Origin of the sequence: Methyloligella halotolerans (genome assembly GCF_001708935.1) — a bacterium.
Classification (GTDB): Bacteria; Pseudomonadota; Alphaproteobacteria; order Rhizobiales; family Methyloligellaceae; genus Methyloligella; species Methyloligella halotolerans.
The window spans coordinates 848,770-895,239 of sequence record NZ_MASI01000001.1 but is presented as its reverse complement, the minus strand read 5'-3'; the positions used below and the strand labels follow the sequence as shown (position 1 = coordinate 895,239).

Genomic DNA, 46,470 nt, shown 5'->3' with positions numbered 1-46,470 from the left:
TCACTATGCGTGTTCCGTCATACGCTCTCGGAAATCTTCCGGAACGGGTGAAATTATCGAGTTACGTCAGACGCCTAGCGTCTTCGTGATCGATGAATCGTCATCGGTTATCCCCCTGCGATCTCTGTTCGAACTGCGGCCGGCCATTTCTGGACTCCGCACCATGGCGTGCGCATCGACCTCGATCTCATCGCGCGCGGCCCGCTCGTTGCGTGGCGAACCTGTCTCCCTCGCGACGGATCGATTTCGGCCGTTGTGTTCACGCCGTCCTCCCCCAACTAACTCTTGCGCACCAGGCTTACCGGCGCGGCGGATTCGGTCTGCGTCCCAGCCTCGCGGCTGCGTGATCTCCCTCGCGGCCTGAACGGCGTCGTGCCACGACGCGGCACCGCCGGGCCGACGACGCTCAGGCCATACCCGTGAAGGCCTGCGACGGCCCCCACGTGATCGGGAAAGAGTGCGATCTCCACCGCGCCGAGATCCTTCAGGATCTGTGCTCCGATGCCGTAATCCTGCGGGTGAAGATCGGCTCTGTGGCTCGGGCTCCCGGCGGCGATGCTCGCCGAGAGAGCCTCGGGCCGCGTATCGCCGATCAGCACGGCGACGCCGCGCCCCTGACCGTTGATCCGGGCCATGGCGTCATGGAGCACAGAGCCCGACGTGCCACCCAGCACATCGGCGATGAGATCCATCCTATGCAGTAAGGTCGCGTCGGGTGATCCGGGTGGACGTCGCCTTTGACGAGAGCGATATGCTCTCCTTCGTCCACTACGTCGCGATAGACCAGGGCGCGCCACGTGCCGAAGGCCGGATGGCTGACGGTCTCCTTTGCGACCTGGCGGACCAGGGTCTCGTTTCGCCGCCGATATGCGATGAGATCGGCGATCGTACCGATTTTCAGACCGTGCTGCCTTGCGAAGGAAACGAGATCCGGTAATCGCGCCATCCCTCCGTCTTCGCTCATGATCTCGCAGATCACGCCGGAGGCATCGAGTCCGGCGATGCGCGCCACATCGACCGCCGCCTCCGTATGGCCGGGCCGCTTGAGCGTGCCGCCGTGGCGGGCGACCAGCGGGAAGACATGGCCCGGCGTCGTGATGTGAGAAGCGCTCGTCTCCGGGTCGATCGCAACAGCAATCGTATGCGCCCGGTCAGCCGCGGAGACCCCGGAGACGATCCCGCTGGAAGCTTCGATCGAGACGGTGAACGCGGTCTCGTGCTGGGCCTCGTTCCGCGCCGACATGGGCGGCAGATCGAGCGCATCGACACGCTCCTGCGTCAGCGCCAGACAGATCAGCCCCCGCCCGTAGCGCGCCATAAAATTGATGGCTTCGGCTGTTGCGAACTGAGCCGGGATGATGAGGTCGCCTTCGTTCTCGCGATCCTCGTCGTCGACCAGGATGAACATCCGGCCGCGCCGGGCTTCCTCGATGATCTCCTCGGTGCTGCTGATGCAGCATTCATCGGCCGGACGTGCCGGCGCCTCCAGTCTCGCCTGTGAGGACCCCGCGGTCATTCCGCCGCCTCGAGTGCGCTCTGCACCGCCCGGCGGCCAAGCAGGAGAGAGGCCGCCTCGCTGGATGCCCGCTCGATGCGGTCCAGCATGGCCTGACCTTGAATCTTGCCGTCCTCGAAATCCGCCGGACCACCGTAGAGACCGGTCGCGACCGTCTGGATATTGAAGAACCCCAGCAGCGGGCGGAGCTGATGCTCGATGGCCAGACCATGCAACGGCGAACCGCCCGTCGCGGCAACCACCGCGGTCTTGCCGGCCATCGCCTCCCGGTCCACGAGATCGAAATAATGCTTCAGGAGGCCCGTATAGCTGCCCCGGAAGATCGGCGATCCGACGATCAGCAGGTCGGCCTGTTCAGCCGTCCGCAGCGAGGCCTCGCCCCGGGGCGTGACCTGACTGCGGTCCAGCGCGCAGAAGATGTCCTTCCAATCCGCCGCGAGAGAGACCTCCTCGACCCGGCTGCCCAGCAGCTTCTCGGAAACGGAGTGGGCGGTCGCCCGCAGCAACACGCCCGTGCGCGAAAGCGGACTGGGACTGCCGTTGACGGTGACGATCAGGCACATGGGCCACTCCTCTCGTTCTCGGTCGCGTCGTGGGCGGACACAGGCTCCTCCGTTGCTCGGTGTAAGGCCTTGCCCGCCCGCCTTGGGGCTCAGCCCTGCAGAAGGTTCTGCCGCAGGGTCTTGCCCGAATATTCCGTCCGTAGACGTCCGCGCCTCTGAAGCTCGGGCGTCACGAGATTTGCGAAATCCTCGAAGCAGCCGGGCGTGTAGGTGGCCGCCAGCATGAAGCCGTCCGCGCCGCCCTCATCCATGAAGTATTCCATCTGGTCGGCGATATCCTTCGCCGTCCCGACGAGCCGCGGCATGCCCATGCCTTGCGCGTAGATCAGCGCTGCTTCCTTCACGGTCAGCGGGATCTTGCCTTCCGGGTCCTTGGCGTAGATGAGGGATTCGAAAAGGCCCTGGATGCCGGGCACCTCGATGTTCTTGATGTTCTCGTCGAGATCCATCGTGGAGAAGTCGAGGCCGAAGTGGCCCGAGATCCAGGCGAGCGCGCCTTCCAGCGGGATGCAGGAGACGATGCGCTCGTACTTCTCTTCCGCCTCGGACCGCGTCTCCGCGACAACGGTCTGCAGGCCGTAGATATACTTCACGCTGCCGGGCGCTCGGTTGAACTTGGTCTCCAGCCGCTCATCCAAATCGCTCGCATACTGACGCATGCGCTCGACATTCGGATGCACCGCGAAGATCGCTTCGGCGTGCTTGGCGGCGAAGTCGCGCCCGCGATCCGACGAGCCGGCCTGCCAGAGCACCGGGCGCCCCTGAGGCGACGGCGAGCAGAAATGGCGACCGTGACATTTGAAGTATTTTCCGTCGTGCTCGACGATCCGGACCTTTTCGGGATCGGCGTAGATCCCGCTCTCCTTGTCGGCGACGATGGCGTCCGGCTCCCAGGAGTCCCAGAGCTGGTAGCAGACGTCCATATACTCTTCCATCTTCTCGTAGCGCTCGCCGCGCGGCGTCATCTCGACGTGGCCGTAAGCCTCCCACTCGCTCTTCGAATAGGAGCTCACCACGTTCCAGGCGACGCGGCCCTCGGTGAGATGGTCGAGGCTGGAGAGCAGCCGGCTCATGGAGTAGGGGTGCACGAACATCGTCGACAGGGTGACGCCGACGCCGAGATGTTCGGTGGCGCCGGTCACGATGGTCGCGATGGTGGACGGCTCGTGGGTCGGGCACTGGACCGCGTACTTCACGGTCGCGTCGGAGCTGTTCTCGTAGGTGGAGTAGGGCGCAAGCTCATCGGCGATGAACATGGCGTCGAAGTAACCGCGCTCCATGGTCTGCGCCATGTGCCGCCAATAGGACGGGGTAGAGAAGTCGTAATTGACCTTGTCCTGAACATTCCTCCACATGCCCGTGGCGTGGCTATTCACGCCGTGCTGGATGAAACCCAAGAGATGGGCCTGTTTCTTACTGGCGTTTGACATATTACATTCCAAGGTTGCGGATTGAATTGGAGCCGGCCTCGGTGGCCGGCGACGGATTCCACCAGCCGCTTCTCAACGGCCGGACGACTCTTTTCATGAAGAGCTCGGCGTCTCGCATCGGGTCGTCGAACTGGCAGATGATGCGGTTTATCCCCATCTCGGCGAGGTCGCCGATCCGGGCCTGGATCTCCTCGAAACTGCCGACGAGGCCGAGTTCGAAGCCGGCGTTCGAGTCGACCATCTGTTCTTCCTCGAGATCGGCCCAGGCGGCGCCGCCCGACTGATCCATCACGCCGCGGAAGAACGCGATCGTGTCGATATTCCGCTTTGAGACTACGTCGGCGGCCCGTCGCTTCGCCTCGTCGGAGCTCTCCGCCCCGAGCACGTAGGCATTTGCGGCGATGGAGACTTCACGGCCGCGCTTGGAGGCTTCCCGACGCACGGCCTGGATCTGTTGCACAAGGTCGTCGTCGTTCATGCCGTTCACGAAGAGGCAGTCTCCCCGTTCGGCGACCAGATTGACCGCGCGATCCGAATGTCCTGCGACCCACACCTCGGGCATGGCCCCTTCACGGAAACCGAAGGTCGGGATGATCTCCGTATCTTCGCTTCCGGATTGTTCTCCGGAGGAGGCGGTCGCGATCCTGGCGGCGAGCTCCCCGGTGCTCATCCCGACGGGCGGGTGGAAGAGACTGTCGATCGAGCGCAGGAAGGCTTCCGCGCGGTCGTAGCGCCGGCGATGGTCGAGCCAGTCGACGCCGGACACGTCGAACTCCGTCTTCCACCAGCCGCAGACGATGTTCATCGCAACAGGCCGGCGCGCGATCTTGGTGAGCGTATCGAGCATGCGGGCGACCAAGATCGGCGACCGAAAACCGGGCTTGATCGCTCCGCATAACCCGATGCTCTCCGTCGTCGCCGCGACAGCGGAGAGCATGCTCCAGGCGTCGGCAACCGCCTGCTCGGGACCGTGGATGCAGTTCAGAAGATTCTCCGAGGCGTAGAGGAAGTCGAACCCGAGCCCCTCCGCATGCTTCGCGATGTCCAGACAATTGGCCACGTCAGGCTCCGCTGACTGATCCGTTACCCGTAGCCATCCGCCATAGACCGGAAGCCACACACCGAACTGCATTTCGCGAGAAGGGCCCAAATTTTCGCGGGACGACATGATCTGAGATGAAGCCTTTTTATGCTTGTGTTCACGCACAGATCTGAGCCGGCGACACCCCTGAAGAAGACCTGCCGGCCAGAGGCCCGCGATCGGTATTTTCGGTCTGCTTCACGAGATCGATTTGTGCTCTTTCGCGTCTGTGTAACTGCCTCTAAGCCTATTGCACGAGGTCGGGGTGTCAACGAAAAAACACAATAAAATCATTGGGTTACATAATGCATCGCACTTCCTCTTATGCATTCGCAGGTTGATTGTGAGCGGCGCTTATGGCCCATAAAAAACGGTTATGTGGCGTCTGTGGCGCGGCGCTCCGCGGCGGTTTGAGCGCGGGATCTGGACGCACGAAAACCCCGTCGGCGAGGGCCGGCGGAGTCGGTTCCGAAGAGAGCGAAAATGGTGTCGGGCGATGTCGTCCCGACCGTGAATTGCGCGCCGCCCTAATAGGCTCGCGCCGGCTGGGATCGACCGGCGCCAACCGGCGCCGCGTCATGCTCCAGTTCATCCGCAGCTTCCGCGGCGAATTCTTCGCGGAGCGGCCGGATGACGTTCTTCATGAAGGGGCCGGCATCGCGCATCGGATCGTCGAATTGGAAGACGACCTTCTCCACACCGATACCGCGCAACTCCCGCAGACGATTGCGGACATCCTCGAAGCTGCCGATCAGCCGCGCTTCGAACCCCGCATTTGAATCGACGAGCTGCTCGTCGCTGAGGCCTTCCCAGGCAACCGATCCGGAGTTCAGCATGACGTCCCGAAAATACTCGATGGACTCGGTGTTGCGCTGGGTAATGACTTCGCGGTAGCGGGCCTCTGCCTGAGCCCGGGTCTCGGTGGCGATGACGTACGCATTGATTCCCACGCTCACCTCGCGGCCCCACCGCATGGCCGATTGGCGCGCCGCCGCGACGTGCCGCTTCAGCGCGGCATCCGTCATTCCGTTCAGGAAGAGGCAGTTCGCCCATTCGCCGGACATGCGCAAGGCGTCCTCCGAATGTCCACTGATCCAGATCTGGGGAAGGGCGTCGGCATCGAGCCCATAATTGACCGGCGCGTGGAGACGGGCGCTGGTCGCCGTGCCGTCGGACACCTGGTTCGCCGCCGGGCGGGGCGGCTGATATACGCGATGCAGGCTTCGCAGGAAGGATTCGGCCCGTTCGTAGCGGCCTGTGTGATCGAGCCATGGCACGCCGGAAAGATCGAACTCTTCTCGCCACCAGCCACAGACGATGTTGATAGCCACGGGCCGGCCGGCAATCTGCCTCAGCGTGTCGACCATCCGGGCAACCAGAAACGGAGACCGGAACCCCGGCTTGATCGCGCCGACGAGCCCCACTTTGGAGGTGGTCGCCGCGATCGCCGTCAGCAGGCTCCAGGCCTCCGCCACGGCCTCGCCGGGCCCGTGGATGCAGTTCAACAGATTTTCCGAGGCGTAGAGAAAGTCGAACCCGAGGGCTTCCGATTGCTGGGCGATCGCCAGGCACGACGCGATGTCCGGCCCGGTCGGCTGATCGAGGCTCCTCAACCAGCCGCCATACATGGGCAGCCAGATCCCCAGCTCCATCGTCGGCTTTCTCGTGGACTGCATCGCGTTCCCTTTAGCTGCCGCGGTCGAACCGGTCTTCCGCAAAGAATGCGATGCCGTTGACCGCCGCGGTAACGATCGTCAGGACCGGCGCGACGTAGATGAAAGCAGGCGCTACGCCCATCAGGCCGATAATCGTTGCGGCGGCAAGCACCGCGAGGGCGACCGGCCATCCGTACCGCTGGATATCCTTACTATCGTCGACCTCGACGGTTTGGTCATTGTGACTTCGCATCGCAGCAATCGTACCGTGGGTGTAGCCCGCGAAGAACAGAGCCGTCGCAATGGCTCCGAGCACTAGGAACACGATCAAGAGAGTGGTCATAGCTTCAGTTTCCTATCGATCGAATTGAACAGGGTGATGTGCCGGCGCGCGAACGCGCCGGCACGATTGCCTCTCAGCCCTTGGCCTGGGAGAGCTGGTCGTCCGACAGCGGCTCGTCCTCGGTGAGCTTGGCCATGTCGAACGTCTTGTTCAGGAGCAGCCCTGCCGTGACCACGACGCCGCCGCTGATGCCCAGGATTGTCAGGGTCCCGATCAGGTCGCCATAGACCGAGCGAAGCGGCATGCCGATCGCGATCGCCAGCGCGATGCCGGCCACGAAGCCGATGGTGTTGGTCCGCGGCCAGGCGATCGCCAGGACGAGCGGCAACAGGATCGACGTCTTGAGCGCGTAGGTGGTCAGCACCAGCGATGTGAAGTCGACCCCCGAGAGCACGATGGCCGCGGCGATGATGCCTCCGAGCAGCATCGACAGCTTGGTGACGTAGAACAGGGTGGATTCCGTCGTGCCCGGGAAGAAGCGCTTCACGATGTCGACGGCGACGATGGACGAAAGCGCCGAGCTCGCACCGTCGATGGTGGAGTAGCAGGCCGCCAGGATCACGAACACGTAGGCGATGATGATCGCCATCGGCAGTCCGAGATGGGAGACCACATACGGGCCGATCGCGACGATATCGCCACCGATATCCTCAGGGGTCAGCCCGTAGGCCAGGCCCACCAAGCCGAGCGCACCCAAGCAGATCGGGATAGGGTAGAAGAGCATTCCCGAAAGCATGAAGGTGCGCCCGACTTGATTCGGACGGAGGGCCCAAACCTTCTGCCAGAAGGTCTGGTCTGCCACGGTCGCCGCCAGCAAGCCGAAGGCGAGCGTGATTCCGAATCCGGACGCCGCGGCGCCCTGAAAGATTGAGAGGTCGGTGGGATCGGAGGCCTCCACCGCGCTGAAAACGGCGGTCGCGCCGCCATCGATCTGGCTGAACACCGCGACCACGACGATCGCGGCCGGCACCGTGATCATCCAGGTGTTGATCGTCCCGGTCATCACGGCCGTCCAGAGACCGCCGAAATAGGAATAGGTGAGCACCACGGCGACAGTCAGCAGCGTCGCCCACCGCCAATCGATCGGGAACACCGTCGACATGACGACGGACGTGCCTTTCAGGTTGATCAGGATCTCAAGCAGGATGCCGAAGATCATGGTCGCGGTGACCACCGTCGTGGCGATTTGCGACTGGCCGAAGCGGTGAAAGACGAATTCGCTGATCGTGTAGCCTTCGGGCATGCGGCGCCTGAGAATGCGCGCAAGCGGAATCACCGCCATGACGGCCAGGCCGTTCGGCACGACGAACCAGAACAGCCCCGACAGACCCCACTGGAACGTCATGGCACTGCTCATCATCACGGCCATGGCCCATGTCCAGACCGAGATGATCGATCCGACGCCAAAGCCCAGCCCGACCCGTCGGTTGGAGATGATGAAGTCATGGGTGTTGTGAACGAGGTTCCTGCGGATCAGATATGCGATCCCCAGAAAGATCACCCCCGGTACAATCATGAGGCAGAGACCCAGCCCCGTGGTTAGCCCGGGAGAGAGAGCCAGCGCAGCTTTATCCACGGCTTGATTCCTTTCCTTAATCCAGAGCGAAGCGCTGCAAACACTTTGAAAATCAAGCGCTAAGCAGCCTTTGGACTATGGTTAGCAAAGGGTGTGCCAAAGCCGGGGAGGACTCGGCGGAATGCGCGAAGACGGGCTTGCCGGGCGTGAAAGCCGGTCTTCCCTTTCAAATTTCAACCAGTGGTGAAGGCCTCTCATTAGCAGAATTCATCAAGAGGAAATCTGGCTAATGGGTCCTCGGTGTTCGCCGGGAAGGGGGCTCCGCTCATGACCTGAGCTACTGGGTTGAACCGGGGCTGCCTCAATTTTACGCATGGGAGTGACCTGCCTAAGGCTTGGGCTTAGCCGTCCCAAATGGTGTAGGATTGGACCATGCCGGGTATGCTCGGCGCTTCAGCACAAACGCCGGCCAATTCGCAGGGACAGATTGAGAGACCGATGACCCTTGAGCAGCTCAGGATTTTCGTGGAGGCGGCGCGCTTCGGCAGCTTCACCGTCGCGGCTCAGCAGCTCGGCCTTACCCAGTCCGCGGTCAGCATCTCCATTCGCAAGCTCGAGGAAGAGCATGGCGTGAGCCTTTTCGATCGCGTCGGCCGGCGCGTGGTCGTTTCGGAGGCCGGCCAGGTGCTGCTCGGGGAGGGCGAACGGATCCTGAAAGACATCGGCCTCACGGCGCTGCGCGTTCAGAGCTACAAGGAGGATGCGCGTCCGCGTACGGTGATCGCCTGCTCACATAACGCTTACGATCAATGGATCCCGGTGATCCTGTCGAGGATGGGCCGGCAGGCCGAGCTGCCGGATATCGACCTGCTCCGGGGCAGCGCCACCGATGTCACCGCCTGGGTCATGCGGGGCACTGCGGATGTCGGCCTAAGCGAGGTCGTGCCCGGGCATACGACGTTCCATTACTTCGACGTCTTCCGCGACAGCCTCATCCTCTGCGCATCGCCGGACCATCCCCAAGCCACGAACGCGGCCTTCGACTGGGCTGACCTTCCCCATTGCGCGCCGGTGATCTGGGAAAGGGGCACCGACCTGGAACCGGTCATCCTGCAGGCCTGCGATGAGCAAGACATCGATCGCAGCGCCCTGGGGCAGGAACGGCTGAGGCTTGTCAGCACCGCCGCGGTGGCATGCCGGCTTCTCGGCGAGCCCACCCTCGCAGGCTTCGTCACCGAGAGCGTCGCCCGGCCTTATCTTGCGGCAGGCGAGCTGACGCGCCTGGGCCGGATCGAAATCCCGGTTCCTTACTGGGCCTTCGCCCTTCGCCATCGGGATATCGAAGGTCTGGCGAGCCTGATCTCCGACGCCGCAACCACGCCGGCCAAACCGGCGCGGGTAGCGGTGCCGGCCTGATCCCTCCGTTCGCGGGGCCAGCCCCCCCCCGGCGCGGCTAGCTCATCTGCGGAAAGGCGAACTCGGCGCCCTTCGACGTGCCGTCGGGCCAGCGCTGCATGGCGGCCTTGTGGCGCGTGTAGAACCGCACGCCTTCGGGACCGTAGATATGCTGATCGCCGAACAGGCTCCGCTTCCAGCCGCCGAAGGAGTTGAACGCCATGGGCACCGGCAGCGGCACGTTGATACCCACCATGCCGACACTGATATTGTGGGTGAACTCCCGCGCCACCCCGCCATCGGCGGTAAAAATGGCGACGCCGTTGCCGTATTCGTTGGCCTCGATGACCTCCACGGCAGTCGCAAGGTCCGGCACGCGCACCACGCAGAGCACGGGGCCGAAGATCTCTTCCTTGTAGATCGTCATCTCCGGGGTCACCCGGTCGAACAGGGTGCCGCCGCAGAAATAGCCATCCTCGTAGCCGGCGACTGTGTACCCGCGGCCGTCGACCACGAGCTCGGCCTTCTCCTCCACGCCCTTCGCGATCAGGCTCTCGATGCGCGCCTTGGCGGCCCCGGTCACCACCGGGCCCATCTCGGCGCCATCGACATTGCCTTCCGCGATCTTGATGTCGCGGACGCGCGGGGCGAGCTTCTCGATCAGCCGGTCGCCCGTATCGCCCACCGCGACGGCGACCGAGATCGCCATGCAGCGCTCGCCGGCCGAGCCGTAGGCGGCGCCCATCAGGGCATCGCAGCACTGGTCGAGATCGGCGTCGGGCATGACGACCATATGGTTCTTCGCGCCGCCCAGGGCCTGCACGCGCTTACCGTGGGCCGTTCCTGTCGCATAGATATATTCCGCGACTGGGGTCGAGCCCACGAAGCTGACCGCATCCACGTCGTCGTGCTTCAGCAGGCCGTCCACGGCGACCTTGTCGCCCTGGAGAACGTTGAAGGCGCCCTTGGGTAAGCCGGCCTCGGCCAGCAGGTCCGCCAGCACCAGGCTGGGCGAGGGGTCGCGCTCGGAGGGCTTAAGAACGAAAGTATTGCCGGCTGCGAGCGCGATCGGGATCATCCAAAGCGGCACCATGGCCGGGAAGTTGAACGGGGTGATGCCCGCGCACACGCCCAGTGGCTGGCGGATCGACCAGGCGTCGATGCCGCGCGACACCTGCTCGGTGTATTCGCCCTTCAAGAGCTGCGGGATTCCGGTCGAGAACTCGACCACGTCGATGCCACGCGCCACTTCGCCCAGCGCATCCGCCAGCACCTTTCCGTGCTCTCGGACGATATGCTCGGCCAGCAGGGTGCGGTGCTCCTGCAGCAGATTGAGGAAGCGGAACATGACCCGTGCGCGCGAGACCGGAGGCACCCGAGACCAGGCGGGGAAGGCGGCCCTGGCGGCCGCCACGGCCGCGTCGATCTCCTCTTCGCCCGCCATGTCGACCTGGCCCACAGCCTTGCCGAGCGCCGGGTTGAACACGTCGGCCGTCCGGCCCGACGACGACGGGATCCGCACGCCGTTGATGTAATGGGGGACCCGGTAGCCGGCCGCGTCGGCAGCCTCGTCCGCCGGGCGGACCTCGTCTTGCACTGACATCTTCGCTTCTCCTTGTTCCCGCACTGGGCGCATCCGCGAAGGACGCAGCCGGTCGGATGAAATCTCTGCCGAAAGCGGCCCTTTCGCTCAGGCGGCCGGGCTTGTGACGCTGGCGATGGCGTCGCCCAGCGTCGCGCACATGGTCTGCAGCTCGTCATCGGTCGAGATGAAAGGCGGCGCCATGGCGATTGTTTCGCCCGTGAAGCGCACCAGCAGCCCGGTCTGAAGCGCGCGCTCGAAGACCCGCATGGCCCGCAGGCCCGGCTGCCCTTCGAAAGGCTCCAAGTCGACGGCCGCCGCCAGCCCGAAATTGCGGATGTCGACGATGCCGGGCGTGCCCTTGAGGGCGTGGATGGCGGTCTCGAGCACCGGCTCCAATTCGGCGGCCCGCGGAATCAGCCCGTCGCGCTCCATGACGTCGAGGGTCGCGTGGCCCGCGGCCGCCGCCATGGGATGACCCGAGTAGGTGTAGCCGTGATAGAGCTCCACCGCTTCTTCCGGGCCGGACATGTAGGCGTCGTAGATCTCGTCGGCGACGATCACGCCGCCCATGGGAATGACGCCGTTGGTGACCGCCTTGGCGAAGGTCATCATGTCCGGGCGCACGTTCAGGCGCTGGGACGCGAAGTTGGCGCCAAGCCGGCCGAACCCGGTGATCACCTCGTCGAAGATCAGTAGGATCCCGTGCTTGGTGCAGATCTCCCGCAACCGCTCCAGATAGCCGACCGGGGGCACGACCACGCCCGCCGAGCCCTGCATGGGCTCCACGATCACCGCAGCGATGGTGGAGGCGTCGTGTAGCGCGACCAGCCGCTCCAGATCGTCCGCCAGATGGGCGCCCCATTCTGGCTGCCCGTGGGTAAAGGCCGTCTGCGCGCGGTCGTAGGTGTGGGGGAGGTGGTCGACGCCGTTCAGCATCAGCGGCGCGAACATCTTGCGGTTCGCCGTCATGCCGCCGGCGGAGATGCCACCCATCCCGACGCCGTGATAGCCGCGCTCGCGGCCGATGATGCGGGTCCGGTGGGCCTCGCCTTTCATGCGGTGATAGCCGATTGCGATCTTGAGCGCGGTATCGACGGACTCCGACCCTGAGTTCGCGAAGAAGACGTGGTCGAGGCCGGCCGGCGCCATGTCCGCGACCCGTGCCGCAAAGCTCAGGGTCGTCGGATTGCTCATCTGGAACGCGGTCGCGTAGTCCAAAGTCTCGGCCTGGCGCTTGATGGCCTCGGCAATATGAGCGTTGCCGTGGCCGAGCGGGCAGCACCACAGCCCGGACAGGCAGTCGAACACGCGCCGCCCGTCCGCCAAGGTGTAATAGGCGCCCTCGGCGGAGGCGATGATGCGCGGGTTGCGCTTGAAATACCGGTTCGGCGTAAAGGGAAGCCAGTAATTCTCAAGGCCGTCCCTGTTGCCGGAAGTTACGAGATGTTCGTTCAAGGGATTGCTCCAGGTCAGGCGGCGAGCGGTTTCAGCGCTGTCATGGGCGCGACGTAAGGATGATTGAGAGCCTGGGAGACGGGCTCGTTGGTCACCATCCCGTCATGCACGTTCAGCCCGTTGAGAAGATGCGGGTCGGCCTTCAGGGCTTCCAGCCCCCCGTCCGCCAGCGCAAGCACGAAGGGAAGCGTCACGTTGTTCAGCGCATAGGTCGAGGTGCGCGGCACCGCGCCCGGCATGTTGGCGACGCAGTAATGGACGACTTCGCCGACGCGATAGCTGGGCTCGTCATGGGTGGTCGGCCGCGAGGTATCGCAACAGCCGCCCTGATCGATGGAGATGTCCACGATGACCGAGCCGGGCTTCATATTGTCGATGATGTCCCGGGTGATCAGCTTGGGCGCCGCGGCGCCCGGCAGCAGCACGCCGCCGATCACCAGATCGGCCGTAGTGCAATGCTCCTCGAGCGCTTCGCGCGTCGAGAACAGCGTGTTGAGCTGGCTTCCGAACTGGCGCCAGAGAGTCCGCAGAACGTCAACGTCCCTGTCCAGGCACCACACCTCCGCGCCGAGGCCGAGCGCCATCTGGATCGCATGGGTGCCAGCCACGCCGCCGCCGACCACCAGAACCTTCGCCCGCTCCACGCCGGGCACGCCGCCCAGCAGCGTGCCGCTTCCGCCATGGGCCTTCTCGAGGAAATGCGCGCCCGCCTGGATGGAGAGCCGCCCCGCCACTTCCGACATGGGCGCAAGCAGGGGCAGGGTGCCCTTCGCCGACGTCACCGTCTCATAGGCGATGCAGGTTGCCCCGCTGGCGATCAGATCGTTCGTCTGGTCCGGATCGGGCGCCAGATGAAGATAGGTGAAGAGGATTTGTCCGGGACGCAGCATCTTGCGCTCCACGGCCTGAGGCTCCTTCACCTTCACCACCATGTCCGCCAAGCCGAAGACCTCTTCCGCGGTGGAGACGATCCTCGCCCCGGCCGCCTCGTAATGCTCGTCGGCCGCACCGATGCCGGCGCCGGCGCCGGTCTCGATGAGCACCTTATGACCGCGGTCGGTCAGCTCCCGGACATTGGCGGGCACCAGGCCCACCCGGTACTCCTGGACTTTAATCTCTTTCGGAACACCAACGATCATGGTCGGCCGCCTCTTGCTTCGCTCTCTCGCGAGTTTGTCGTTGCCGCGGGGATGAATTGCAGCATGCAGAGACAGTAATCTTCGGGGCGGACATAACCAATACAGTGAACCAATACAGATCGTCGATTTACAGCAAACTGTATTGGTCTATATCATGCGACGTATCGGCGGCAGAGGAAGGCTTTCTCTATGAGCAACGTCGCGGGCCTGAAGACGGAAAAGCAGAGCCGAACGGGGCGCTCCGACGAAAATGTCGGGCGTGCGCGCCTTGGCCAGGGCCTGCCGCCCGTGTTCGTCGAGATCGATCGGAGCAGCGATCATCCGCTCGTGGACCAGATTTGCTCCCAGATTGAAGAGGCGGCCGACCGCGGCGCCCTGGCTGCGGGAACCAAGCTTCCCTCGGTCCGCAAATTGGCCAAGCAGCTGGGCGTGAGCGCCTTCACCGCCGCCTCCGCCTACGAACTGCTCACCACCCGGCACGTCGTCGCGGCGCGGCGCGGCGCGGGCTATTTCGTCCTTCAGCGCGGCAGCGTCGTTCCACCGCCCGCGCGCACCCCAAAGGCGACGACGGTCAGTGATTCCTGGCTGTCCTCCGACGTGTTCACCCATGGACGCCGGTTTGCATCGCCTGGCTGCGGCTGGCTGCCGGCCTCCTGGTATTCACAGAAGACGGTGGTCGGCGATGCCCTGCGGCGCGTGGCCCGGTCAAAGACCGACCATCTGGTGAATTACGGTCAGCCGGCGGGGTTCGACCGGCTCCGGCAGCATATTGCCCGCGAACTGAGCGAGCGCTCCCTGACCGTTTCGCCGAATCAGATCGTGCTGACCCACGGCGTAACCCATGCGATCGATCTGGTGGTGCGGACCTGTCTGCGACCCGGCGATGCCGTGCTGGTGGAGAATCCGGGCTACGCGAACTTCAACAGCTTGGCCTCACGCCATGGCTGCAAGCTCCTGCCTGTAAACCGCGGCGCCGGCGGTCTCGATCTCGATGCCGCGGCGGAGCTGGCCGAAACCTATCGGCCGAAGGCGATGTTCGTGACCACCGTCCTGCAGAATCCCCTCGGCACGACCCTGCGCCCGACGGATGCATTCCGGCTGCTCTCGCTCGCGGAGCAGTTCGATTTTCTGGTCATCGAAGACGATATCGCACGTCGATTCGGCACCGATTACGATCCCTGGCTGGCAGCCATGGACGGATTGTCCCGGGTGATCTCGGTCAACGGCTATTCCAAGACGATCGCCCCTTCGCTGCGGTCCGGATACCTGGCCTGCAACGACGCTCTGGCGCAGGAAATCCTGCAGACGAAGATGCTGACCGGACTCACCACTTCGGAGATCACCGAACGTATCGTGCTGGAAGTCCTTTCGGATCCGAACCATCGACGGTCGGTGGATCAGATCTCCACACGTCTCACCCAGGCGCGGGAAGCTTACAGGCCGGTGCTGGAGGATGCCGGGCTGACGCTGCTGACTGAACCTGATGGGGGAATGTTTTTGACAGCCGGCTGGCAGGTGACGCCGACCGAGACCTGCAATGCCCGGCGCATCGCGGAAGATGCCCTCAAGGAAGATACGGTTCTGGCGCCGGGAGATTTCTTCTGCGTTTCGCCGCCTGAGACGATCTGGTTCCGCTTCAACGTGGCCCATCAGGACACCGAGCAGTTGCAGAACTTCCTGCGCGACGTTCCGAAACGCTACGGCTTCGCAGGCTGAGGAACCGCGATCGGGACGGCGCGGGTGGCGTACACCCGGCCGGAGGCTACACAGCGACCTAGATCGCGGCCTTGCCGGCTGCCCGCTGAGCCGCCATCCAGATGGAGAGGTCTTCGAGGATCGCGCCGAAATGGATTTCGGGGATCTTCAGCGCTGCGGCGATCTCCTGCAGGGTCTTCCGCTCTGCACCGGCGATCTCGCCATCGGCCAGGAGCACCAGATAGGCGCAGCGCACGATCTCTTCCTTGCTGTGTTCGTCGAGGCGCTTTCCCGCCTGCGCGAGCGAAGCATAGAAATCGCTTCTGATGTCGTCTTCCGCGATACGCTCGATCTCGTCCGTCTCGACATCTTCTTTGGCATGGTCTCTATAGAGCCGCTGGATGAGGTCGACCTCGTCCCGGTCCAAATCGCCATCCGCCTTCGCCATGGCAACCATGGTCTTCAAAATCCACTCGCTGCCGAGCGTGAACGCCGTATCCGTCATCTCGATCTCCGTGCTCCTCATCGACTCGCCTCACTTGGGGAGGCAGAGTGCGGTTCCCAACGCCCCTTTCTGGGTCGATCGACCCTCTTGTTCGTTTTCTCCCGCCTGAGAGGCTTTTTGTAGGTCAATGCCGCCCCTCAAAGTCTTGTTCCTCGCAGATACGCGACCTGGACATTATCACCTCTCCGAAGGCGTTATTGCGGCGTTAAAGCGGCTTCGCGACGTTCAGGTGACGCGCATCGAGATCCGGCGGAAATGGATCGTGCCGACCCGGTGGCTGCGCGCACGCATCCATGCCGAGAGCTTCTTTCCGCCGCGCATGCTGCGCATGGCCTACCGGATCGAAGCGGAGGAGCTGCCGGAGGCCGATCTCGTCATCTCGGCCGGAGGCGAGACCCTGATGCCGAATATCTGCGTAAGCCGCTATCTGGACCTGCCGAGCATCTTCTGCGGCTCGCTGCGCGATCTCGACGCGAAGGAGTTCACGCTCGTCATCTCGTCCTACGAGCGTGACGCGGACGCGCCCCGCCACATGGTGACCCTGAAGCCGTCGCCCATGGATCCGGATACGCTCGGCCGCCCCGATGAGATCATCCAATTCGGGCCGGACCGCACGCCCAACCTGGCCGCGCTGCTGATCGGCGGCAATGCCGCCTCGTTCCGGTTCGGGCGGGGGGAGTGGAAGGATCTCATCGCGCGCATCGGGGAGATCTCTAAACGCTGGGGCATGCGCTGGATGATCTCCACCTCCCGGCGCACCCCCGACTACGTGGCCGACATGCTGGCGGCGTTCGCAAAGGATGATCAGGTCGTGGAGCGCTTCGTCGATTTCCGCACCGCCGGCCCCAGCACGCTGCCGGACATCTTCGCCCGCGCTGAGGTCGTGCTCTGCACCGCCGATTCCAGCTCCATGGTGTCGGAGGCGATCTCGGCCCGCATTCCCGCTATCGGACTCACTCCGAAAGCCTCGCACCTGCCGGAGGAGGAGAGCGCCTATCGCGACTTGCTCATCAACCGCGGCTGGTACCGCGTGCTTCCGATCGCGGACCTGACGCCGGACGCGCTCGCCGAAAGCCTCGCGGAGATCACGCCGCTGAAAGACAATCCCCTGGACGCTCTCGCCCAGAAGCTGAAGGAGCGCCTGCCGGAGCTTCTTTCCGGCTAAGCCATTTGAACAGGGCTGGATTCCCGCCCGCGACCTCGTTAGAGAGAGCGGCGAGGCATATCTCTTTTCCTACTTCTTTCAGAAAGACGAGCTGGCGACCCATGGCCAACCCGCAATACGTCTATGTCATCAAGGATCTCGCCAAGGCCTACGCCGGCGGCAAGAAGGTCCTCAACGACATCACACTGTCCTTTCTTCCTGGCGCCAAGATCGGCGTTGTCGGCCCCAACGGCGCGGGCAAGTCGACGCTCTTGAAGATCATGGCCGGTCAGGAAACCGAGTTCATGGGCGAGGCCTGGGCGGCGACGGCATCAATGTCGGCTATCTGCCCCAGGAGCCCCAGCTCGACGAGTCCAAGGACGTCATGGGCAACGTCATGGAGGGCGTGGGACCGCAGAAGGCGAAGCTCGACCGCTACAACGAGCTCGCCATGAACTATTCCGACGAGACGGCCGACGAGATGTCCCAGCTCCAGGATGAGATCGACAGCCACGATCTCTGGGATCTCGACAGCCAGGTCGAGCAGGCTATGGACGCGCTCCGCTGCCCGGCGGGCGATGCGGACGTGTCCAAGCTTTCGGGCGGCGAGCGCCGCCGCGTGGCGCTCTGCCGGCTGCTTTTGTCCAAGCCCGACATTCTGCTCCTGGACGAGCCGACCAACCATCTCGACGCCGAGACCGTCGCGTGGCTGGAGCACTTCCTCAAGGATTACAGCGGCACCGTCGTCATGGTGACCCATGATCGCTACTTCCTCGACAACATCACCGATTGGACCCTCGAGCTCGATCGGGGCGAGGGCGTTCCCTACAAGGGCAACTACTCCGAATGGCTGGAGCAGAAGCAGAAGCGCGCCCAGGTTGAGGGCAGGCAGGACGAGGCCAAGCAGCGCGCCATGGCCCGCGAGCTGGAATGGATCCGCTCCAGCCCCAAGGCGCGCCAGGCCAAGTCCAAGGCCCGCATCCGCGCCTATGAGGATCTCGTCGCCGAGGCCGGCAAGGAGACCCAGGGCAACGCCCAGATTCAGATCCCGCCCGGACCACGTCTCGGTAATGTGGTCATCGAGGCCGACGACGTGACCAAGGCCTACGGCGACCGGCTCCTGGTGGACGACCTCACCTTCAAGCTGCCCCCCGGCGGCATCGTCGGCGTCATCGGCCCGAACGGCGCCGGCAAGACGACCCTGTTCCGCATGATCGTGGGCGAGGAGAAGCCCGACGACGGCGAGATCCGCGTCGGCGAGACCGTGAAGCTCGGCTATGTCGATCAGTCCCGCGACGACCTGGACGGTAAGAAGACCGTCTGGGAGGAGATCTCCGACGGCAACGACATGATCGAGCTCGGCAAGCGCGAGGTGCCTTCGCGCGCCTATGTCGGCTGGTTCAACTTCAAGGGTGCCGATCAGCAGAAGCGTGTGGGCCAGCTTTCCGGCGGTGAGCGCAATCGCGTCCACCTGGCGAAGATGCTCAAATCCGGCGCCAACCTCATCCTCCTCGACGAGCCGACAAACGATCTCGACGTGGAGACCCTGGGCTCGCTGGAAGCCGCCCTGGAAGACTTCCCGGGCTGCGCGGTCGTCATCAGCCATGATCGCTTCTTCCTCGACCGTATGGCCACCCACATCCTGGCCTTCGAGGGCGACAGCCATGTCGAATGGTTCGAGGGCAACTTCGCCGAGTACGAAGAAGACAAGAAGCGCCGCCTCGGCGACGATTCCATCGTGCCCAAGCGTATCAAGTACAAGAAGCTGACCCGCAACTAAGGGGCGGGGCTTTTGCTCGGTGGTCATCCCCGGCCCTGTGCCGGGGATCCATAACCCCTGTGGTCGTTCATTCAACAGGCGTCAGTGTTCATGGATTGCCGGGACAAGCCCGGCAATGACCCAGCAGAGGGCGCGATTCGACGAAACCGTCATCTCGGCGAAAGCCGGGCAATGACAGTTCGTCGTGTTCGGCACCCCTAAGCCGCCGCCCAGTTTGGGAACGGATCGGGCAACTTCGACCATTGCCCGGGCATGAACTTCGGCCGCTGCGCCGACCCGACCAGACACTCGTCCAGGGCCGCCCGCATGGCTGTCTCATCCATCCCGATCCCGATGAAGACGAGCTCCTGGCGACGGTCGCCGAACTCGGCATCCCAGTTCCGCTGGAGCATGGCTTCCCAGTCCGGGTGCGCGGGCCAGCGCGGCTTCGGAACGGCAGCCCACCAGAATCCCATGCCGGACACGCGGCAGATGCTGCCGGCGATGGAGATCTCCCCGCACCAGTCCGGCCGCGTCGCCAGCCAGAAATGGCCCTTCGCCCGCACCAGCCCGGTCCAGGTTTGCTTCAGGATAGCATCCAGCTTCACCGGATCGAACGGCCGCCGGGCCCGATAGACGAAGCTTGAGATGCCGTATTCCTCCGTCTCCGGCACGTGGTCGGCGAAGCCGTAGAGCTCCTTCGCCCACAGCGGATGCTCTTGAGCCTTTTGGTAGTCGAAGCGGCCCGTATCCAGCACCTCGTCGAGGGGGATGCGGCCGTAGTCGGCTTCGATCAGCTTGGCGTCCCGGTTTAGAGCGCGGATGATCTTCACCACCGTCTCTCGGGCCGCGTCGTCCACGTCGGAGATCTTGTTTGCGACGATGACGTCGGCGAACTCGATTTGATCGGTCAGGAGGTCGACGATCGTCCGCTCGTCCTCCTCGCCGGCCGTCTCGCCCCGCGCGCTCAAAGGGGCCTTGCTGCCGAAGTCCCGGATCAGGTTCACCGCATCGACCACCGTGACCATGGTGTCGAGACGCGCCACGTCGGAGAGGCTTCGCCCCTCCTCGTCGCGGAAATCGAACGTCGCCGCCACGGGCAGGGGCTCGGCGATGCCCGTGCCCTCGATCAGCAGGTAGTCGTAGCGCCCGTCGGCCGCCAGGCGATTGACCTCGGTCAGGAGGTCGTCCCGCAGGGTGCAGCAAATGCATCCGTTGGTCATTTCCACCAGGGTCTCTTCCGTGCGCGATAGGTCCGCCCCGCCGTCGCGGACCATGTCGGCATCGATATTCACTTCCGACATGTCGTTGACGATGACGGCGACCTTCCGCCCTTCGCGGTTGTGAAGGATGTGGTTCAGCAGGGTGGTCTTGCCGGCTCCCAGAAAGCCGGAAAGCACGGTCACGGGCAACAGCCGGTCCGCCATGGAGGGTCTCCTCTTTGCTTAATCGTGGCTCATCTCACTAATGTTATAACGTAACAACACAGGAGAGGCGGTTTGGCAAGGGGGAGCGGAAGAGCGGGGAACGGTTCTTGGAGGAGATCCGCTGACAGGTTCCCACGCCGGTGAGACGGCGTGCCGCGCAAATGGCGACAATCGGCCCAACAGATGTCGGTCCCGCATTCGGCGGCTGACACCTCGTCGGTTCAAATGACGTCGATTCAAATAATGCGCTTCCGCCTCAGGCCGGCCGCTTCAGCGCCACGTCGTAGACGGCGGAGGTCGCGTAGGACCACCAGACGAATGGCCAATCGTTTTCCACGGCGAACTGGACGACCGCCCGATGCACACCGTATCGGCCGAGCTGCGGATCGATATGGGCGAAGTCGTTGAACACCAGATAGCCGCCCGGCTTCACCTTCGATGCCGCGGCGTTTGCGTCGCGAAGGGTCGCCTCATAGGAGTGGTCGGCGTCGAGATAGATCCAGTCGAAGGAAGCGTCGGGGAAGGACTCCAGCGCGAGATGGGAGAGAGCCCCGTGCAATTTCACGGCGGGATCGGTTGCGACATCCTTGGCCAGCCGGGAGAACTCGATATCCACCAGGTGGAGCTCGGAAGGCTGGTTCTCCTTCAGGATGTGACGGGCGAAATTCCCCTGATCGGTCCCGATTTCGGCGACACATCCGCCCTGCGGCATGGCCTTCAGAATGTCCAGCCGTGAAGCGCAGACGCGGCAATCGGCGAACAAATGCGGGGGCACGTGCAGGGAAAGATCCTGACGCGACACCATGTGATTGCCGACCCGCAAAAGATACCGCACCGGGCTCGGCATCCGTTTGCGAAGCCAGAGCTCGAACCTCTTGATCGGTGCCGTGTAAGCGCTGCTCGCCAGCATGAATGAGCCCCCGTACCGCCTGAATGTGAAATACGGTATTTGGCCCCAACGCCAATGTCACTGCCTGTCTCGAGGAACCCGAAGCCGGCCCGGAAAGGCACGGCGTAACCACCTCGAAGAGGCGACTTGTCATTACGCCGAAAAAGGCATAAAGATATCTTTATGTCAGAAATGGCCGTCCATAAATTGTCGTTGGAGCCCGCACTCTCCGCCTTGCGGGCGGCGGGGGAATCCACGCGCCTGCGCATCCTCGCGCTGCTGTCGGGTCGCGAGCTCAACGTCAAGGATCTGACCCAGATTCTCGGACAAAGTCAGCCGCGCCTCAGCCGTCATCTGAAGCTTCTCTCCGAAGCCGGTCTCATCGAACGCTTCCGGGAAGGGAGCTGGGTCTTCTTCCGTCTGGCGGAAGGAACGCCCGAGGCGCTGCTTGCCGAGGCGATCGTCGCGGGGCTCGATCGGGACGATCCGGTCCTCCAGCTCGATGCCGCCCGCGCCACCGCCGTCCAGAAATCCCGCGCCGAGGCCGCTCAGAACTATTTCAAGGCCCACGCCAAGGAATGGGACCGCATCCGCAGCCTCCATGTCGCCGAGGATCAGGTTGAGCAGGCGATGATTGATGCCCTGGGCCGGGGACCGTTCGATCTCCTCGTCGACCTCGGAACGGGCACGGGCCGCATACTGGAGTTGTTTGCCGGCAAGGCGGATCGCGCCCTCGGCTTCGATGTTAGCCATGAGATGCTGTCCTACGCCCGCATGAAGCTGGAAGGGGCGGGGCTGGCCCACGCCCAGGTCCGCCATGGCGATCTGTTCCATCTGCCGCTTGCCGACGGCGAGGCCGATGCGGTCGTCCTCCATCAGGTGCTGCATTTTCTCGAAGAGCCGGCGCTCGCCATCGCGGAGGCCTCCAGGGTGCTGGAGCCCGGCGGCAGGCTGCTCATCGTCGATTTTGCGCCGCACGAGCTCGAGTTTCTTCGCGAGGAGCAGGCGCACCGCCGGTTGGGCCTCGCCTCCGAGCAGATCGGCCGCTGGTGCGCCGACGCTGGGCTCGACCTGAAGAGCCATCACGATCTGGCGCCTGCAGGCTCCGGCGACGAAAGCAAACTTACCGTTTCCCTCTGGCTCGCCGAGAAAGCGTCTGTCGGCGCCGCCGGAGAAAAGCCGAATTCAGCCGCCAAAGACGGCGCCGCGTCATCGGTCGAGGAGGCCGCCGCGTAATGCTTCACCGCGATCATCACAGAAGCCGCGCCCTGTGCGCGGGCGACATCAACGTCTCGTTCGAGTTCTTCCCGCCAAAGACCGACAAGATGGAGCAGACCCTGTGGTCGTCCATCGGCACCCTCGCGCCGCTCCATCCGAACTTCGTTTCCGTGACCTACGGTGCCGGCGGCTCCACCCGCGAGCGCACCCACTCCACCATCGACCGGGTGCTGAAGGAGACGGCTCTGAAGCCAGCCGCTCATCTCACCTGCGTCGGTACGACGAAGGAAGACATCGACGAGGTCATCCGCGACTATTGGGAGATCGGCGTCCGGCACATCGTGGCGCTCCGGGGCGATGCGCCGGGCGGCGTGGGCGCGCCCTATGAGCCGACGCCTGGAGGCTACGTGAACGCGGCGGATCTCGTGGCGGGCATCAAGAAGATCGCCCCCTTCGAAGTCCATGTCGCGGCTTACCCGGAAAAGCATCCCCAATCGCCGACGGTCGAGGCCGATATCGACAATCTCCAGGCCAAGATCGACGCGGGCGCCGACGCCGCCATCACCCAGTTCTTTTTCGATAACGACGTGTTCTACCGCTACATCGAGAAGGTGCGGGCGCGCGGCATCACCGTGCCCATCACGCCGGGGATCATCCCGATCCACAATTTCAAGCAGGTCGCCAGCTTTGCGACCCGGTCCGGCACCTATGTGCCCGATTGGCTGGGCCAGCGTTTCGAAGGGCTGGAGAACCATCCGGTGACCCAGAATTTGGTCGCTGCCGCTGTCGCCGCAGAGCAGGTGCTCGAGCTGGTTGACCAGGGCATCACCGATTTCCACTTCTACACCCTCAATCGGGCGGAGCTGGTTTACGCCATCTGTCACCTGCTGGGCCTGCGGCCGGCAGTCACGAGCAATTTGGAGGCGGCCGAAGCCGTTTCGTGAAGCACGCAAAGCCTCGGTCATGCCGGCGAATGCCGGCATCCAGCCGAGCGATAAAGAGTTTCGATTTGGATCCCGCTTTCGCCGGGATGACGGGAGTACAAGAATGACCCGCGAAGAACGCATCGCTTATCTGAAGTCGGAGGTGAAGAAGCGCATCCTCATCCTCGATGGCGGCATGGGCACCATGATCCAGAGCTACAAGCTCTCCGAGGAAGAGTATCGCGGAGAGCGGTTCGCCGATCACCCTCACGATCTGAAGGGCAACAACGATCTGCTCGTGATCACCCAGCCGGAGATCATCAAGGAGATCTATGCCGGCTATATGGAGGCGGGCGCCGACATCATCGGCACCAACACCTTCAACGCCCAGGCCATCAGCCAGGCGGATTATCACCTGGAGGACATCTCCAAGGAGATGAACGTCGTGGCCGCCCAGGTCGCCCGCGAGGCAGCGGACGCCATGACCGAGAAGACGCCGGACCGTCCGAGGCTCGTGGCGGGCGCCATGGGCCCGACCAACCGCACCGCTTCCATCTCGCCGGACGTAAACGATCCCGGCTATCGCAACACCTCCTTCGACGCCCTGGTCGAGGCCTATTCCGATCAGGTCCGAGGCCTGGTCGAGGGCGGCGTCGACATGATCCTCATCGAGACGGTGTTCGATACGTTGAATGCCAAGCGGCCGGCTTCGCCGTGGAACAGGTCTTCGACGAGATGGACGTTAAGCTGCCGCTCATGATCTCCGGCACCATCACCGATCTGTCGGGCCGCAACCTGTCCGGCCAGACGCCGGAGGCCTTCTGGTGCTCCATGCGCCATCTGCAGCCCTTCTCCATCGGGCTGAACTGCTCCTTCGGCGCCGAGCAGCTTCGTCCCGCCGTGTCCGATATCGCCCACGTGGCTGACGCCTATGTCAGCGCGTACCCGAACGCAGGGCTCCCCAACGAGATGGGCGAATACGACCAGACGCCGGAGATGATGGGCACACTGCTGGAGACCTGGGCGAAGGACGGCATGCTGAACCTCGTGGGCGGCTGCTGCGGCACCACGCCGGAGCACATCAAGGCCATCGCCGACGCGGTCGAGGGCTTCGCTCCGCGCAAGATGCCCGCGCCGGAGCACAAGCTCCGCCTGTCGGGCCTGGAGCCCTTCGTGACGGGGTAGGGGCATTCGGAAAGTTCGGCACCCTCATGCGTCATCACCGGGCTTGTCCCGGTGATCCATGACCACGGTGCCTGATTGGAATCACGGTGTTCATAGATGCCCGGCACAAGGCCGGGCATGACATCCGGAATGTTTGGGAACTGACTGAGTAATGACCAATAACGCCGCAACGAATTTCATCATGATCGGCGAGCGGACCAACGTGACCGGCTCCGCCAAATTCCGGAAGCTGATCGAGGCCGACGATTACCCGGCAGCGCTTGAGGTCGCGCGCCAGCAGGTCGAGAACGGCGCCGCCATCATCGATATCAACATGGATGAGGGCATGCTGGATTCTGAGAAGGCCATGCAGACCTTCCTGAACCTCATCGCCGCCGAGCCGGACATCTCCCGCGTGCCGGTCATGATCGACTCGTCCAAATGGTCGGTGATCGAGACCGGGCTGAAATGCGCGCAAGGCAAGTCCATCGTGAACTCCATCTCCATGAAGGAGGGCGTCGAGCCCTTCCTGGAGCAGGCACGTAAGGTCCGGCGCTACGGCGCCGCCGTCGTCGTCATGGCCTTCGACGAGACCGGCCAAGCCGACACGATCGAGCGGAAGTTCGAGATCTGCAAGCGCGCCTACGAGCTGCTGACGAAGGAGGTGGGTTTCCCGCCGGAAGACATCATCTTCGATCCGAACATTTTCGCCGTCGCCACGGGCATCGAGGAGCACGCCGAGTACGGCATCGCCTTCATCGAGGCCACCCGGCTGATCAAGGAGAACCTGCCTTACGCCCATGTCTCGGGCGGAGTCTCCAACCTCTCCTTTGCCTTCCGCGGCAACGAGCAGGTGCGCGAGGCCATGCACTCGGTGTTCCTCTATCACGCCATCCAGGCGGGCATGGACATGGGCATCGTCAATGCCGGCCAGCTTGCCGTCTATGACGACATCGAGCCCGAGCTTCGCGAGCTGGTCGAGGACGTCATCCTCAACCGCCGCGACGACGCCACCGACCGTCTGCTGGAAGCGGCCGAGCGGTATAAGGGCGGCGCGTCCGCCGGTAAGGAAAAGGATCTCACCTGGCGCGAGAAGCCGGTCGAGGAGCGCCTGACCCATGCGCTGGTGAACGGCATCGCAACGTATGTGGAGGAAGACACCGAAGAGGCCCGCCAAAAGGCTGAGCGTCCGCTTCACGTCATCGAAGGTCCGCTCATGGCCGGCATGAACGTGGTCGGCGACTTGTTCGGCGCCGGCAAGATGTTCCTGCCCCAGGTGGTGAAGTCCGCCCGCGTCATGAAGAAGGCGGTGGCCTACCTCATGCCTTACATGGAGAAGGAGAAGGAGGAGCTCGGCCTCACCCAAGGCGATGCCGCCGGCAAGGTGCTGCTTGCAACCGTGAAGGGCGACGTCCACGACATCGGCAAGAACATCGTCGGCGTCGTTCTCCAGTGCAACAATTACGAGGTGATCGACCTCGGCGTCATGGTCCCGTCCCAGACGATTCTCGATCGCGCCCGCGAAGAGAAGGTCGACATCATCGGCCTGTCCGGCCTCATCACCCCGTCCCTCGACGAGATGTGCCACGTGGCGGCGGAGCTGGAGCGGGAAGGCTTCGACATGCCGCTCTTGATCGGCGGCGCGACCACGAGCCGGGTCCATACGGCGGTGAAGATCAGCCCGAACTATCAGAGAAGCCAGGCGATCTACGTGACCGACGCGAGCCGGGCTGTCGGCGTCGTCTCCAGCCTGATGAGCCCCCAGGAGCGCGAGCGGACAATCCAGCGCGTGCGCGAAGATTACATCGAGATGGCGGCGTCCCACGCCCGCGGCCAGGAGCAGAAGAAGCGCGCCTCCATCGCCCAGGCTCGCGCCAATGCGCCGAAGATCGACTGGTCGGGCTATACGCCGCCGAAGCCGAGCTTCATCGGCACCAAGGTCTTCAAGAACCACGACCTCGCCGACCTTGCCCGCTATATCGACTGGACGCCTTTCTTCCACGCCTGGGAGATCAAGGGTCAGTACCCGCAGGTGTTGGAGAGCGAGAAATACGGCGAGGCGGCCCGTCCATTGTTCGAAGACGCCCAAGCCATGCTGAAGCAGATGATCGCCGAAAACTGGGTCTCCGCCCATGCGGTCGTTGGCTTCTGGCCGGCCGCTTCCCGCGGCGACGATATCGTCCTCTACAAGGACGAGGATCGTACCGAGGAGCTGACGACGTTCCATTCGCTCCGCCAGCAGATGTCGAAGGAATCGAGCAAGCCGAACCTCGCCCTGTCCGATTTCGTCGCGCCCGAAGGTGGAGCGCCGGACTATGTGGGCGGCTTTGCCGTCACCACAGGCATCGGCGAGGAAGAGGTCGCCCACCGCTTCGAGCGCGCCAATGACGACTACTCCAAGATCATGGTCAAGGCCCTGGCAGACCGGCTGGCCGAGGCCTTTGCCGAGGCCATACACGAGAAGGTGCGCAAGGAGCTTTGGGGATACGCACCCGACGAGAAGCTCAGCAACGAAGCGCTGATCGCGGAGGAGTATTGGGGCATTCGTCCGGCGCCGGGCTATCCGGCTCAGCCCGACCACACCGAGAAGGGCACGCTCTTCGATCTCCTGAAGGCAGAGGACGAGATCGGCGTGACCCTGACCGAAAGCTACGCCATGTGGCCGGGCGCCGCCGTCTCCGGTCTCTACTTCTCTCACCCCGAAAGCCGCTATTTCGGCGTCGGCAAGATCGGCCGCGATCAGATCGAGGATTATGCCGCCCGCAAGGGCTGGACGGTCGCGGAAGCCGAGCGTTGGCTGGCGCCGATCCTTAATTACGATCCGGCGAAGATCGAAGAGAAAGCCGACGCAGCGTAAGCCTCAGCCGGTCTTCCGGTCCTGCAGAAGCATCAACAGGTCGTCGCCGTCCGTCCAATGATGGGCAGCCCAGCCCGCCTGACGGGCGGCAGCGACATTGGACTCCGAGTCGTCCACGAGTATCAGCTTCTCTGGCGCGGCACCGCTGATCCTGGCCGCGGCCTTGAAGAAGGCGCCCTCGGGCTTCTTCGCGCCGATGCGCGCCGAATAGATCATTCCGTCGACATGCCGTCCAAGTCCCAAGCGCTCCATGAGATAGCGCGCGCGGAGATGCTCCTGGTTGGTGGCGAAGAAGATGCGCCAGCCACGGCGGCGGAGAACATCGCATGCACCAATCACAGCTTCGTTCAGCCGCGCATCTCGCGAGAACCAGTATTCGAGAAATTCTTCCGGGGTGACGGAGGCGGAAAGGGTCGGCAGGCACGCCCGAAGCGCATCCATGAGATTCTTCCGCCCCAGCACGATATCGCCCCAACACGGAGCGAAGAAAACGTCCTGTAGGCGATGCGGATCGATCCCGAGGTCCTGCTCGATATCCGCTGCCCAAGATCGTCCGTCTTCAGGGTGCCCGGTGACGGCCACCCCATCGACATCGAGCATCAAACACTGCGCCACGCCGCGCTCCCGATTCACAAGCCACGCTCTCGGTTCAATTGAGGGCCGCCTTGTTCGCACAGGCGTAAGCGCTGCGCCAGCGGACCCTTATCGAGTCCGGCTCGGGATGGTCTCACCCGGATACGGGTGTCGGCAAGACGGGGTGAAAAGGCGAGCTCAGTGAGGCGATGTGTAAGCCGGCAGGCGTCGGGCAAAAAAAGGGCCCCTCGCAAACTTGCGAGAGACCTACGGATCCGGCATCGGGGGCCTTGGTTCGGCGCCCCGGCCTGAGCGTCCCCAAACGCTATACGATACCGATGATAACGGCGGCGAGAAAGCCGAACGAGGTCAAGGCCGTTATCGCCGAAAGGGCTTGTGTCAGTTCCATCGGAAGCCTCCTTTTCCGTTGGACGTCTTTATGAGACGAACCACCAGTTTACGTAGAGGTAGACGTATTCGCCAAGCTCCTTATTTGCTGCGCCGCACAATAAGACGGTCTCCGGCGCAAGGCTTGGTGAGCGGATAAACGCAGAGCAAGCCCTCTGGTTTCACGCTCCCTTGAATTTATTTTGGGACTTTCGAGAGACCTTGAGAATAGCCATTTTTTGGCGCGGGAAAGCCTGTGGAAAACGGTTCGGGTCCGCCGAAGGCGAACACCGACCCCCGGGCTGCGACGGCAGGCGCTAGCCTTTGCCCTTTGTCCGCGTCTTGTGAGGCTTCGCGTTCCGCTCCAGGAACTCGATCATCAGCGAGGCCACATCCTTGCCGCTGGCGCGCTCCAGCCCCTCGATGCCAGGGGAGGAGTTGAGCTCCATGACCACCGGACCTTGCTCCGAACGCAGCATGTCCACGCCGCAAACGTTCAGCCCCAGGGTCTTCGCCGCCTTCACGGCGGTCGCCCGTTCTTGCGGCGTGATCTTCACGGCGGAGGCCTGTCCGCCCCGATGCAGATTGGAGCGGAACTCGCCGGGCGGGCCCTGACGCTTCATGGCGGCCACCACCTTGTCGCCGATCACCAGGCGCGGATATCCATGCCTCCGGCCTTCACGTATTCCTGGACCAGGATATTGACCTTGGCACCCTGGAACGCCTCGATCACCGACTTCGCCGATTGCATCGTCTCGCCGAGCACCACGCCGATGCCTTGGGTGCCCTCGATCAGCTTGATCACCACCGGGGGACCGCCGACCAGCTTGATGACGTCTTCGGCCTGTTTCGGATCGTTGGTGTAGGCCGTGCTCGGCAGGCCGATGCCCCTTCGGGCAAGCAGCTGCATGCAGCGCAGCTTGTCCCGCGAGCGGCCGATCGCGACGGATTCGTTCATGGGATAGATGCCCATCACCTCGAACTGCCGCAGCACCGCGAGACCGTATGCCGTCACCGAGGCACCGATACGCGGAATGACCGCGTCGAACTCTTCCAGCGGATGCTGCAGCCGGTGATACAGCATGGGCCGGCCCGAGCTGATATTGATCGACACCCGCAGCGTGTTGATGACCTCGATCTCGTGACCGCGCGCCTCCGCAGCCTCCACGATCCGCTGATGGCTGTAGAGGTTGGCGTTTCGCGCCATGAGAGCGATTTTCATGCGATGGGCCCCTGCGAAAGAAAGAATGGATGGGTCGGCGCTAGCCGGAGGAGGGTCTCGACCGGGGTCTCCGGCGCGCCGGCACCCGGTCGGCGCTGGCCAGGAAAGAACGCGCCGGATCGATCAGCACGCCGCGCTTCAGCGCCGTTCGGCCGAGCAGCATTCGAAAACCCATCTGATCCCGATTTGTGAGGGTCAACTCGATCGGCCAGCTTCCCGTTCCAAGCGCAAGTGTCGTCCTGATGACATAGCGGTTCGTGACGTGGCCACCCGAGCTCCGCACCTGACGGCGATCGATGACGGGGGCCTCGCAGCATAGCGCACCGCTTTTCGTCCGCTGCGCGGGATGCAGCTCGAAGCGCAGCCAGGTCTGGCCGTCCCGCTCGAAAGGCTCCAGCTTCCAGGCATGGATCGCGCTGGTGCGGGCGCCCGTGTCGATCTTGGCCTTCACCGCTGCGACGCCCAGCTCGGGCAGCCCGACCCACTCCCGCCAGCCGATATGCAGCGTAGTTTTGGCGGCGCCCGGCTTCCGTCGGCGCCGTGTGAGCGGCGCGGACGACAGCGGTCGCTGAACTGATTTCGTCAAGAGCGGCTGACCTCGCGGAGCTTCCCGTACAGAGACGTCTTATTGCCTGGCATCAGGGGCTGAACACCAGCACAAGATAGCAAGCGAACATCAAGAGATGCACCAGCCCTTGCAAAACCGTCGTTCGCACGCCGCCAAAGGTCAATGCCGCGAGGCCGAGGGTAAGCACTAGGAGCACCGTCTCCAGTCCCGTAAGGCCCAGAGTGATGTCGGTATGAGCGACGATCCCGACAGCCAGAACCGCGGGGATGGTGAGGCCGAGCGTGGCGAGCGCCGAGCCCAGGCAGACATTGACCGAGCGCTGCAGCTTGTTGGCGGCGGCGGCGCGCATGGCCGTCAGACCTTCCGGGGTCAGCACGATCAGGGCCACCACGATGCCCCCCAGGGCCTCCGGCAGGCCCTTCTTCTCGATCCCCAGATCGATGATCACGGCGAGATACTCGGCGAGGATGACGATGGGAAGCAGTGTCACCAGCAGCATCGGGATGTGAAACAGCAGGCCATGCGACTCCGTCTCGTGGATGACCGGCTCCAGCGCGTCGCCATCGGCATCCAGGTCGGGCTGCACCGGCTGGGCGAAGAAGCTCTGATGGCGTGTCGTCTGGATCGCCAGGAAGATCGAGTAGAAGGCGGCGGCGATGAGGGCGAAGATGATCGCCTTGCCCGGATACCTGCTCGGATCGGGGACGGTCTCCGTGTAGTTCGGAACGATCAGCGAGAACACCGCCAGCGGCGCGAGCACCACGAGGAAGGCGCGCGCGCCCTCCAGATTGTATTCCTGGGTGTGGTAGCGCAGGCCGCCGATCAACAGCGCGCCGCCGATCATGCCGTTCAGCACAAGCATCAGCGTCGCGAACATGGTGTCCCGGGCGAGCGTCGGATTGCTCTCCCCATGCAGCATGATTGTGACCAGCAGAGTGACCTCGATGACTGTGACCGCGACAGTCAGCACCAGGGTGCCGTAAGGCTCACCCAGGATCACCGCGACGGCCTCGGCATGTCGCAGCACGCCGAAGGCGCACCAGACCATGACCACGAACAGCCACAGGAATGTTATGGAGGTCACGAAGTAGTTGGACAGGTCGCCCAGGAGGGCGTCTCCGAACAGCACCATCGCCACGACCGTGCCGATACCGACCGCGGCCGGCCCGCCATCGCTCATCGATTCCGCTAATCCGCCCAGCTTCGAACGATCTTTTCGTGCGGTCTCCCGTTCAACCATGCGCTTCCCCGATTCGCGTCCTGAGCCCTCCGATCTCTTGCATAGCGGCTATTCCAAAAGATGAACAACCGGGGCGTCCGGGCTTGAAGCACGATTTCGGCGCGCCGCGACGCGCCTTCTCAAGCCGCTGGCGAAGGCAAACCGGTTCAAGTAAAAGCCGTTCACATGGGATCGTCCGACAACGAATGGCGCCGCGGACGCGGCTATCATCACGGCAATCTGAGGCAGGTCCTGCTCGATGCGGCTGGCAAGCTCATTGAGCAGCACGGACCGCTCGGCTTCAGCCTGGCGGAGGCCGCACGCCTTGCCGGCGTCAGCCCCGCCGCGCCGTACCGCCATTTCCGCGATCGTGACGCGCTTTTGTCGGAGGTAGCGCGCACGGGCTTTGAGCGGTTTGCCGCCCAGCTCGAGACGGCCTGGGACAACGGCAGGCCCACCCCGTTGCAGGCGATCGAGAATCTCGGCCGCGCCTATCTGAATTTCGCGCGCAATGAGCCCGCCGCCTATGCGGTGATGTTCCAGACTGTCGGTGAGAACGGCAAGGAACTGCAGGACATGCCCGCCGCGGATCACGCCTTCAACGTTCTGCAGAAGGCCACTGCCGAGCTTTGCAAGGCCCTGCCGGCGGCGGAGCGTCCGCCGAGCCGTCTCGTCTCGCTCCACATCTGGGCGCTCGCCCACGGCGTCGCGACGCTCCTGTCCGAAAGCCGCGGCGAGCGTCGGAAGGTGCCGGTGAGCCCCGAAGAAGTGCTCGAAAGCGGCATGCTTATCTATCTGAAAGGACTCGGCGTTTTGGGAGAGGGGCCTGCGGGAGGCGCGGGCCCGGCGTAGCGCTACGGCTCGCTAGAACGGCGAGCTCTACTTCGCCGCCTGGATCGACTGGAGAACCCGGCCCCAGGCAGCCTTGTTGCCGTTGAACGCATTGCGGTCCACGTTGCCGCGGATGCCCGGCACGCTGCCTGTCGTGGTGAATTGCCAGAACGACCATTTCCGTCCCGGATAGATCGTGTGGGGCTCGGCCGCCGTCGAGCGCACCCAGAAGGGATAGATATCGAGCTCGCCGTGCAGCACGTCGGGGTAGAAGCCCGGATCCGTGTAGATCACCGGACGCATCCCCGTATGGATCTCCATGGCCCGCAGGATAATGCGGATTTTCTCCAACGCCTTCTGCTTGGAGATCTTATGGGGGCAGCTCTTCGAATGGCCGTTCCACTCCACATCCAGAACCGGGGGTAGGGCGTCCGGATCGTTCGGAACGTTGAGCATGAACCACAGGGCCTGCTCATGGGCGGGCCGGCACCAATACACGAAATGGTAGGCGCCCCGAGGGATGCCGGCGCGTTTGGCGGCATACCAGTTCTGCAGGAATTTCGGATCGAGATGATCCCCGCCCTCGGTCGCCTTGATGTAGGCGAAGTCGATGCCGGCCTGGCGCACCTGGTTCCAGTCGATATCGCCCTGCCACTGGGAGACATCGATGCCCTGCACGGGCATTTGATGGGCGCGGGAGACGGCCCGGTGCGGATCGTTGTCGCCCAGACGCGCGATCGCCGGCGCCGCAAGAGCCGCGCTCAGCAGAAGCACGGTCCCGAGAATTGCGGCCGCGCGCGCTTTGGAGGCGAAAATCGTCACGATTTTAACGCTCTGAACCTTTGGAAATTCCCCGTGATCCCTATGTAAGAGGAACGAGGTTTACAATCTCTTTGCAACGATGCGCGGGCGCCGTCCGAAATCGTCGCCTCACCGCACCGAGCGGTCTTGACTCATCCCACGGCCGTACCATCTAATGTAAATGTGAATAACATTCACACTCAGAGAAGGGTCACCAATGCACGTTATTGAGACTTTGGACGGCTATGGCCGGGCGGGGTGGATCACCTTGATGGTGGTCAGCTTCATCCTGTTTTGGCCAGTCGGCCTCGGCGTTCTGGCATTTCTGATTTGGAGCGGAAGAATGGGAAATTTCGGTGGCGATGCGTGGCGCAATGACATGCGGCGCGAGATGAAGACCTGGGGCTGCGGCGCGAAGCGCTGGGCACGGCACGCGAACCATTTCCGTCCGACCGGCAATGCCGCGTTCGACGAATACCGCGAAGAGACGCTCAAGAAGCTGGAAGATGAGGCGGAAGAGTTCCGTCAGTTCCTCACCCGCCTGCGCGAGGCCCGCGACAAGGCGGAGTTCGACCAGTTCATGTCCGAGCGCAATCGCGGCGGCCAGGAGCCCGGCACCGCCGTGTAGCGGCCGAGCGGCGAGGCTCAGCCTGGCCGCTTGAAGACAGATATGAGAGGCAACTCTGCGAAAGGCGTGATGCTCAGGCATCGCGCCTTTTGTTTTTTCGGCTAAGCTTGTGGCCAACGCGTTCTCAGGGAGGGGTTCCATGCGTTTGACATTTGCACTTGCCGTCGCCGCAGTCTGCCTTGTCGCCAGCCCGGCTTTCGCCGACAGATGCCTGAAGGCGGGGGGCGATGAAACGCTGATCGGCGTCATCTCCGCCGGTGAATTCGAAGATGCCGCCGGCCGGCCCGAGTCGGCCTTGATCCTGAACCTCGAAGCACCCGAATGTCTGACGGGCGACGACGAGAACGATCAGATCGATACGGCCATGACCGTCCATATCTTCGGCGCGGACGACGAGACCCATGCCAAGCTTCAGGGCGCCGTGGGCAAGGAGGTGCTCGTGCTCGGCACCCCCTTCGGAGCGATGACCGTGCATCATCACGCGCCGATCGTCATGGAGGTCGAAGCCGTCCAGACGCCTTGATCTCGATCTCTTGGCTGGGGCAATACGCTCTGACGCTTCCGCATAGGGTTGGTCTTAGTGGACGCCGGCAGCCTTCGAAGCGCCCGTTCCGGCGCCTCGGGCAATTGACGCTCCTATTTTACGCTTTCCCGAAGCCGCCGCCGGTCGGCGTCTTGATGACGATGGCCTCGCCGGGCGCAAGCACCGTCTGATCGCAAGCGCGTAAGGATTCGATATCGCCGGAGTTTCGGCGGACGGCGTTCTCCCCCGTGTCGCCAGGGGCGCCGCCGTCCACGCCGAAGGGCGGCACCGTCCGCGCCCCCGACAGGATCGCGCAATCCATCTCCTCAAGGAAGCGGATTACCCGCTTCGTCCCGTCGCCCGCGCTGTGCTTTCCCTTGCCGCCGGAACCGCGGCGGATGGAGAACTCCTCCAGCAGCACCGGATAGCGCAGCTCCAGCACTTCCGGGTCCGTCAGCCGCGAATTCGTCATGTGGGTTTGCACGGCCGCGGCCCCATCGAAATCCGGCCCCGCCGCGCGCCGGAACAGATGGTCTCGTAATACTGATAACGCGAATTGCCGAAGGTGAGATTGTTCATCGTGCCTTGAGCGGACCCCAGGAGTCCGAGCGCGCCATAGAGGCAGTTCACGATCTGCTGGCTGGTCTCTACATTTCCCGCCACCACGGCAGCCGGGTAGACGGGCTTCAGCATGGAGCCGTCGGGAACGACGATCTCGATCGGCCGGAGGCAACCTGAATTGAGCGGGATGTCGTCGTCCACTAGCGTGCGGAAGACATAGAGCACCGCAGCGCGGGTGATCGGCTCGGGCGCGTTGAAATTGTCCGGCTGCTGCGCGCTCGTGCCTGCAAAGTCGACCGTCGCGCGCCGCTCTTCCCGGTCCACCGAGATCGCTACTTTAATGACGCTTCCCTGATCGGTCTGAACCGAGAATTCGCCGGGCTCCAGCTTGGCGATCACCTGTTCGACGCTTTGTGCGGCATTGTCCTGCACATGGCCCATATAGGCCTGCACGACGTCGAGGCCGAAATGACCGGCGAGCTTGCGGAGCTCCTGCACGCCCTTCTCGTTCGCTGCAACTTGGGCCATGAGGTCGGCGATATTCTGATCCGGATTGCGCGCGGGGTAGGGGGCATCGCTAAGCAAACGCTGCACGTCCTCCTCGAGGAAGGCGCCGTCCGCTACCAGCTTGAACGGATCGATATAGATCCCTTCTTCCTCGATGGTCGTCGCGTTGGGGCTCATGGAGCCCGGCGCGATGCCGCCCACATCCGAGTGATGCCCGCGGCTTGCCACGTAGAAGAGAATTTCTTTGCCGGCCTCATCGAAGACCGGCGTCACAACCGTGATGTCGGGCAGATGGGTGCCGCCGTTATACGGCGCGTTCAGCATATAGACGTCGCCGGGCTTCAGCCGGTCGCCGATCTCCCGGATCACCGTCTCCACGCTCCGGTCCATGGAGCCGAGGTGCACCGGGATATGGGGCGCGTTCGCCACCAGCCCGCCGTCGCAATCGAAGATCGCGCAGGAGAAGTCGAGCCGCTCCTTGATGTTCACCGACCGCGCCGTGTTCTGCAGCGCGTAGCCCATCTGCTCGGCCACCGAGGTGAAGAGGTTGTTGAACACCTCCAGCATGACGGGATCGGCCTTCGTGCCGATCTCCTCGCCGCCCGACTTGGCGACCTTGGTCAGCAGCAGATGATCTTTCACGGTCAGCTGTGCCTGCCAGCCGGGCTCCACCACGACGGTCTGATGGTCCTCGATGATAAGCGCCGGACCGGGCAGCGACTGGCCGGGTTTCAGTTGGTGGCGGCGATAGACCGGCGTGTCCTGCCAGCCCCCGCCGGTGAAGACGGAAGTCGTCGTTTCGGGCTGGGGCAGCTTGGCGTCGGTCGCTTCCAGGCTCGGCTCGTCGCGCTTGCCGCCGCCGCCTTCCGCTTCCACCTCGATCGCCTCGATCTCGATGGGCTTTTCGGGGCTGACGAATCCGAACCGCATGCGATGGGCGGCTTCGAAGGCGTGAATCAGTTTTTCAATCGACCCGTCCTCGGACTCTGAAATGATTCCGCTTTTCCTATCTTTAGGGGCGGCCGGCGCCTCCACCTCCAGGGAACTGTCCGTTCCGAGATAACGGAGCTGCAGCTTATAGGTGACGCGTACATTTTCAGCCGCCAAGCCTTGCTCCAGCAGCTCGTTCACAGCCTCGTCCCTGAGGTCGCCGGCGATCTCGTATGCCTTGCGCAAGCCGTCCGCATCGAGCGCCTCCAGCACTGCATGGGTCCGGTCGGCGCGCACCTCCGCCAGCCCGATGCCGTAGGCCGATAGCAGACCCGAGAACGGGTGGATCAGCACAGCTTCGATGCCGAGCGCGTCCGCCACCAGGCAGCCATGCTGCCCGCCGGCGCCGCCGAAGCAGTTGAGCAAGTAGCCGCTGACATCGTGGCCGCGTTGCACCGAGATGGTCTTGATGGCATTCGCCATGTTCTCCACCCCAATGCGGATGAAGCCTTCGGCGATGGCTTCGGCGCTGCGACCGTCCCCCACTCGTTCGGCCAGCTCGGCGAATTTCGCACGCACCGCTTCCGTGTCGAGCGCTTCGTCCTGACCGGGGCCGAAGATCTTCGGGAAGTAATCCGGCAGCAGCTTGCCCGTCATCACGTTGGCATCGGTGATGGTCAGCGGTCCGCTGCGGCGATAGCAGGTCGGGCCCGGATCGGCGCCGGCAGACTCCGGCCCTACCCGGAAACGCGCCCCGTCATAAGTGAGGATCGAGCCGCCCCCTGCCGCCACCGTATGCACCAGCATCATGGGCGCGCGGACCCGCACGCCGGCCACCTCGCTGTCGAAGCTGCGTTCATAGGCGCCGTCGTAATGGCAGACATCGGTGGAGGTGCCGCCCATGTCGAAGCCGATCACCTGGTCGTAGCCGGCGATTTTCGCCGTCTCCACCGCGCCGATCACCCCGCCTGCGGGCCCGGACAGGATCGCGTCCTTGCCCTGGAACAGCCCCGCCGAAGTCAGCCCTCCTGAAGACTGCATGAAGAGCAGCCGCGGGCCTTCCTGCTCCTCGGAAGAGGCCGGCTTGGCATCCAGCGCCTCCGCGACTTGCGCCACGTAGCGACGGAGTAGGGGGGAGAGATAGGCATCCACCACGGCGGTGTCGCCGCGCCCCACCAGCTTCACCAGCGGGCTGACGTCGTGACTGGCTGAGACTTGGCCGTACCCCAACTCCCGCGCCAGTTCGGCCGCTTTGCGTTCATGAGCGGGATGGGCATAGGAATGCATGAACAGGATGGCGACGGCGTTGATCCCGTCCGCCTTGGCCGCTTCGAGCGCCTCCCGCGTCGCGTCTATGTCGAGCGGCGTTTCCACCGTGCCGTCGGCCCGCACCCGTTCGGGCAGGGCGGCGACCTTCGCGTATAGCATCGACGGCTTTTCGATCTTCAGCGCGAAGATCTTGGGCCGCGCCTGATATCCGATCTCCAGCGCATCGGCGAAGCCTTCGCTGGTGAGCAGCAGAACGCGGTCGCCCTTCCGCTCGAGCAGCGCATTGGTGGCGACGGTCGTCCCCATCTTCACGCTCTCGATCTGTTCGGTGGGAAGCGGCTCGTCCCGCGGCACGCCCATGATGTCGGCGATGCCGGCGATCGCCGCGTCCTTATAGGCCTCGGGGTTCTCCGACAGCAGTTTCGCCGTGACCAGCGATCCGTCGGGCGTGCGGGCCACGATATCCGTGAAGGTGCCGCCCCGGTCGATGAAGAACTGCCATTTGCCGCGCGATGTCATCGGCCTGAGTTAAACAGCTCCCGCCGCGATGCAAAGCCGCAAAGCGGAATTTTGCGCAACGATCCGGGTCTTGCGCCCGGCATCCCCTGCGACACTCTGTCAGCAGCTGCTCAATTGACTTATAGTCGTTCTGAGCATAACTAAAGCAAGGTATCCTTCTAATGACAGGAGAATGGAGATGCTGGCCCTAGCCGACGGCTTATACCTTTCGATCAGCCTGGTTCTGATTCTGGTTGCCGGCCGCCATCTCTATCGGAGCTGGTGGGATCTGCTCGCCGAATACACCGTCGACCGGCCGGGACTTGCGGACTCCGTCGCGAACCAGCTCGTGCTCCGGTTCTACGCCCTCTGCGCCGGCTTTGTCCTGGTGACCCTCCCGCTTGGCGGCGAGCCCGAGACTGTGCGGGACGGGGTCACCATGCTGGCCCAGAAGACGGGCGTGCTTCTTGTCGTCATCGTGCTGGTCCAGGTGATGAGCGCTCGGAGCCTCGTCGTTTATCGCAAGTTCGCGATGCCGGAGACGAGCGAGCGCGAGACGCGGGTGGAGTAGTTCAACGAGGGGAGGCCGGCCGTGACCGGCCTCTTTTCGCCCCTCAGTCGATCCGCTTGCAGCCCTTCGCATACTGCTTCCAGCGGCGCACATAAACGTCGGCGCCCCGCGCAATCATCTCGCGAGTCTTGTCGTCTGCCTCGCGCACTTGCTTGGCCGGGGCGCCGAGGATCACCGAATTATCGGGAAACTCCTTCCCTTCGGTCACCAGCGCGCCCGCGCCGACCAGACAGTTCCTACCGATCTTCGCGCCGTTCAGGACGATGGCGCCCATCCCGATCAGGCTGTTGTCGCCGATGGTGCAGCCATGCAGCACGACGTTATGTCCGATCACGCAGTCCTTGCCGATGGTGACCGGGAAGCCGGGATCCGTATGCACCGTCGAATTGTCCTGGATCTGCGAGCGCTCCCCGATCTCGATCCACTCGTTGTCGCCGCGCAGCACCGAGCCCCACCAGATGCTGGTGTCCGACTTCATTCGGATCTTGCCGACCGCGGTCGCCGTCTCGGCCACCCAGTAAAGACCGTCTTCGGGGAATTCGGGGCTGATGCCGTCGAGCTCGTAGATCGCCATGAATGCTCCTCTGCCGTGCAGCTTCAAAATCAAGCCCGCTTCTAACCCAAATGGTGCGGGAATCGCGAGAGGGCTTGTAAGCTTGGGCCGCCCTCGCTAAGACCCAGGCGGATATATTCTTCATGAATGGCACGTTCTTCGCGAACGGCGCGCCGAAAGCATCCGACATGAGCACCAGAGCCGATACCCCCGAGCATCCGATTGCCAAGCGCGGCAGCGACAACCCGCTGGCGATCTTCGTCACCGCGCTGAGCGCCGCCATTTGCCTCGCCATCTCCTTCGGACTGGTCTTCGAGGCCTTCGCCGTTGCGGCAGGCGGCCTGTTCAATTTCGGCGAGACCTACCTCTGGGTCACCGGGGGCCTCATCGGCGCCATCACCCTTTGGCTTTTCGTCTGGTGTCTTTTCCGCTCGATCCATGTCGAGCGTCGTCTGAGAGCCGGTCTGGACGTCGATCAGCCGACCCTCTCCATCTTCGGCAATCCCAGCCGGGGAACGTCTGGCGCCTCTCAAGAGTAGTGCCCTAGAGGCCTGCCCCGTGGGGCAAAAACGTCGATGCGGTGGCAGGCAAAAAGCCTTATGCTTCAGCAAAGTTGTGCTTGAGCGAATGTGATCTTGGGGGAGACCCATGTCTATTTGGGGGAAATTGGCCGGCGCCGCGGCGGGGCTGGCCATCGGCGGTCCGATCGGCGCGCTTCTGGGCGGCGTCGCGGGCCACTTCGCGATCGATCGCGAAGAAGAGGAAACCCCGGCTGAAAATCAGGTCGCCTTCACGGTCGGCGTCATCGCGCTCGGCGCCAAGATGGCCAAGGCTGACGGCGTCGTCACCATGGATGAGGTGACGGCGTTCAAGGAAGTCTTCAAGGTGCCCGAGGGCGAGATGAAGAACGTCGCCCGCGTCTTCAACTTGGCCAAGCAGGACGTGTCCGGCTACGAGGCCTACGCCGAGCAGCTGGCTGCCATGTTCAAGGGCAACCAGAAGCTTTTGGAAGATGTGCTGGAAGGTCTGTTCCACATCGCCAAGGCCGACAGCGCCGTCCATCCGCGGGAGGAGAACTTCCTCCGCCAGGTCGCCAAGCGCTTCGGCTTCTCCGAAAGCCATTTCGATTACATCAGGGCCCGCCATGTCGTGGCCGAGCGGCGCAATCCTTACGAGGTCCTCGGCGTCGATCCGAGCATCGGCAACGATGCCCTGAAGGCCCACTACCGGAAGCTCGTCTCCGACAACCATCCCGACAAGCTGCTGGCCCGCGGTGTGCCGCCGGAGTTCATCAATATCGCCACCGAGAAGCTCGCGGCGATCAACGAATCCTACGATGCCATCGCCAAAGAACGGCGCATCTAAGAGTAGCGGCGCATCTAGCTTGGCTTTCCTTCTGCCAGTTTCTGGAAGAGCAGGGCGCTCATGACCGGTGCACCCGACAGCGCGCTTGCCGCGTGGCGCCCATCGCCCAATGTCGAGCCACGCCGCGACGGCCGCACGCCCGACATGCTCCTTCTCCATTACACGGGCATGCCGACGGCCCAGGAGGCCCTGGACTGGCTGACGACCGAAGAGTCCAAGGTTTCAGCCCATTATCTCATCGATGAGAACGGCCGGATCACCCAGATGGTGCCGGAGGAACTGCGCGCATGGCACGCCGGCCAAAGCCTCTGGGCCGGCGAGACCGATCTGAACTCCTGCTCCATCGGCATCGAGATCCACAATACGGGTCACCCGGCCAAAGGAGAGTCCGGAGAGCTGCCGGCTTATCCGGACATCCAGATGCAGGCTGTCGAAGCCCTCTGCCGCGAGATCCTGACCCGCCATGCGATCCCCGCCACGCGGGTACTCGCCCACTCTGATATCGCCCCCACGCGAAAGCAGGATCCCGGCGAGACCTTCGACTGGGGCCGGCTCCACGCCGCCGGCATCGGCCACTGGGTCGAGCCCGCGGCCATCGGCGACGATCGCGGCATGGAGACGGGCGACGAGGGCGCCCGCGTCCAGGAGCTGCAGGAAGCGCTCGGCGCCTATGGCTATGGGGTGGAGATCACCAGCACGTACGGGCGGGGGCTCGAGAATGTCGTGACGGCGTTCCAGCGCCACTTCCGTCCCGCGCGCATCGACGGTCGGGCCGACAACTCGACTCTGGAGACCCTGCGCCACCTCCTCGACACCGCCCCGGGGAAATAGTCGCCGGCGCGCGGGCACTCTGAAAGCGCGAAGGGGTGGCAAGGGCCCGCCTGGACGGAGGCTAGGGGGGCGAGCCCTTGCCCGAAAGGCGGCCTTGGGGGAAGCCGCACTTTGCTCGGTTGAAATCTGTGTCGCGGAGACCGCTATTCGAGGCTCTGGTAGAACTTCTCGGCCTTGGCGATGTTGGGCTCCGGGGTTTCCATGAACTTGGCCTTCGCCTCTTCGCTGCCGAAGCAGTAGTGCATTCCGGCGATCTCTTCGCTGATGTTGCAGTTGGTCTGGATTGTCTTGCCCGAGGCCAGGCCCATGGCGCACATCCCGTCATATTTCAGCATATCGGCGGTCGCCAGAACGGTGGTGCCGAGGAGCAGCGCATATGCGACTGCGGTGGTGACGTAAGCCTGCATTGTGTGCTCCTCAGCGTACCGGGGTGCTGCTCGGAGGGTCGAGCTGGAGCGACAATAATGGCATCGCGCGCGGAGCGCTTCTCACAACATCCAAACAATGCGTGAGGAGCCCGTGAGCGGCGCTGGCCGGCGCGGCCTTCCTTAACTTGACGGCAACCGGCCTCAAGCCCTTATTAGAGCTGTCAGAAAGCCGGATGGCCGCTCTGCCTCGTGAGTATTTCGTCAGGCGGAGAGGAAAGTCCGGGCTCCATGGAAAGCACGGTGCCGGATAACCTCCGGCGGGGGCGACCCCAGGGAAAGTGCCACAGAAAGCAAACCGCCCTGCGAAGCCGTCGTCAGACGGAGAAGCAGGGTAAGGGTGAAAGGGTGCGGTAAGAGCGCACCGCGCGCGCCGGCAACGGCCGCGGCACGGTAAACCCCACCGGGAGCAAGACCAAATAGGGGCGGCGTGAAGAGCTCTGGCTCGTCAGGTCCGCTTCCAGACCAGCCGCCCGGGTTGGTTGCTCGAGGCGTGCGGCAACGTACGTCCCAGATGAATGGCCATCGCCGCGAAAGCGGTACAGAACCCGGCTTACAGGCTTCCTGACATGATAAGGCCGGCGTGAGGGCGATCCCCTCCGCCGGCCGCCAGTTTCTCACAGGCGAGCGGGTTGCGCGACGGCGCATAAAAAAGGCCGGTGGGGAGGTAAGTCCCGCACCGGCCAATTCTCTAGAGGTTTTTATCGCCGAACAGCGTGAGCCGCGACTCCGCTTGCGGCGCCTCTAGAGCGCGCTTCTTTATGATTTCTACGCGGCTGCCTTCTCTTCGGATCTTGCGAGATCGAAGCGGTCGGCATCCATCACCTTGGCCCAGGCCGCCACGAAGTCGCGCACGAACTTCTCCTTGGCGTCCTGCTGTCCGTAGACCTCGGCCAGCGCTCGCAGCTGCGAGTTGGAGCCGAAGATCAGATCGGCCCGCGTGGCGGTCCATTTGATCGCGCCGGTTTTGCGGTCGCGCCCTTCGAACATCTCCTCGTCCTCATCCGTCGGCTTCCACTCGGTCGCCATGTCGAGCACGTTGACGAAGAAGTCGTTGGTCAGGGTTTCGGGACGGTCGGTGAACACGCCATGCTGGGTGGAGCCGTAGGTCGCCTTCATCGCCCGCATGCCGCCCAGCAGAACCGTCATCTCCGGTGCCGTCAGCGTCAGGAGCTGCGCCTTGTCGATGAGCAGCTCTTCCGTCGAGACCGTGTATCTGGCCTTCTGATAGTTCCGGAAGCCGTCTGCCATCGGCTCGAGCACGTCGAACGACTCTGCATCCGTCTGCTCCTCGGTCGCGTCCATGCGGCCGGGGGTGAAGGGCACGGTTACATGCTGACCGGCCTTCTTAGCGGCCTCTTCGACGCCAGCGCAGCCGCCGAGCACGATGAGATCGGCGAGCGAGACCTTCTTGCCGCCGGAAGCGGAGGCGTTGAAATCCTGCTGGATGCCTTCGTAGATGCCGAGGACCTTGCCCAGCTCCTCAGGCTCGTTGACCTCCCAATCCTTTTGGGGCGCCAGCCGGATGCGAGCGCCGTTGGCGCCGCCGCGCATGTCGGAGCCGCGGAAGGTGGAGGCCGAGGCCCACGCCGTCTTGACGAGCTGCGGGATGGAAAGGCCCGACTCGAGGATCTTCGCCTTCAGATTGGCGACATCTCCATCGTCGATGAGCGCATGATCGACCGGCGGGATCGGGTCCTGCCAGATGAAGTCCTCTTCCGGAACTTCCGCGCCGAGATACCGGGACTTCGGACCCATATCGCGATGGGTCAGCTTGAACCAGGCCCGCGCGAACGCATCTGCGAACTCTTCCGGGTTGGCGTGGAAGTGCCGGGCGATCTTCTCGTAGTCCGGGTCCATCTTCATCGCCATGTCGGCGGTCGACATCATGAGCGGCACGCGCTTGCCGGGATCGGAAGCGTCGGGCGCCATGTCCTCTTCCTTCAGATCCTTCGCGTGCCACTGCCACGCGCCGGCCGGGCTCTGGCCGAGCTCCCACTCATAGCCGAATAGAAGGTCGAAATAGCCCATGTCCCACTGGGTGGGATTGGTCGTCCAGGCGCCTTCCAGACCGCTGGTGATGGAGTCGCTGCCCTTGCCGCTCTTCCAGGTCGAAAGCCAGCCGAAGCCCATCGCTTCGATCGACTCCGCCTCGGGCTCGGGGCCGACCTGGTCCACAGGACCGGCGCCGTGGGTCTTGCCGAACGTGTGACCGCCTGCGGTCAGCGCGACCGTCTCGTAATCGTTCATGGCCATGCGCGCGAAGGTCTCGCGGATGTCCTTGGCCGAGGCGAGAGGGTCCGGCTGCCCGTCGGGGCCTTCCGGGTTCACGTAGATCAGGCCCATCTGCACGGCGGCGAGGGGGTTCTCAAGCTCGCGGTCGCCCGAATAGCGGGCCTGGGCATGGTCGGAATTGGCGAGCCACTCGTCCTCGGCGCCCCAATAGATGTCCTCTTCCGGCTCGTAGATGTCCTCGCGGCCACCGGCAAATCCGATCATCTTGCCGCCCATGGATTCGATGGCGCAGTTGCCGGCCAGGATGAACAGGTCGGCCCAGGAGAGCTTGTTGCCGTATTTCTGCTTGATCGGCCAAAGCAGGCGGCGCGCCTTGTCGAGATTGCCGTTATCGGGCCAGCTGTTCAGGGGCGCAAAGCGCTGAGTGCCCGTGCCGCCGCCGCCGCGGCCATCGGCCGTGCGGTAGGTGCCGGCGCTGTGCCACGCCATGCGGATGAAGAGGCCGCCGTAATGGCCGAAATCGGCGGGCCACCATTCCTGGCTGTCGGTCATCAGGGCATAGAGATCGTCCTTGACCGCTTTCAGGTCGAGCGACTTGAACGCTTCGGCGTAGTTGAAGTCCTCGCCCATCGGATCGGTCTTGGCCGAATTTTGGCTGAGAATCCTAAGATTCAGCTGGTTCGGCCACCAGTCGCGGTTCGAGCGCATGCCTATATTGGTGATCCCGTGGGCCACCGGGCAGCCGCCCGATTTGTCGACTTTCGCGTCCATCATACTCTCCGTAGTTAGTTTCCGTGAGTGGTCCTCATCATCCCTAGGCCCGCAATGTGAAGGGCTCGTGCCATAAGTTCAAATTGGATTTCGAGTAGAGTATGATAAGCTGAGCTTATAATGCTGACGCTCCGCCAATTGCGCTACCTGCGCGCGCTGTCCCAGCACGGCCATTTCGGCCGCGCGGCCGTCGCCTGTGCAGTGTCTCAGCCGGCCTTGAGCATGCAGATCAAGGAGCTGGAGAAGGAGCTTGGCGTTGCGCTGGTGGAGCGCACCCATCGCGAGATCCGGCTGACCGGGGAAGGGCGGGAAATCGCCCGGCGGGCCGAGGCGATTCTTCTCCAGGTGCGCGATCTCACCGATTACGCCGCCGAGCGGCGCAGCGATTTCGGCACCAGCCTCACCCTTGGGGTCATTCCGACCGTGGGGCCGTATTTCCTGCCGACGGTGCTGCCACGGCTGCAAAGGCAATATCCGAAGCTTGAGCTTCGCCTGCACGAGACCCGCACCGAGACTCTGATAGAAGGTTTGCTGGCCGGCGATCTCGATGCCGCCATTCTCGCTCTGCCGATACCCGATACGTCCCTCGAATCCATGCCGCTCTTCGAAGACCGATTCCTCTTCGTGACGGGAGACGAGACCGAGCCACGCCGGTCGCTGCGCCTGGAGGATCTTCAGTCCGAGCAGCTTCTCCTCCTGGAGGAGGGGCATTGCCTGCGCGATCAGGCGTTGGCCCTGTGCAGCGCCGCCCAGCCGGCGGCCATGCGCCGTTTCGGCGCCACCAGCCTGGCCACCTTGCTGCAGATGGTCGCCAGCGGCTACGGCACGACCCTCGTGCCGGAGATCGCCGTCCAGGCGGAGGTCAGGCCGCAAAGCGGGCTCAGGCTGCTCCGCTTCAAGACGCCGGAGCCCTCGCGTACCATCGGCCTCACCTGGCGGGCGACCTCGCCCCGGAAGCCGCAGATGCGTAAGCTCGGCTTGCTGCTGAAGGAGACGTGGCGGGACTACGGCACGGTACCCGACAGGCGGCGCGCCGCCGGCTAGCGGTGCACGGTGGTGGAGGCTTGGCCGAGCGCCGCTTGATTTCTGCCGTTCAGGAAGTTGTCGAGGATCTGGAGCGTCTGTTCCGGCTGCTCTTCCTGGGGGATGTGGCCGCAGGCCTTCACGAGCTGGAAGTCCGAATTGGGAATGTTCCGCCGCAGCTTCAGCCCGATATCCATGGGCACGATCTTGTCGTGGTCGCACCACATGATCAGCGTCGGCAGTTGGATCGTCGCGTAGCGTGCGGAGATCTCATCGAGGTCCGGCGGCACGATCTGGCGGGCGCTGTGAATGATCGCGTGCTTGCCCGCGGCCGTCTTCAGCGGAGCGGAATACGCCTCCACCGTCTCCTCGGTGATCTTGGTCTCATCGTAATAGGCGAGCTTCAATGCCACCGAGGCCTGCAGGCTGGCCGGCACCATGCGCACGCTGAGATGGGAAAGACCGGGCACCGCGAGCAGCTTGAAGAACACCGGCACCTTTTGCGGGTAGGCGACCGTATCGATCAGCACCAGCTTGGAGATGCGGCCCTTGAGTCGGCCGTCGGCCTGAAGTGCCAACGCCAGCGCCACACCGCCGCCGAAGGAATGGCCGACCAGCGTGATGTCGTGCAGGTTCTCCCGCTCGATCAGCTCCGCCAGCAGCTCAGCCTGATCCATGGCCGAATAGTGCTCGTCATAGGGCTTGTCCGACTGGCCGAACCCCTTCATGTCGACAGCGATGACCCGATGGTCGCGGGAGAGTTCGGGAAGGATGTTCTTCCAGGTATAGGTGCTCGAGCCGAAGCCGTGGATGAGCAGAAGCGGCGAGCCCTTTCCGGTATCGCTGTAGAATAGCCGCACCGGCGCATCCGGCGGACCGAGCCGCGCATATCCGCCGGCCTGGGGCGATGCTTCAGCCAT

Annotated in this window: 40 protein-coding genes, 1 other RNA gene and 2 pseudogenes (1 of these 43 only partly in view); 18 read left to right on the top strand and 25 right to left on the bottom strand. The window is 63.8% G+C overall.

The genetic code is table 11. From position 1 onward, the window contains the following. Positions 1–278: 278 nt before the first annotated feature. From A7A08_RS16710 to A7A08_RS04280, 8 genes are all read right to left on the bottom strand, one after another. Positions 279–692 (bottom strand): GTP cyclohydrolase II, encoded by a 414-nt coding sequence (locus A7A08_RS16710; protein ID WP_245290795.1) that lies wholly within the window; start codon positions 690–692, stop codon positions 279–281. Continuing rightward, positions 593–1,516 (bottom strand): 3,4-dihydroxy-2-butanone-4-phosphate synthase, encoded by a 924-nt coding sequence (gene ribB / locus A7A08_RS04310; protein WP_069094229.1) that lies wholly within the window; start codon positions 1,514–1,516, stop codon positions 593–595. Before ribB ends, A7A08_RS16710 begins: the two co-directional genes overlap by 100 nt. Further along, a complete protein-coding gene (locus A7A08_RS04305) occupies positions 1,513–2,079 on the bottom strand; it encodes an NAD(P)H-dependent oxidoreductase (protein WP_069094228.1) in 567 nt (188 codons plus the stop codon). The genes ribB and A7A08_RS04305 overlap by 4 nt, the downstream gene beginning before the upstream one ends. Positions 2,080–2,168: 89 nt before the next feature. After that, complete coding sequence (locus tag A7A08_RS04300; protein ID WP_069094227.1) at positions 2,169–3,509, bottom strand: LLM class flavin-dependent oxidoreductase; 1,341 nt, start codon at positions 3,507–3,509, stop codon at positions 2,169–2,171. A gap of 1 nt (position 3,510) precedes the next feature. Next, positions 3,511–4,641 (bottom strand): LLM class flavin-dependent oxidoreductase, encoded by a 1,131-nt coding sequence (locus A7A08_RS04295; RefSeq protein WP_069094226.1) that lies wholly within the window; start codon positions 4,639–4,641, stop codon positions 3,511–3,513. Positions 4,642–5,117: 476 nt separating this feature from the next. Further along, complete coding sequence (locus A7A08_RS04290) at positions 5,118–6,266, bottom strand: LLM class flavin-dependent oxidoreductase (RefSeq protein ID WP_069094225.1); 1,149 nt, start codon at positions 6,264–6,266, stop codon at positions 5,118–5,120. Positions 6,267–6,276: 10 nt separating this feature from the next. Further along, positions 6,277–6,588 carry a hypothetical protein gene (locus A7A08_RS04285; protein WP_069094224.1) on the bottom strand — a complete coding sequence of 104 codons (312 nt, stop codon included), beginning with the start codon at positions 6,586–6,588 and terminating at the stop codon, positions 6,277–6,279. A gap of 73 nt (positions 6,589–6,661) precedes the next feature. Continuing rightward, positions 6,662–8,164 (bottom strand): sodium:solute symporter family transporter, encoded by a 1,503-nt coding sequence (locus tag A7A08_RS04280; RefSeq protein WP_141693832.1) that lies wholly within the window; start codon positions 8,162–8,164, stop codon positions 6,662–6,664. A gap of 438 nt (positions 8,165–8,602) precedes the next feature. Here A7A08_RS04280 and A7A08_RS04275 point away from each other — a divergent pair, with 438 nt between their 5' ends. Next, positions 8,603–9,520 (top strand): LysR family transcriptional regulator, encoded by a 918-nt coding sequence (locus A7A08_RS04275; RefSeq protein ID WP_069094222.1) that lies wholly within the window; start codon positions 8,603–8,605, stop codon positions 9,518–9,520. A 37-nt stretch (positions 9,521–9,557) separates the two neighbouring features. Here the strand turns inward: A7A08_RS04275 and A7A08_RS04270 are convergent, their stop codons facing one another. The 3 genes from A7A08_RS04270 to ald all read right to left on the bottom strand — a co-directional run bounded on the left by A7A08_RS04270 (position 9,558) and on the right by ald (position 13,678). Beyond that, on the bottom strand, positions 9,558–11,102 hold the full coding sequence (locus A7A08_RS04270; protein ID WP_069094221.1) for a CoA-acylating methylmalonate-semialdehyde dehydrogenase: 1,545 nt from the start codon (positions 11,100–11,102) through the stop codon (positions 9,558–9,560). An 87-nt stretch (positions 11,103–11,189) separates the two neighbouring features. After that, positions 11,190–12,539 (bottom strand): omega-aminotransferase AptA, encoded by a 1,350-nt coding sequence (aptA, locus tag A7A08_RS04265; RefSeq protein ID WP_069094220.1) that lies wholly within the window; start codon positions 12,537–12,539, stop codon positions 11,190–11,192. 14 nt (positions 12,540–12,553) lie between these two features. Then, positions 12,554–13,678, bottom strand: coding sequence for an alanine dehydrogenase (gene ald, locus A7A08_RS04260; protein WP_069094219.1), 1,125 nt, complete (start codon positions 13,676–13,678; stop codon positions 12,554–12,556). Between the two features lie 189 nt (positions 13,679–13,867). On the opposite strand from ald, the gene A7A08_RS04255 reads away from it, so the two are divergent. Continuing rightward, positions 13,868–15,394: an aminotransferase-like domain-containing protein gene (locus A7A08_RS04255; RefSeq protein ID WP_083226418.1), complete on the top strand. Its 1,527-nt coding sequence runs from the start codon at positions 13,868–13,870 to the stop codon at positions 15,392–15,394. 58 nt (positions 15,395–15,452) lie between these two features. Here A7A08_RS04255 and A7A08_RS04250 read toward each other — a convergent pair whose 3' ends face one another. Next, on the bottom strand, positions 15,453–15,899 hold the full coding sequence (locus A7A08_RS04250; protein WP_069094218.1) for a TerB family tellurite resistance protein: 447 nt from the start codon (positions 15,897–15,899) through the stop codon (positions 15,453–15,455). 106 nt (positions 15,900–16,005) lie between these two features. On the opposite strand from A7A08_RS04250, the gene A7A08_RS04245 reads away from it, so the two are divergent. Together A7A08_RS04245 and ettA are read left to right on the top strand one after the other, a co-directional pair. Then, the gene (locus tag A7A08_RS04245; RefSeq protein WP_069094217.1) at positions 16,006–17,043 is read left to right on the top strand and encodes an ELM1/GtrOC1 family putative glycosyltransferase; all 1,038 of its coding nucleotides are present in this window, start codon (positions 16,006–16,008) and stop codon (positions 17,041–17,043) included. Between the two features lie 101 nt (positions 17,044–17,144). Next, positions 17,145–18,802 (top strand): annotated as a pseudogene (ettA, locus tag A7A08_RS04240) (energy-dependent translational throttle protein EttA). Positions 18,803–18,999: 197 nt separating this feature from the next. On the opposite strand, the gene zigA reads toward ettA, so the two are convergent. Together zigA and A7A08_RS04230 are read right to left on the bottom strand one after the other, a co-directional pair. Further along, on the bottom strand, positions 19,000–20,208 hold the full coding sequence (gene zigA / locus A7A08_RS04235) for a zinc metallochaperone GTPase ZigA (protein ID WP_069094216.1): 1,209 nt from the start codon (positions 20,206–20,208) through the stop codon (positions 19,000–19,002). Between the two features lie 256 nt (positions 20,209–20,464). Next, positions 20,465–21,118: a class I SAM-dependent methyltransferase gene (locus tag A7A08_RS04230; protein ID WP_069094215.1), complete on the bottom strand. Its 654-nt coding sequence runs from the start codon at positions 21,116–21,118 to the stop codon at positions 20,465–20,467. A 171-nt stretch (positions 21,119–21,289) separates the two neighbouring features. Here A7A08_RS04230 and A7A08_RS04225 point away from each other — a divergent pair, with 171 nt between their 5' ends. The 5 genes from A7A08_RS04225 to metH all read left to right on the top strand — a co-directional run bounded on the left by A7A08_RS04225 (position 21,290) and on the right by metH (position 27,259). Next, positions 21,290–22,333 (top strand): ArsR/SmtB family transcription factor, encoded by a 1,044-nt coding sequence (locus A7A08_RS04225; protein ID WP_208430571.1) that lies wholly within the window; start codon positions 21,290–21,292, stop codon positions 22,331–22,333. Further along, positions 22,333–23,259: a methylenetetrahydrofolate reductase [NAD(P)H] gene (gene metF / locus A7A08_RS04220; RefSeq protein ID WP_069094213.1), complete on the top strand. Its 927-nt coding sequence runs from the start codon at positions 22,333–22,335 to the stop codon at positions 23,257–23,259. The genes A7A08_RS04225 and metF overlap by 1 nt, the downstream gene beginning before the upstream one ends. Before the next feature lie 103 nt (positions 23,260–23,362). After that, positions 23,363–23,998: a homocysteine S-methyltransferase family protein gene (locus tag A7A08_RS17700; RefSeq protein ID WP_342586619.1), complete on the top strand. Its 636-nt coding sequence runs from the start codon at positions 23,363–23,365 to the stop codon at positions 23,996–23,998. After that, complete coding sequence (locus A7A08_RS17695) at positions 23,974–24,423, top strand: homocysteine S-methyltransferase family protein (RefSeq protein WP_342586618.1); 450 nt, start codon at positions 23,974–23,976, stop codon at positions 24,421–24,423. Before A7A08_RS17700 ends, A7A08_RS17695 begins: the two co-directional genes overlap by 25 nt. Positions 24,424–24,574: 151 nt before the next feature. After that, complete coding sequence (gene metH / locus A7A08_RS04210) at positions 24,575–27,259, top strand: methionine synthase (RefSeq protein WP_083226417.1); 2,685 nt, start codon at positions 24,575–24,577, stop codon at positions 27,257–27,259. A 3-nt stretch (positions 27,260–27,262) separates the two neighbouring features. Here metH and A7A08_RS04205 read toward each other — a convergent pair whose 3' ends face one another. The 5 genes from A7A08_RS04205 to A7A08_RS04190 form a co-directional block, all read right to left on the bottom strand. Then, positions 27,263–27,874: an HAD-IA family hydrolase gene (locus A7A08_RS04205; RefSeq protein ID WP_141693831.1), complete on the bottom strand. Its 612-nt coding sequence runs from the start codon at positions 27,872–27,874 to the stop codon at positions 27,263–27,265. A gap of 662 nt (positions 27,875–28,536) precedes the next feature. Continuing rightward, positions 28,537–28,869 (bottom strand): ATP-grasp domain-containing protein, encoded by a 333-nt coding sequence (locus tag A7A08_RS17090; RefSeq protein ID WP_210179278.1) that lies wholly within the window; start codon positions 28,867–28,869, stop codon positions 28,537–28,539. Beyond that, entirely contained in the window at positions 28,866–29,441 is a 576-nt protein-coding gene (locus A7A08_RS17085; protein WP_210179277.1) for a hypothetical protein, read from the bottom strand. The genes A7A08_RS17090 and A7A08_RS17085 overlap by 4 nt, the downstream gene beginning before the upstream one ends. Before the next feature lie 40 nt (positions 29,442–29,481). Then, positions 29,482–30,027, bottom strand: a complete 546-nt coding sequence (locus A7A08_RS04195; protein WP_208430559.1) for an ATP-dependent zinc protease family protein — start codon at positions 30,025–30,027, stop codon at positions 29,482–29,484. A 52-nt stretch (positions 30,028–30,079) separates the two neighbouring features. Next, positions 30,080–31,189: a calcium:cation antiporter gene (locus A7A08_RS04190; RefSeq protein ID WP_069094211.1), complete on the bottom strand. Its 1,110-nt coding sequence runs from the start codon at positions 31,187–31,189 to the stop codon at positions 30,080–30,082. A 225-nt stretch (positions 31,190–31,414) separates the two neighbouring features. Here A7A08_RS04190 and A7A08_RS04185 point away from each other — a divergent pair, with 225 nt between their 5' ends. Then, positions 31,415–32,080 carry a TetR/AcrR family transcriptional regulator gene (locus tag A7A08_RS04185; protein ID WP_069094210.1) on the top strand — a complete coding sequence of 222 codons (666 nt, stop codon included), beginning with the start codon at positions 31,415–31,417 and terminating at the stop codon, positions 32,078–32,080. A gap of 27 nt (positions 32,081–32,107) precedes the next feature. Here A7A08_RS04185 and A7A08_RS04180 read toward each other — a convergent pair whose 3' ends face one another. After that, on the bottom strand, positions 32,108–32,881 hold the full coding sequence (locus A7A08_RS04180; protein WP_069094209.1) for a glycoside hydrolase family 25 protein: 774 nt from the start codon (positions 32,879–32,881) through the stop codon (positions 32,108–32,110). A 196-nt stretch (positions 32,882–33,077) separates the two neighbouring features. Here A7A08_RS04180 and A7A08_RS04175 point away from each other — a divergent pair, with 196 nt between their 5' ends. Together A7A08_RS04175 and A7A08_RS04170 are read left to right on the top strand one after the other, a co-directional pair. Further along, positions 33,078–33,488, top strand: a complete 411-nt coding sequence (locus tag A7A08_RS04175) for a DUF2852 domain-containing protein (protein WP_069094208.1) — start codon at positions 33,078–33,080, stop codon at positions 33,486–33,488. A gap of 139 nt (positions 33,489–33,627) precedes the next feature. Beyond that, complete coding sequence (locus A7A08_RS04170) at positions 33,628–34,011, top strand: DUF4431 domain-containing protein (RefSeq protein WP_069094207.1); 384 nt, start codon at positions 33,628–33,630, stop codon at positions 34,009–34,011. 118 nt (positions 34,012–34,129) lie between these two features. Here A7A08_RS04170 and A7A08_RS04165 read toward each other — a convergent pair. Continuing rightward, positions 34,130–37,797: pseudogene (locus A7A08_RS04165) on the bottom strand (hydantoinase B/oxoprolinase family protein). A 178-nt stretch (positions 37,798–37,975) separates the two neighbouring features. On the opposite strand from A7A08_RS04165, the gene A7A08_RS04160 reads away from it, so the two are divergent. Next, positions 37,976–38,347, top strand: a complete 372-nt coding sequence (locus A7A08_RS04160) for a hypothetical protein (RefSeq protein ID WP_141693830.1) — start codon at positions 37,976–37,978, stop codon at positions 38,345–38,347. A gap of 43 nt (positions 38,348–38,390) precedes the next feature. Here A7A08_RS04160 and A7A08_RS04155 read toward each other — a convergent pair whose 3' ends face one another. Further along, on the bottom strand, positions 38,391–38,921 hold the full coding sequence (locus A7A08_RS04155; RefSeq protein ID WP_069094205.1) for a gamma carbonic anhydrase family protein: 531 nt from the start codon (positions 38,919–38,921) through the stop codon (positions 38,391–38,393). 167 nt (positions 38,922–39,088) lie between these two features. Here A7A08_RS04155 and A7A08_RS04150 point away from each other — a divergent pair, with 167 nt between their 5' ends. The 3 genes from A7A08_RS04150 (at position 39,089) to A7A08_RS04140 (ending at position 41,096) form a co-directional block, all read left to right on the top strand. Then, complete coding sequence (locus A7A08_RS04150) at positions 39,089–39,439, top strand: Asp23/Gls24 family envelope stress response protein (protein WP_141693829.1); 351 nt, start codon at positions 39,089–39,091, stop codon at positions 39,437–39,439. A 109-nt stretch (positions 39,440–39,548) separates the two neighbouring features. After that, the gene (locus A7A08_RS04145; RefSeq protein ID WP_069094203.1) at positions 39,549–40,265 is read left to right on the top strand and encodes a TerB family tellurite resistance protein; all 717 of its coding nucleotides are present in this window, start codon (positions 39,549–39,551) and stop codon (positions 40,263–40,265) included. Between the two features lie 60 nt (positions 40,266–40,325). After that, positions 40,326–41,096: an N-acetylmuramoyl-L-alanine amidase gene (locus A7A08_RS04140; protein ID WP_069094202.1), complete on the top strand. Its 771-nt coding sequence runs from the start codon at positions 40,326–40,328 to the stop codon at positions 41,094–41,096. Positions 41,097–41,239: 143 nt separating this feature from the next. Here A7A08_RS04140 and A7A08_RS04135 read toward each other — a convergent pair whose 3' ends face one another. Then, positions 41,240–41,503, bottom strand: a complete 264-nt coding sequence (locus A7A08_RS04135; RefSeq protein ID WP_069094201.1) for a hypothetical protein — start codon at positions 41,501–41,503, stop codon at positions 41,240–41,242. 182 nt (positions 41,504–41,685) lie between these two features. Between A7A08_RS04135 and rnpB the strand changes: the two genes are divergently transcribed. Then, an RNA gene (rnpB, locus tag A7A08_RS04130) (RNase P RNA component class A) lies at positions 41,686–42,093 on the top strand. Positions 42,094–42,289: 196 nt separating this feature from the next. On the opposite strand, the gene katG is transcribed toward rnpB, so the two are convergent. Further along, positions 42,290–44,527: a catalase/peroxidase HPI gene (gene katG / locus A7A08_RS04125; protein ID WP_069094322.1), complete on the bottom strand. Its 2,238-nt coding sequence runs from the start codon at positions 44,525–44,527 to the stop codon at positions 42,290–42,292. A 120-nt stretch (positions 44,528–44,647) separates the two neighbouring features. Between katG and A7A08_RS04120 the strand changes: the two genes are divergently transcribed. Further along, positions 44,648–45,571 (top strand): LysR substrate-binding domain-containing protein, encoded by a 924-nt coding sequence (locus tag A7A08_RS04120; protein WP_069094200.1) that lies wholly within the window; start codon positions 44,648–44,650, stop codon positions 45,569–45,571. Here the strand turns inward: A7A08_RS04120 and A7A08_RS04115 are convergent. Beyond that, positions 45,568–46,470, bottom strand: partial view of an alpha/beta fold hydrolase gene (locus tag A7A08_RS04115; protein ID WP_169822912.1) — the 3' portion only. It continues 90 nt past the right edge of the window; 903 of the gene's 993 nt are visible here — the last part of the coding sequence; its start codon lies beyond the right edge, outside the window; the stop codon is at positions 45,568–45,570. The two genes, A7A08_RS04120 and A7A08_RS04115, sit on opposite strands and share 4 nt — an antisense overlap.

Excerpts from the sequence above, each read along its gene's own strand:
- A7A08_RS16710 (WP_245290795.1), bottom strand. The coding sequence starts at position 692 with ATGGATCTCATCGCCGATGTGCTGGGTGGCACGTCGGGCTCTGTGCTC.
- ribB (WP_069094229.1), bottom strand. The coding sequence starts at position 1,516 with ATGACCGCGGGGTCCTCACAGGCGAGACTGGAGGCGCCGGCACGTCCG.
- A7A08_RS04305 (WP_069094228.1), bottom strand. The coding sequence starts at position 2,079 with ATGTGCCTGATCGTCACCGTCAACGGCAGTCCCAGTCCGCTTTCGCGC.
- A7A08_RS04300 (WP_069094227.1), bottom strand. The coding sequence starts at position 3,509 with ATGTCAAACGCCAGTAAGAAACAGGCCCATCTCTTGGGTTTCATCCAG.
- A7A08_RS04295 (WP_069094226.1), bottom strand. The coding sequence starts at position 4,641 with ATGCAGTTCGGTGTGTGGCTTCCGGTCTATGGCGGATGGCTACGGGTA.
- A7A08_RS04290 (WP_069094225.1), bottom strand. The coding sequence starts at position 6,266 with ATGCAGTCCACGAGAAAGCCGACGATGGAGCTGGGGATCTGGCTGCCC.
- A7A08_RS04285 (WP_069094224.1), bottom strand. The coding sequence starts at position 6,588 with ATGACCACTCTCTTGATCGTGTTCCTAGTGCTCGGAGCCATTGCGACG.
- A7A08_RS04275 (WP_069094222.1), top strand. The coding sequence starts at position 8,603 with ATGACCCTTGAGCAGCTCAGGATTTTCGTGGAGGCGGCGCGCTTCGGC.
- A7A08_RS04270 (WP_069094221.1), bottom strand. The coding sequence starts at position 11,102 with ATGTCAGTGCAAGACGAGGTCCGCCCGGCGGACGAGGCTGCCGACGCG.
- ald (WP_069094219.1), bottom strand. The coding sequence starts at position 13,678 with ATGATCGTTGGTGTTCCGAAAGAGATTAAAGTCCAGGAGTACCGGGTG.
- A7A08_RS04255 (WP_083226418.1), top strand. The coding sequence starts at position 13,868 with ATGAGCAACGTCGCGGGCCTGAAGACGGAAAAGCAGAGCCGAACGGGG.
- A7A08_RS04250 (WP_069094218.1), bottom strand. The coding sequence starts at position 15,899 with ATGAGGAGCACGGAGATCGAGATGACGGATACGGCGTTCACGCTCGGC.
- A7A08_RS04245 (WP_069094217.1), top strand. The coding sequence starts at position 16,006 with ATGCCGCCCCTCAAAGTCTTGTTCCTCGCAGATACGCGACCTGGACAT.
- zigA (WP_069094216.1), bottom strand. The coding sequence starts at position 20,208 with ATGGCGGACCGGCTGTTGCCCGTGACCGTGCTTTCCGGCTTTCTGGGA.
- A7A08_RS04230 (WP_069094215.1), bottom strand. The coding sequence starts at position 21,118 with ATGCTGGCGAGCAGCGCTTACACGGCACCGATCAAGAGGTTCGAGCTC.
- A7A08_RS04225 (WP_208430571.1), top strand. The coding sequence starts at position 21,290 with ATGGCCGTCCATAAATTGTCGTTGGAGCCCGCACTCTCCGCCTTGCGG.
- metF (WP_069094213.1), top strand. The coding sequence starts at position 22,333 with ATGCTTCACCGCGATCATCACAGAAGCCGCGCCCTGTGCGCGGGCGAC.
- A7A08_RS17700 (WP_342586619.1), top strand. The coding sequence starts at position 23,363 with ATGACCCGCGAAGAACGCATCGCTTATCTGAAGTCGGAGGTGAAGAAG.
- A7A08_RS17695 (WP_342586618.1), top strand. The coding sequence starts at position 23,974 with ATGGACGTTAAGCTGCCGCTCATGATCTCCGGCACCATCACCGATCTG.
- metH (WP_083226417.1), top strand. The coding sequence starts at position 24,575 with ATGACCAATAACGCCGCAACGAATTTCATCATGATCGGCGAGCGGACC.
- A7A08_RS17085 (WP_210179277.1), bottom strand. The coding sequence starts at position 29,441 with ATGAAAATCGCTCTCATGGCGCGAAACGCCAACCTCTACAGCCATCAG.
- A7A08_RS04190 (WP_069094211.1), bottom strand. The coding sequence starts at position 31,189 with ATGAGCGATGGCGGGCCGGCCGCGGTCGGTATCGGCACGGTCGTGGCG.
- A7A08_RS04185 (WP_069094210.1), top strand. The coding sequence starts at position 31,415 with ATGGGATCGTCCGACAACGAATGGCGCCGCGGACGCGGCTATCATCAC.
- A7A08_RS04175 (WP_069094208.1), top strand. The coding sequence starts at position 33,078 with ATGCACGTTATTGAGACTTTGGACGGCTATGGCCGGGCGGGGTGGATC.
- A7A08_RS04170 (WP_069094207.1), top strand. The coding sequence starts at position 33,628 with ATGCGTTTGACATTTGCACTTGCCGTCGCCGCAGTCTGCCTTGTCGCC.
- A7A08_RS04160 (WP_141693830.1), top strand. The coding sequence starts at position 37,976 with ATGCTGGCCCTAGCCGACGGCTTATACCTTTCGATCAGCCTGGTTCTG.
- A7A08_RS04155 (WP_069094205.1), bottom strand. The coding sequence starts at position 38,921 with ATGGCGATCTACGAGCTCGACGGCATCAGCCCCGAATTCCCCGAAGAC.
- A7A08_RS04150 (WP_141693829.1), top strand. The coding sequence starts at position 39,089 with ATGAGCACCAGAGCCGATACCCCCGAGCATCCGATTGCCAAGCGCGGC.
- A7A08_RS04145 (WP_069094203.1), top strand. The coding sequence starts at position 39,549 with ATGTCTATTTGGGGGAAATTGGCCGGCGCCGCGGCGGGGCTGGCCATC.
- A7A08_RS04140 (WP_069094202.1), top strand. The coding sequence starts at position 40,326 with ATGACCGGTGCACCCGACAGCGCGCTTGCCGCGTGGCGCCCATCGCCC.
- A7A08_RS04135 (WP_069094201.1), bottom strand. The coding sequence starts at position 41,503 with ATGCAGGCTTACGTCACCACCGCAGTCGCATATGCGCTGCTCCTCGGC.
- katG (WP_069094322.1), bottom strand. The coding sequence starts at position 44,527 with ATGGACGCGAAAGTCGACAAATCGGGCGGCTGCCCGGTGGCCCACGGG.
- A7A08_RS04120 (WP_069094200.1), top strand. The coding sequence starts at position 44,648 with ATGCTGACGCTCCGCCAATTGCGCTACCTGCGCGCGCTGTCCCAGCAC.